52 protein-coding genes (2 of these 52 only partly in view) are annotated in these 57,499 nt (G+C 69.3%); 34 read left to right on the top strand and 18 right to left on the bottom strand.

The window, feature by feature from the left end; translation table 11 throughout:
- Nucleotides 1–194: the 3' portion of a diacylglycerol kinase family protein gene (locus AB0I19_RS17490; protein ID WP_357149864.1), read on the top strand. The gene continues 757 nt to the left of window position 1, outside the view; only the last 194 of its 951 coding nucleotides appear in the window; its start codon lies off the left edge, out of view; its stop codon occupies nt 192–194.
- Nucleotides 195–308: 114 nt separating this feature from the next.
- On the opposite strand, the gene AB0I19_RS17495 is transcribed toward AB0I19_RS17490, so the two are convergent.
- Nucleotides 309–938: an AAA family ATPase gene (locus AB0I19_RS17495; RefSeq protein WP_357149867.1), complete on the bottom strand. Its 630-nt coding sequence runs from the start codon at nt 936–938 to the stop codon at nt 309–311.
- A 415-nt stretch (nt 939–1,353) separates the two neighbouring features.
- Between AB0I19_RS17495 and AB0I19_RS17500 the strand changes: the two genes are divergently transcribed.
- The 10 genes from AB0I19_RS17500 (at nt 1,354) to AB0I19_RS17545 (ending at nt 14,055) form a co-directional block, all read left to right on the top strand.
- Complete coding sequence (locus AB0I19_RS17500; RefSeq protein ID WP_357149870.1) at nt 1,354–4,032, top strand: valine--tRNA ligase; 2,679 nt, start codon at nt 1,354–1,356, stop codon at nt 4,030–4,032.
- 134 nt (nt 4,033–4,166) lie between these two features.
- Complete coding sequence (locus AB0I19_RS17505; protein WP_357150159.1) at nt 4,167–5,537, top strand: folylpolyglutamate synthase/dihydrofolate synthase family protein; 1,371 nt, start codon at nt 4,167–4,169, stop codon at nt 5,535–5,537.
- Between the two features lie 44 nt (nt 5,538–5,581).
- A complete protein-coding gene (locus tag AB0I19_RS17510) occupies nt 5,582–5,980 on the top strand; it encodes a DUF4233 domain-containing protein (RefSeq protein ID WP_067642365.1) in 399 nt (132 codons plus the stop codon).
- A 46-nt stretch (nt 5,981–6,026) separates the two neighbouring features.
- A complete protein-coding gene (gene ndk, locus AB0I19_RS17515; protein WP_067486226.1) occupies nt 6,027–6,443 on the top strand; it encodes a nucleoside-diphosphate kinase in 417 nt (138 codons plus the stop codon).
- 496 nt (nt 6,444–6,939) lie between these two features.
- The gene (locus tag AB0I19_RS17520) at nt 6,940–10,071 is read left to right on the top strand and encodes a translation initiation factor IF-2 N-terminal domain-containing protein (RefSeq protein ID WP_357149874.1); all 3,132 of its coding nucleotides are present in this window, start codon (nt 6,940–6,942) and stop codon (nt 10,069–10,071) included.
- Nucleotides 10,072–10,303: 232 nt separating this feature from the next.
- On the top strand, nt 10,304–10,615 hold the full coding sequence (gene rplU, locus AB0I19_RS17525; protein ID WP_067486230.1) for a 50S ribosomal protein L21: 312 nt from the start codon (nt 10,304–10,306) through the stop codon (nt 10,613–10,615).
- A 22-nt stretch (nt 10,616–10,637) separates the two neighbouring features.
- Nucleotides 10,638–10,904: a 50S ribosomal protein L27 gene (rpmA, locus tag AB0I19_RS17530; protein ID WP_067486232.1), complete on the top strand. Its 267-nt coding sequence runs from the start codon at nt 10,638–10,640 to the stop codon at nt 10,902–10,904.
- A 138-nt stretch (nt 10,905–11,042) separates the two neighbouring features.
- Nucleotides 11,043–12,506, top strand: coding sequence for a GTPase ObgE (gene obgE, locus AB0I19_RS17535; protein ID WP_357149877.1), 1,464 nt, complete (start codon nt 11,043–11,045; stop codon nt 12,504–12,506).
- A gap of 111 nt (nt 12,507–12,617) precedes the next feature.
- Nucleotides 12,618–13,733: a glutamate 5-kinase gene (gene proB, locus AB0I19_RS17540; RefSeq protein ID WP_133734017.1), complete on the top strand. Its 1,116-nt coding sequence runs from the start codon at nt 12,618–12,620 to the stop codon at nt 13,731–13,733.
- A gap of 127 nt (nt 13,734–13,860) precedes the next feature.
- Complete coding sequence (locus tag AB0I19_RS17545) at nt 13,861–14,055, top strand: hypothetical protein (protein ID WP_357149880.1); 195 nt, start codon at nt 13,861–13,863, stop codon at nt 14,053–14,055.
- 477 nt (nt 14,056–14,532) lie between these two features.
- Here AB0I19_RS17545 and AB0I19_RS17550 read toward each other — a convergent pair whose 3' ends face one another.
- Genes AB0I19_RS17550 through AB0I19_RS17560 form a run of 3 tightly spaced genes read right to left on the bottom strand, consistent with a single transcriptional unit; the run spans nt 14,533 to nt 17,078 of the window.
- Nucleotides 14,533–15,936, bottom strand: coding sequence for a hypothetical protein (locus tag AB0I19_RS17550; protein WP_357149883.1), 1,404 nt, complete (start codon nt 15,934–15,936; stop codon nt 14,533–14,535).
- Nucleotides 15,936–16,307, bottom strand: coding sequence for a hypothetical protein (locus AB0I19_RS17555; RefSeq protein ID WP_067486241.1), 372 nt, complete (start codon nt 16,305–16,307; stop codon nt 15,936–15,938). The genes AB0I19_RS17550 and AB0I19_RS17555 overlap by 1 nt, the downstream gene beginning before the upstream one ends.
- 36 nt (nt 16,308–16,343) lie before the next feature.
- Entirely contained in the window at nt 16,344–17,078 is a 735-nt protein-coding gene (locus AB0I19_RS17560) for an ESX secretion-associated protein EspG (protein WP_357149885.1), read from the bottom strand.
- A 236-nt stretch (nt 17,079–17,314) separates the two neighbouring features.
- Here AB0I19_RS17560 and AB0I19_RS17565 point away from each other — a divergent pair, with 236 nt between their 5' ends.
- Nucleotides 17,315–18,115 carry a DUF5602 domain-containing protein gene (locus tag AB0I19_RS17565; RefSeq protein WP_357149887.1) on the top strand — a complete coding sequence of 267 codons (801 nt, stop codon included), beginning with the start codon at nt 17,315–17,317 and terminating at the stop codon, nt 18,113–18,115.
- Between the two features lie 53 nt (nt 18,116–18,168).
- The gene (locus tag AB0I19_RS17570; RefSeq protein WP_357149890.1) at nt 18,169–20,913 is read left to right on the top strand and encodes an AAA family ATPase; all 2,745 of its coding nucleotides are present in this window, start codon (nt 18,169–18,171) and stop codon (nt 20,911–20,913) included.
- Here the strand turns inward: AB0I19_RS17570 and AB0I19_RS17575 are convergent.
- From AB0I19_RS17575 to AB0I19_RS17605, 7 genes are all read right to left on the bottom strand, one after another.
- On the bottom strand, nt 20,907–21,857 hold the full coding sequence (locus AB0I19_RS17575; RefSeq protein WP_357149893.1) for a D-isomer specific 2-hydroxyacid dehydrogenase family protein: 951 nt from the start codon (nt 21,855–21,857) through the stop codon (nt 20,907–20,909). The genes AB0I19_RS17570 and AB0I19_RS17575 overlap by 7 nt on opposite strands.
- Nucleotides 21,858–21,935: 78 nt before the next feature.
- Nucleotides 21,936–22,895 (bottom strand): non-homologous end-joining DNA ligase, encoded by a 960-nt coding sequence (gene ligD, locus AB0I19_RS17580; protein WP_357149896.1) that lies wholly within the window; start codon nt 22,893–22,895, stop codon nt 21,936–21,938.
- A 61-nt stretch (nt 22,896–22,956) separates the two neighbouring features.
- A complete protein-coding gene (locus AB0I19_RS17585; RefSeq protein WP_225281022.1) occupies nt 22,957–23,346 on the bottom strand; it encodes a hypothetical protein in 390 nt (129 codons plus the stop codon).
- A gap of 62 nt (nt 23,347–23,408) precedes the next feature.
- The gene (locus tag AB0I19_RS17590; RefSeq protein ID WP_357149899.1) at nt 23,409–24,500 is read right to left on the bottom strand and encodes a methyltransferase; all 1,092 of its coding nucleotides are present in this window, start codon (nt 24,498–24,500) and stop codon (nt 23,409–23,411) included.
- A gap of 77 nt (nt 24,501–24,577) precedes the next feature.
- The gene (locus AB0I19_RS17595; protein ID WP_357149902.1) at nt 24,578–26,701 is read right to left on the bottom strand and encodes an ATP-dependent DNA helicase RecQ; all 2,124 of its coding nucleotides are present in this window, start codon (nt 26,699–26,701) and stop codon (nt 24,578–24,580) included.
- Nucleotides 26,702–26,762: 61 nt separating this feature from the next.
- Nucleotides 26,763–27,974, bottom strand: coding sequence for an RtcB family protein (locus tag AB0I19_RS17600; protein ID WP_357149905.1), 1,212 nt, complete (start codon nt 27,972–27,974; stop codon nt 26,763–26,765).
- Between the two features lie 63 nt (nt 27,975–28,037).
- Nucleotides 28,038–28,901, bottom strand: coding sequence for a ribokinase (locus tag AB0I19_RS17605; protein ID WP_357149908.1), 864 nt, complete (start codon nt 28,899–28,901; stop codon nt 28,038–28,040).
- Nucleotides 28,902–29,067: 166 nt separating this feature from the next.
- Between AB0I19_RS17605 and AB0I19_RS17610 the strand changes: the two genes are divergently transcribed.
- From AB0I19_RS17610 to lexA, 12 genes are all read left to right on the top strand, one after another.
- Nucleotides 29,068–30,351, top strand: a complete 1,284-nt coding sequence (locus AB0I19_RS17610) for a glutamate-5-semialdehyde dehydrogenase (RefSeq protein WP_357149911.1) — start codon at nt 29,068–29,070, stop codon at nt 30,349–30,351.
- Nucleotides 30,348–31,226 (top strand): MoxR family ATPase, encoded by an 879-nt coding sequence (locus AB0I19_RS17615; protein WP_157105062.1) that lies wholly within the window; start codon nt 30,348–30,350, stop codon nt 31,224–31,226. Before AB0I19_RS17610 ends, AB0I19_RS17615 begins: the two co-directional genes overlap by 4 nt.
- A 3-nt stretch (nt 31,227–31,229) precedes the next feature.
- Entirely contained in the window at nt 31,230–32,621 is a 1,392-nt protein-coding gene (locus AB0I19_RS17620; protein ID WP_357149914.1) for a VWA domain-containing protein, read from the top strand.
- Between the two features lie 11 nt (nt 32,622–32,632).
- Complete coding sequence (locus AB0I19_RS17625) at nt 32,633–32,968, top strand: MmcQ/YjbR family DNA-binding protein (RefSeq protein WP_357149917.1); 336 nt, start codon at nt 32,633–32,635, stop codon at nt 32,966–32,968.
- 161 nt (nt 32,969–33,129) lie between these two features.
- The gene (locus AB0I19_RS17630; RefSeq protein WP_357149920.1) at nt 33,130–34,284 is read left to right on the top strand and encodes a hypothetical protein; all 1,155 of its coding nucleotides are present in this window, start codon (nt 33,130–33,132) and stop codon (nt 34,282–34,284) included.
- Between the two features lie 11 nt (nt 34,285–34,295).
- The gene (nadD, locus tag AB0I19_RS17635; RefSeq protein ID WP_067486262.1) at nt 34,296–34,940 is read left to right on the top strand and encodes a nicotinate-nucleotide adenylyltransferase; all 645 of its coding nucleotides are present in this window, start codon (nt 34,296–34,298) and stop codon (nt 34,938–34,940) included.
- The gene (gene rsfS / locus AB0I19_RS17640) at nt 34,937–35,353 is read left to right on the top strand and encodes a ribosome silencing factor (RefSeq protein WP_357149923.1); all 417 of its coding nucleotides are present in this window, start codon (nt 34,937–34,939) and stop codon (nt 35,351–35,353) included. Before nadD ends, rsfS begins: the two co-directional genes overlap by 4 nt.
- Nucleotides 35,350–36,009 carry a histidine phosphatase family protein gene (locus tag AB0I19_RS17645; protein WP_067486266.1) on the top strand — a complete coding sequence of 220 codons (660 nt, stop codon included), beginning with the start codon at nt 35,350–35,352 and terminating at the stop codon, nt 36,007–36,009. Before rsfS ends, AB0I19_RS17645 begins: the two co-directional genes overlap by 4 nt.
- Nucleotides 35,999–37,660, top strand: coding sequence for a diglucosylglycerate octanoyltransferase (octT, locus tag AB0I19_RS17650; protein ID WP_357149926.1), 1,662 nt, complete (start codon nt 35,999–36,001; stop codon nt 37,658–37,660). Before AB0I19_RS17645 ends, octT begins: the two co-directional genes overlap by 11 nt.
- A gap of 3 nt (nt 37,661–37,663) precedes the next feature.
- The gene (locus AB0I19_RS17655; RefSeq protein WP_357149929.1) at nt 37,664–38,506 is read left to right on the top strand and encodes a DegV family protein; all 843 of its coding nucleotides are present in this window, start codon (nt 37,664–37,666) and stop codon (nt 38,504–38,506) included.
- 63 nt (nt 38,507–38,569) lie between these two features.
- Nucleotides 38,570–39,058: a GNAT family N-acetyltransferase gene (locus AB0I19_RS17660; protein ID WP_225281031.1), complete on the top strand. Its 489-nt coding sequence runs from the start codon at nt 38,570–38,572 to the stop codon at nt 39,056–39,058.
- 33 nt (nt 39,059–39,091) lie between these two features.
- Nucleotides 39,092–39,742, top strand: coding sequence for a transcriptional repressor LexA (lexA, locus tag AB0I19_RS17665; RefSeq protein WP_357149932.1), 651 nt, complete (start codon nt 39,092–39,094; stop codon nt 39,740–39,742).
- A gap of 8 nt (nt 39,743–39,750) precedes the next feature.
- Here the strand turns inward: lexA and AB0I19_RS17670 are convergent, their stop codons facing one another.
- Entirely contained in the window at nt 39,751–40,713 is a 963-nt protein-coding gene (locus AB0I19_RS17670; RefSeq protein WP_357149934.1) for a DUF2332 domain-containing protein, read from the bottom strand.
- A gap of 179 nt (nt 40,714–40,892) precedes the next feature.
- Between AB0I19_RS17670 and AB0I19_RS17675 the strand changes: the two genes are divergently transcribed.
- The 3 genes from AB0I19_RS17675 to holA all read left to right on the top strand — a co-directional run bounded on the left by AB0I19_RS17675 (nt 40,893) and on the right by holA (nt 45,781).
- Entirely contained in the window at nt 40,893–41,900 is a 1,008-nt protein-coding gene (locus tag AB0I19_RS17675) for a ComEA family DNA-binding protein (protein WP_357149937.1), read from the top strand.
- Between the two features lie 256 nt (nt 41,901–42,156).
- A complete protein-coding gene (locus AB0I19_RS17680; protein ID WP_357149940.1) occupies nt 42,157–44,850 on the top strand; it encodes a ComEC/Rec2 family competence protein in 2,694 nt (897 codons plus the stop codon).
- Nucleotides 44,813–45,781, top strand: a complete 969-nt coding sequence (holA, locus tag AB0I19_RS17685) for a DNA polymerase III subunit delta (RefSeq protein ID WP_357149943.1) — start codon at nt 44,813–44,815, stop codon at nt 45,779–45,781. The genes AB0I19_RS17680 and holA overlap by 38 nt, the downstream gene beginning before the upstream one ends.
- Before the next feature lie 3 nt (nt 45,782–45,784).
- On the opposite strand, the gene AB0I19_RS17690 is transcribed toward holA, so the two are convergent.
- Both AB0I19_RS17690 and rpsT read right to left on the bottom strand, forming a co-directional pair.
- Nucleotides 45,785–46,030, bottom strand: a complete 246-nt coding sequence (locus tag AB0I19_RS17690; protein WP_067486280.1) for a hypothetical protein — start codon at nt 46,028–46,030, stop codon at nt 45,785–45,787.
- 92 nt (nt 46,031–46,122) lie between these two features.
- Nucleotides 46,123–46,383, bottom strand: coding sequence for a 30S ribosomal protein S20 (gene rpsT / locus AB0I19_RS17695; RefSeq protein ID WP_067486282.1), 261 nt, complete (start codon nt 46,381–46,383; stop codon nt 46,123–46,125).
- A 398-nt stretch (nt 46,384–46,781) separates the two neighbouring features.
- Between rpsT and AB0I19_RS17700 the strand changes: the two genes are divergently transcribed.
- The 4 genes from AB0I19_RS17700 (at nt 46,782) to AB0I19_RS17715 (ending at nt 50,974) form a co-directional block, all read left to right on the top strand.
- Nucleotides 46,782–48,311, top strand: coding sequence for a circularly permuted type 2 ATP-grasp protein (locus tag AB0I19_RS17700; RefSeq protein WP_357150162.1), 1,530 nt, complete (start codon nt 46,782–46,784; stop codon nt 48,309–48,311).
- A 4-nt stretch (nt 48,312–48,315) separates the two neighbouring features.
- Nucleotides 48,316–49,293 carry an alpha-E domain-containing protein gene (locus tag AB0I19_RS17705; RefSeq protein WP_357149946.1) on the top strand — a complete coding sequence of 326 codons (978 nt, stop codon included), beginning with the start codon at nt 48,316–48,318 and terminating at the stop codon, nt 49,291–49,293.
- Between the two features lie 8 nt (nt 49,294–49,301).
- On the top strand, nt 49,302–50,132 hold the full coding sequence (locus AB0I19_RS17710) for a transglutaminase family protein (protein ID WP_357150165.1): 831 nt from the start codon (nt 49,302–49,304) through the stop codon (nt 50,130–50,132).
- A gap of 65 nt (nt 50,133–50,197) precedes the next feature.
- Nucleotides 50,198–50,974, top strand: coding sequence for an aquaporin (locus AB0I19_RS17715; protein ID WP_357149949.1), 777 nt, complete (start codon nt 50,198–50,200; stop codon nt 50,972–50,974).
- Between the two features lie 52 nt (nt 50,975–51,026).
- On the opposite strand, the gene AB0I19_RS17720 is transcribed toward AB0I19_RS17715, so the two are convergent.
- Complete coding sequence (locus AB0I19_RS17720) at nt 51,027–51,581, bottom strand: type II toxin-antitoxin system PemK/MazF family toxin (RefSeq protein ID WP_067642340.1); 555 nt, start codon at nt 51,579–51,581, stop codon at nt 51,027–51,029.
- Between the two features lie 71 nt (nt 51,582–51,652).
- Here AB0I19_RS17720 and lepA point away from each other — a divergent pair, with 71 nt between their 5' ends.
- Complete coding sequence (gene lepA / locus AB0I19_RS17725) at nt 51,653–53,536, top strand: translation elongation factor 4 (RefSeq protein ID WP_067642339.1); 1,884 nt, start codon at nt 51,653–51,655, stop codon at nt 53,534–53,536.
- Nucleotide 53,537: 1 nt separating this feature from the next.
- Here the strand turns inward: lepA and AB0I19_RS17730 are convergent, their stop codons facing one another.
- Genes AB0I19_RS17730 through AB0I19_RS17740 form a run of 3 tightly spaced genes read right to left on the bottom strand, consistent with a single transcriptional unit; the run spans nt 53,538 to nt 55,941 of the window.
- On the bottom strand, nt 53,538–54,839 hold the full coding sequence (locus AB0I19_RS17730) for a HAMP domain-containing sensor histidine kinase (protein ID WP_357149952.1): 1,302 nt from the start codon (nt 54,837–54,839) through the stop codon (nt 53,538–53,540).
- Nucleotides 54,836–55,528, bottom strand: coding sequence for a response regulator transcription factor (locus tag AB0I19_RS17735; RefSeq protein WP_357149954.1), 693 nt, complete (start codon nt 55,526–55,528; stop codon nt 54,836–54,838). Before AB0I19_RS17735 ends, AB0I19_RS17730 begins: the two co-directional genes overlap by 4 nt.
- Before the next feature lie 35 nt (nt 55,529–55,563).
- Nucleotides 55,564–55,941, bottom strand: a complete 378-nt coding sequence (locus tag AB0I19_RS17740) for a hypothetical protein (RefSeq protein WP_357149957.1) — start codon at nt 55,939–55,941, stop codon at nt 55,564–55,566.
- 278 nt (nt 55,942–56,219) lie between these two features.
- On the opposite strand from AB0I19_RS17740, the gene AB0I19_RS17745 reads away from it, so the two are divergent.
- A protein-coding gene (locus AB0I19_RS17745; protein WP_357149960.1) for a hypothetical protein crosses the window boundary here: on the top strand, nt 56,220–57,499 show its 5' portion. 1,087 nt of this gene lie beyond the right edge of the window; 1,280 of the gene's 2,367 nt are visible here — the first part of the coding sequence; the start codon lies at nt 56,220–56,222; its stop codon lies beyond the right edge, outside the window.

Genomic DNA, 57,499 nt, shown 5'->3' on the forward strand with positions numbered 1-57,499 from the left:
TCGAGATGGCGCGCCTGCTGCCCGCCCTGTCGGCGGGCAAGCGCATCGATCACCCCTCGACCAAGCGGTACCGCGCCCGCCGCATCACCGTCACGGCGTCGGGTGGGTACGCCACCGCCGACGGTGAACCGGCGGGCACCCTTCCCGTCACGGTCCAGGCGATGCCGGGTGCACTGACGGTGCTGGTGCCCTGACCCGGACGAGTGGCGTCGGCACCCGGTGACCGGTGTCACCATCAGGCACGACGGGTCCCGGTTCGGTGCCGTCGACGATGCCTGTGGTCGGCACCGTCGACCCGGCGAGCACGATCAGGCGGGCGGCGCGAAGGTGATCCGGGAGATCTCGGTGAGGGTGGGACGGTCGACGACGACGACCGACGATGCGGGTAGCGGTCGGGCGTCGAGGTCGCGCATCAGGCGCTCCCAGCGGCGGCAGTGGGCGCCGAAGGCGACGATGTTCACCCGCCTGCCGCGGGTGACCTGACCGCGCCTGGCCTGGGTGGCGGGCACATCGATCAGCACCATGTGCACCTCGCGCTCACCCGAGCGCGCCCACCGCGCGATCAGGCGACGGCTCCAGGCGAACGTCGCGCAGTCGTGGATGGCGACCGGTCCGTCGGCGACCAGCAGCGCCGCGCGGATCGCCCGGTAGTGCGCCAGGTGCACCAGCGGACGCCACAGGGGATAGGGGACCCGGCCCAGCCGGTGCCGCAATCTGTTGCGGGCGTGGTTGGAATCGAGCACCAGCGCACCCGCTGCCGTCCGCACCGGCAGCTCCGCGTTCGGGTCGGCGCCGAAAAAGCGGTGCAGCGCAGTGGATTTCCCCGCGCCGGGTACCCCGGCGAAAATCAGCACCGCCGTGGCGGGGTAGCGCAATTCGTCGACGTGGTCCGCGCGTAAGTCCAGCAGTGCGACGGGAATGACGGTCCGGGACGGCACGGATCGATCGGCGGGAGGGGAGCTGGCATCGAGCGGAGGCGTCACCCTCTCCAGAATCCGGGAAAACAGACAATTCGGCAATCGGTGAACACCCTGAGTTCGCGTCGACCGGCCTGTCGGACAACAGTTTCCGCGTGTCGATGGAGACACTCACAAACCTCGCCGACCACCGCTTGGAAGAATCTGAGAATTGGCTATGTATTCGAGGAGCGGCCGAAAATCGCCGGTAGAGTCGACCGCGAGAGGCGAAGTCTTCGGTGTCCCTCATCCACCGAAGTCTTCGCCTCTGTTTTGTTGGAGCGCCGGCGCGAACCGCCGCTGCGCGGCGGACCCTCCTCGAGGTCGGGTCGTGCGGGGCTGGGACTGGGGGTGAGGCGGGGGAAACCCGGTTGTCCGGTCCCCTTAGGATTGGGGCGTGACCAGCGCAGCCCCAGACAACTCGCGTAATCGTGCCGATGCCCTGCCCAAGAGCTGGAATCCCAGTGAGGTAGAGGCCGACCTGTACGAGGGCTGGGTAGACGCCGGGTACTTCACCGCCGACGCCACCTCGGCCAAGCCCGCGTACTCCATCGTGCTGCCGCCGCCGAACGTCACCGGCACCCTGCACATGGGGCACGCGCTCGACCACACCCTCATGGACCTGCTCACCCGCCGCAAGCGGATGCAGGGGTACGAGGTGCTGTGGCTGCCGGGCATGGACCACGCGGGCATCGCGACCCAGACCGTGGTGGAGAAGCAACTCGCCGTCGACGGCAAGAACAAAGAGGACTTCGGTCGCGAGCTGTTCATCGACAAGGTGTGGGACTGGAAGCGCGAGTCCGGCGGCCAGATCCAGGGGCAGATGCGCCGCCTCGGTGACGGTGTCGACTGGAGCCGTGACCGGTTCACCATGGACGACGGGCTCTCGCGCGCCGTGCAGACCATCTTCAAACGGCTCTACGACGCGGGCCTGATCTACCGCGCCGAGCGCCTGGTGAACTGGTCGCCCGTGCTGCAGACCGGCATCTCCGACCTCGAGGTCGACCACAAGGAGGTCGACGGCGAGCTCGTGAGCATGCGCTTCGGCTCCCTGAACGACGACGAACCGCACGTCATCGTGGCAACCACCCGGGTGGAGACGATGCTCGGTGACACCGCCGTCGCCGTCCACCCGGCCGACGAGCGGTACAAGGCCCTGATCGGCACCACGCTGTACCACCCGATCACCGGTCGTCAGATCCCGATCGTCGCCGACGACTACGTCGACCCGGAGTTCGGTTCCGGCGCGGTGAAGATCACCCCCGCCCACGACCCCAACGACTTCGAACTCGGCCTGCGCCACGGCCTGCCGATGCCGACGATCATGGACAAGGCTGGCCGGATCGCCGACACCGGAACGGAATTCGACGGCATGGACCGTTTCGAGGCGCGGGTGAAGATCCGCGAACGCCTCGAGGCCGAGGGCCGCATCGTCGGGCGCAAGTACCCCTACAAGCATCAGGTCGGTCACTCGGAGCGCTCCGGCGAGCCGATCGAGCCGCGCCTGTCGATGCAGTGGTGGGTCAAGGTGGACACCCTCGCCAAGGCCGCGGGCGACGCGGTGCGCGACGGTGACGTGAAGATCCACCCGGCCAGCCAGGAACCGCGCTGGTTCGACTGGGTCGACAACATGCACGACTGGTGCATCTCGCGTCAGCTGTGGTGGGGCCACCGCATCCCGATCTGGTACGGGCCCGAAGGCGAGATCGTCTGCCTCGGCCCGGACGAGCAGGCCCCCGAGGGCTGGGTGCAGGACCCCGACGTGCTCGACACCTGGTTCTCCTCGGGTCTGTGGCCGTTCTCCACGATGGGCTGGCCCGACGCCACCCCCGAGCTGGCGAAGTTCTATCCGACCAGCGTGCTCGTCACCGGCTACGACATCCTGTTCTTCTGGGTGGCCCGGATGATGATGTTCGGCATGTACGTCAGCGACGACCCGGTGCTGACGGCGGGCAAGGGCGACCAGAAGCAGGTTCCGTTCCAGGACGTGTTCCTGCACGGCCTGATCCGCGACCAGCACGGCAAGAAGATGTCGAAGTCGCGCGGCAACGGCATCGACCCGCTGGACTGGATCAACGCCTACGGCGCCGACGCGCTGCGCTTCACCCTCGCCCGCGGCGCCCAGCCCGGCGGCGACCTCTCGGTCGGTGAGTCGCACGCGCTCGCCTCGCGCAGCTTCGTCACCAAGCTGTTCAACGCCACCAAGTTCGCGCTGATGAACGGTGCACGCACCGGCGATCTGCCCGCGCGCGACACGCTCACCGACGCCGACCGCTGGATCGTCGACCGGCTCGACCAGGTCCGCGCCGACGTCGACGCCGCGTTCGACGCCTACGAGTTCGGCAAGGCCTGCGAGGCGCTGTACCACTTCGCCTGGGACGAGTTGTGCGACTGGTACCTGGAACTGTCGAAGGTGCAGTTCGCCGAGTCCGATGCGCGCGCCGAGAGCACCTCGGTGGTCCTCGGCAATGTGCTCGACGCGGTGCTTCGCCTGCTGCATCCGGTGATCCCGTTCGTCACCGAGACCCTCTGGAAGGCGCTCACCGGCGGTGAGTCGGTGGTGGTCGCGCCGTGGCCGCAGGCCAGTGGCGTCGACGCCGACGAGCGGGCCGCCCAGCGGGTCGCCGACGCACAGCGGCTCATCACCGAGATCCGGCGCTTCCGTGGCGATCAGGGCCTGGCCGACAAGCAGAAGGTGAAGGCCACGCTGGTCGGCATCGAGGAAGCCGGACTCGCCGGCTTCGCGGCGTCGGTGGCGAACCTGGCCCGCCTGACCGAACCCGGTGACGACTTCGCGACCACCGCCGAGGTGGAGGTCCGCCTGTCCACGGGCACGGTGACCGTCCAGCTCGACACCTCCGGCGCCATCGACCTCGACGCCGAAAGGCGCAGGCTGGAAAAGGATCTCGCGGTCGCGCAGAAGGACCTCGACCAGACCACCGCCAAACTGGCCAACGAGGCGTTCCTGGCCAAGGCACCGCAGCAGGTGGTCGACAAGATCACCGGTCGCCGCGATGTGGCCACCGCGGAGGTCGCCCGGATCAGCGCGCGCCTGGCGGAGCTGAGCGCCAAGTGAGCGACATCGGCCCCGACGACGGCGATCTCGGCCCCGACGACGGCGATCTCGGCCCCGAGAACGCGGGCTTCGGCGGCGACGACTACCGCCCGGCCCAGCTCGGCACCGGTCCGTCGCCGGTCGAGCTGGCCGAAATGGCGTTGGTGGAGGCCGAACTCGACAAACGCTGGCCCGAAACCAAGATCGAGCCGTCGCTCACGCGCATCAGCACGCTGATGGATCTGCTCGGCAACCCGCAGCACAACTACCCGGCCATCCACATCGCGGGCACCAACGGCAAGACCTCGGTGACCAGGATGATCGACGCGCTGCTCACCGCCCTGCACCGGCGCACCGGCCGGATCACCAGCCCGCACCTGCAGCTGGCGACCGAGCGGATCAGCATCGACAACGCGCCGATCAGCCCCGCCCGGTACGTGGAGACCTACCACGAGCTCGCGCCGTATATCGACATGATCGACCAGCGCTCCGCCGAGTCGGGCGGCCCGGCGATGAGCAAGTTCGAGGTGCTCACCGGCATGGCCTACGCCGCGTTCGCCGAGGCACCCGTCGACGTGGCCGTCGTCGAGACCGGCATGGGCGGTGCCTGGGACGCCACCAACGTGATCGACGGCCAGGTCGCCGTCATCACCCCGATCGGCCTGGACCACACCGAGTACCTCGGCCCCGACCTCGAGTCGATCGCCAAGGAAAAAGCGGGAATCATCAAGCGCGCCAAGGAAGCTCTGGTTCCGGTCGACACCGTCGCGGTGATCGCCGAACAGGCCCCCGAGGTGATGGACGTGCTGCTGCGCCGGGCCGTGGAGGCCGACGCGGCGGTCGCGCGCGAAGGCGCGGAGTTCCGGCTGCTGGAACGGGCCGTCGCGATCGGGGGCCAGCTGCTGACCCTGCAGGGGCTCGGCGGCGTCTACGACGAGATCTTCCTGCCGTTGCACGGCGAACACCAGGCCCGCAATGCCGCCCTCGCGCTGGCCGCCGTCGAGGCGTTCTTCGGGGCGGGTGCCGAGCGTCAGCTCGACATCGAGGCCGTGCGCGCCGGATTCGCGGCCGTCACCAGTCCCGGCCGGATGGAACGGATGCGCAACGCGCCGACCATCTTCGTCGACGCCGCCCACAACCCGGCGGGCGCGCAGGCGCTGGCGAACACGCTCACCGGCGAATTCGACTTCCGCAAGCTGGTCGGTGTGGTCGCCGTCCTCGGCGACAAGGACGCGGCGGGCATCCTCGACGCCCTGGAACCGGTGTTCGACGAGATCGTCGTCACCAGCAACGGGTCACCGCGCGCCATGGACGTCGACACCCTCGCCGACCTGGCCGTCCAGCGCTTCGGCGACGAACGCGTGATCACCGCCGACACCCTGCCCGACGCCCTGGAATCGGCGATCGCCCTGGCCGAACAGGCAGGCGACGACGGCGATGTGATCTCGGGTGCGGGCGTGATCGTCACCGGATCGGTGGTCACCGCCGGCGCCGCCCGCGCCCTGTTCGGGAAGGGGCCGGCGTGAGTGGTCAGCCGGAAAACGACGCGAGCACGCCGAACGGATCGAGCATGAGTGAGGTACCCCCACCCGCTACCGATCCCTGGAAGGGTTTCCGAGGGGTGATGGCCGGGACGCTGATCCTCGAGGCGATCGTGGTGTTGCTGGCGTTGCCGGTCGTCGGTTCGGTCGGCGGCGGGGTGACCTGGTTCTCGGGCACCTATCTGGTGGTCCTGGCGCTGCTGATGATCCTCGGCGCCGGATTGCAGCGGAAGCCGTGGGCCATCCCGTTCAACCTCGGGCTGCAGGTCCTGGTACTGGCGGGAACGTTCATCCACCTGTCGATCGGGATCATCGGGCTGGTGTTCGCGGCCGTGTGGGCATTCATCCTGCTGCTGCGCGCCGACGTGCAACGACGCATGGACGCCGGGTTGTTGCCGAGCCAGCGGATGCGGCGGACCCAGTCCTGAACGGGGTCGTTCGGCGTAGACGCCTACCCGACGCTAGGGTTAGCGCGTGACTGAGCAGACGTTGGTACTCATCAAGCCGGACGGTGTCTCCCGTGGCCTCGTCGGCGAGGTCCTGGCGCGCATCGAGCGCAAGGGCCTCACCATCAAGGCGCTGGAGCTGAAGAACGTGTCCGCCGAACTGGCGGGCGAGCACTACGCCGAACACGCCGAGCGGCCGTTCTTCGGTTCGCTGATCGAATTCATCACCTCCGGCCCGGTCGTCGCTGCCGTGCTCGAGGGCCCGCGCGCGATCGCCGCGTTCCGTCAGCTCGCCGGTGGCACCGACCCGGTCGAGAAGGCCGTCCCCGGAACCATCCGCGGCGACTTCGGTCTCGAGACCCAGTACAACCTCGTTCACGGCTCCGACTCGCCCGAGTCCGCCAAGCGTGAGATCGCGCTCTGGTTCCCCGAATTCCCTGCTTGACCGTGCTGTCCTCGCTCGTCGCGTCCGGTTCGGGCGCGACGGGCTCGAGTGACGGTTCCGCGCGCGAGTTGCGCCGATGGCGATCACCGCGCGAACCATATGGGATACTGAAGACGGATGTGTTCGATACCGATGTCATCGAAGCCCCACCAGGGCGGTCGGTGACAGCCTGACGCGCAGGTACGCGGCAGCGGCGACGGACATGACCGGATGACACCGCAGTTGGATGCCGATCATCGCTGCCATGGACAACCCTGTTGCTGGGGTTGCCGGGCACGCTGGATGAGCGCCTCAGCGCGCGGCGTCACGCCGTACAGCCAGGCGCCGCGTGACCGGTTGGCCCGCCAGATGATCGATTCCAGGCGCGACCGGATACGCGGGGCGAGACCAGATGACCCTCGTACCATCGGGTACGAGGTGCACGGACGATGCCCCCGCGCCGGCCGCGTCACTCCCGTACCGGGGATGGACGCGCCCGGGGGCCCGAGGAGACTTCGTGGCCGAACAAGAGCCGCTGGACACAACACAACAGGATGCCGATCAATTGCCGGAGCGAATTCGAGTTCATGCACTGGCCAAACGACTGGGAGTGACCAGCAAGCGCATCCTGGCCAAATTGGCCGAGCTGGGCGCCGAGGCGCGCAGCGTGCAATCCAATGTCGACCGAGCGGTCGCCGAGACCGTACGCGACGCGATCGCCGCCGCCGACGCCGAAACCGGCGAACCCCCGGCACCCGCCCCGACCACCAGGGGTAGGAAGAAAGCCACCGCACCCGTCGCCGAGCAGCCGGCCGACCCGACCACCACCTTGTTCTCCGCGCCCGAGGTCGCGCGCCCCGACGAGGTGTTCGCCCCGATGGCCGACGACGCCCACACCGGGCTGTTCACGCACCGGGCGACCGAGGAACCGGCTCCCGAACCGGTGGCCTTCGAGGCGCCCTCGGTCGGCATGCCGCTGTTCCTGCCGCCCGACGCGAGCGCCGCCGAAGAGGCGCGCAAGCGCCGTCGCGCCGAACGCGCGCCCAAGAAGGTGGAAGAGCCCGTCGAGGAGCCCGAGGCGCTCGACGAGACCGAGGCCACCGACCAGTCCGGTGACACCGATACCGACTCCGACAGCGACAACGACGCCGACGGGCAGCCGCGCCGCCGTCGTCGTGGGCGCCGTGGTCGCGGTCGCGGCCGTGGCGAGCAGTCCGCCGACGGCGAGGACAACGACTCCGACGACCACGACACCGAGGACGAGCCGGCCGCCGAGCAGCCCGCCCCGGCCGAGGCCGAGCAGTCCGACGACACCGACGAAGACGACGACAACCAGCCCGAGGGCGCGAGCCGCCGCCGTCGGCGCCGTCGTCGTCGCAAGGTCGGCGGGGAGTCCGCCGAGACCGACGCCGCCGCCGAGGACGACCCGCCGAACACGGTCGTGCACGAGCGCGAGCCGCGCAACAAGAGCCGCAGCCGGGCCGGTGCCTCCGACGAGGTGCAGGGCATCTCCGGTTCCACCCGCCTGGAAGCCAAGCGTCAGCGCCGCCGCGACGGCCGCGACGCGGGCCGCCGCCGTCCGCCGATCCTCACCGAGTCGGAGTTCCTCGCCCGTCGCGAGGCCGTCGACCGGGTGATGGTCGTGCGCGAGAAGGCGTTCGACCCGGCCGAACACGCACCGGGCCACCAGACCACCACGCAGGTCGCGGTGCTCGAGGACAACATCCTCGTCGAGCACTTCGTGACCAGCTCCGGTCAGGCATCGATGGTCGGCAACGTGTACCTGGGCAAGGTGCAGAACGTGCTGCCGAGCATGGAGGCCGCGTTCATCGACATCGGCCGCGGCCGCAACGGTGTGCTCTACGCCGGTGAGGTGAACTGGGAGGCCGCCGGTCTGGGCGGCAAGGAACGCAAGATCGAGCAGGCGCTCAAGCCGGGCGACACCGTGCTGGTCCAGGTCTCCAAGGACCCGGTCGGCCACAAAGGCGCGCGTCTGACCACCCAGATCTCGCTCGCCGGTCGCTTCCTGGTGTACGTGCCGGGTGGCACCTCCACCGGGATCAGCCGCAAGCTGCCCGACACCGAGCGCAAGCGGCTCAAGGAGATCCTGCGCGAGATCGTGCCCGCCGACGCGGGCGTCATCATCCGCACCGCCTCCGAAGGCGTGAGCGAGCCCGAGCTCGCGCGCGACGTGGAACGGTTGCAGGCCACCTGGCGCACCATCGAAGAGGCCTCGAAGAACGCGGCCAAAGACGTGCCCAAGGCTCTCTACGAAGAGCCGGACATGCTGGTGAAGGTCATCCGCGACCTGTTCAACGAGGACTTCGCCAAGCTGGTCATCGAGGGCGAGCGCGCGTGGAGCACCGTCGAGAACTACGTGCGAACCGTCGCCCCCGACCTGCTGCCGCGGGTGAACCGGCACGAGAACAACGGTGTCGACGTGTTCGACGCCTACCGCATCGACGAGCAGCTGGCCAAGGCGCTCGACCGCAAGGTGTGGCTGCCCTCGGGCGGCACCCTGGTGATCGACCGCACCGAGGCGATGACCGTCGTCGACGTCAATACCGGCAAGTTCACCGGTTCCGGGTCCTCGAACCTCGAGGAGACCGTCACCAAGAACAACCTGGAAGCGGCCGAGGAGATCGTGCGCCAGATGCGGCTGCGCGACATCGGCGGCATGATCGTCGTCGACTTCATCGACATGGTGCTCGAGTCCAACCGCGATCTGGTGCTGCGCCGCCTCACCGAGGCGCTCGGCCGCGACCGCACCCGCCACCAGGTGTCGGAAGTCACCTCGCTGGGCCTGGTCCAGATGACGCGCAAGAAGCTGGGCACCGGCCTGGTCGAGGCGTTCTCCACCACCTGTGAGCACTGCCACGGCCGCGGCATCCTCGTGCACTCCTACCCGGTCGATTCCGGGTCGGGCATCGAGGAACCGCGCGGCAAGGAGAGTGGTTCGCGGCGTCGTCGCGGCAAGGACAAGGACCGCGACGCCAAGCCCGCCCAGGCGGCGGCTCCGGCCACCAACGGCACCGCGCCGGTCGCCGAGCCCGACGAGGAGGACATCGCCGTCAAGCGGGCCCACCCGGTCGCGCTGGCGATGGCCGCCCACCACGGCGACGAGGACGGCGAGACAGTGCCGGCCGAGGTCGAGACCGAGCAGCAGGCGCCCGAGCCGACCCGCTCGCGCTCCCGGTCCCGGTCGCGGCGGTCCAACCGCGCCGCGCAGACCGAGACCGCGATCGACAGCCCCGCGCTGACCGGGGTCGTCCCGGCAGAGGACGAGGTGGTCGAGGAGGTCGTCGTCACGCCTGCCCCGGCCGACGAGGCGCCGACGGTCGAACCCGTCGAATCGTCTTCGCTCGCCCAGGAACCCGTCGAGGAGCCCGCCGCTCCCGTCGCCGAGGAACCCGCACCGGTGGCCGAGGAACCGGCCGCCCGGGCGCCGCGTAGGCGTCGTGTAGCCCGTTCGACGGCGGCTCCGGCCGCCGACAGCGCGGGCGCGGTGTTCGTCGTCTCGGCGAACGAGCAGCCGCCCGCGGCAGCTGTCGTGGACTTCGACGCCGAACCCGTCGTCGTCCCGCAGCGCAAGCCGCGCAGGCGTGCGGTGGCCCGTCCGGCGGGCGCGCCTGCGCCGGAATCGAACTGAGGTGACGTCCCCCGATTCGGCCCTGACCGGCCGAATTGGGGGACGGCATACCGTTCTGGTAACCTAGGTCGGTCGCTGCCCAGCGATTGGGCATCCGGCCGGACGGCCGGGTGATACCGCAGGCAGGCAGCTAACGTTCTTCCCCCGCACGTGCGGGGATGAGCCCAGGAATACGCGTCGCAGCTGCGGCGTGGACATGTGCAGGACCAACGTGAGTGGAGGAAGCCGACCGATGGCAGCGTACGCAATCGTCAAGACCGGCGGAAAGCAGTACAAGGTCGCGGTCGGTGACCTGGTGAAGGTCGAGAAGATCGAGGGCAAGCCCGGCGACGCCGTGGCCCTGACCCCGGTTCTCGTCGTCGACGGCGCCGATCTGACCACCGATGCCGACAAGCTGGCCAAGATCTCCGTGGCCGCCGAGGTCGTCGATCAGACCAAGGGTCCGAAGATCCGGATTCACAAGTTCAAGAACAAGACCGGCTACCACAAGCGCCAGGGTCACCGTCAGCCGCTGACGGTCATCAAGGTCACCGGCATCAAGTAAGAATTCCCGAGGAGACGAAGCAATGGCACATAAGAAGGGTGCATCCAGCTCCCGGAACGGTCGTGATTCGAACGCCCAGCGCCTCGGCGTGAAGCGCTTCGGCGGCCAGAAGGTCAGCGCGGGCGAGATCCTCGTCCGTCAGCGCGGAACCCACTTCCACCCCGGCGTGAACGTCGGCCGTGGTGGCGACGACACCCTGTTCGCCCTCGCGGCGGGCGCGGTCGAGTTCGGCACCAAGCGTGGCCGCAAGACCGTCAACATCGTTGTCCCGGAGCCGGTCCAGGCCTGACCGCCTGGAGCGTCAGCTCCCCACGGACACCAGAGCGGGTCAGGGTTTCCCTGACCCGCTCTGTCGTGTTCGTAGACTTTCACTACAAAACCGGACACCTTACCGAAAACGACAAGTCAGAAGGAGGAGGATCAACCCATGTCCAAATTCATCGACCGCGTCGTGCTGCATGTTCGTGCCGGTAGAGGTGGACACGGTTGTGCCTCGGTGCACCGTGAGAAGTTCAAGCCGCTCGGCGGTCCCGACGGGGGCAACGGCGGCAACGGTGGCGATGTGATCCTCGAGGTCGACGCCAACGTGCACACCCTGCTCGATTTCCACTTCCATCCCCACGCCAAGGCGGGCAACGGCAAGCCGGGCGAGGGTGGCAACCGCGACGGCAAGCAGGGCACCGACCTGGTGCTGCAGGTGCCCGACGGCACCGTCGTTGTGGACAGCGACGGCAAGGTCGTGGTCGACCTCGTCGGCGTCGGCAACCGGTTCATCATCGCCCGTGGTGGTCGTGGTGGGCTCGGCAACGCCTCGCTGGCGTCCAAGGCGCGCAAGGCGCCCGGTTTCGCGCTGCTCGGTGAGGAGGGCGAGGAAACCGATCTCGTCCTCGAGCTGAAGTCGGTCGCCGACGTCGGTCTGGTCGGGTTCCCCTCGGCCGGTAAGTCGTCGCTGGTCTCGGTGCTCTCGGCCGCGAAGCCGAAGATCGCCGACTATCCGTTCACGACGCTCGTGCCGAACCTCGGCGTGGTGCAGTCCGGCGACACCACCTTCACCGTCGCCGACGTGCCGGGCCTGATCCCCGGCGCCAGCCAGGGGCGCGGCCTCGGACTCGACTTCCTGCGCCACCTGGAACGGTGCGCGGTGCTCGCCCACGTCGTCGACTGTGCGACCCTCGAACCCGGTCGCGACCCCGTCTCCGATGTCGACGCGCTCGAGGCGGAACTCGCCGCGTACAAGCCCGCGCTCTCCGGTGACGAGAGCCTGGGCGATCTGGCCGATCGCCCGCGCGTGGTCATCCTGAACAAGACCGACGTCCCCGACGGCAAAGAGCTCGCAGAGATGGTGACGCCCGAGTTCACCGCCCGCGGCTGGCCGGTCTTCGAGATCTCGGCCGTGAGCCGCGCCGGTCTGCGCCCGCTGACCTTCGCGCTGGCCGACATGGTCCGCCAGTACCGCGAAGACCACCCCAAGGCGGCGCCCAAGCGTCCGATCATCCGCCCGATCGCGACCGACGAATCCGGTTTCAGCGTGATCGCCGATCCGCAGGAACCCGGCGGTTTCATCGTGCGCGGTACCCGGCCGGAACGCTGGATCCGCCAGACCGATTTCAACAACGACGAGGCCGTGGGCTACCTGGCCGACCGGTTGGCTCGTCTCGGTGTCGAGGCGGAGCTGGTGAAGCAGGGTGCCGAACCCGGCTGCCCGGTGACCATCGGCGAGGTGACCTTCGAGTGGGAGCCGCAGATCTCGGCCGGTGTCGACATGCAGCCGACCGGACGCGGCACCGACCTGCGGCTCGAGAACAACGAGCGGGTCGGCGCGGCCGAGCGCAAGCTCGCCTCGCAGGCGCGGCGTGGTCTGCTCGACGAGAACGGTGAACGGAAGAGTTGACGGTGGTGTCGCGCCCGGCGAAATTCGCTGTCGGGCGCGACGAGTCGGTCGGCATACTGCGGTAGGGCTCCTGCGAGCCCGTCGACGACGATTCGTGCAGGGAGTTGGGCGATGCAGGTGGGTTCGGAGCTGAGTCAGGGGCGGGCCGCGATCGTGTCGGCGCGCACCGTGGTGGTGAAGATCGGTTCGTCGGCTCTCACCAGCCTCGAAGGCGGTCTCGACACCGGTCGGCTCGATCTGCTCGCCGATGCCGTCGAAGCGCGGATGCGCGCCGGGTCCGATGTGGTCGTCGTGTCCTCGGGTGCCATCGGCGCCGGGCTCGCACCGTTGGGCCTGTCGAAGCGGCCCAAAGACCTGGCGACCAAACAGGCCGCGGCCAGTGTCGGCCAGCTCGCCCTGGCACACGCCTGGGGAACCTCGTTCGCCCGCTACGGTCGCACCGTCGGCCAGATATTGCTCTCCGCGGACGATTTCGCCCGCCGGGAGCACCATCGCAACGCGCAGCGCACCCTCGACCGGTTGCGTTCCCTCGGTGCGGTCGCGGTGGTCAACGAGAACGACACCGTCGCCACCGAGGAGATCCGTTTCGGTGACAACGACCGCCTCGCCGCCCTCGTCGCCCACCTCGTCGGCGCCGACGCCCTGATCCTGCTCTCCGATGTGGCCGGCCTCTACGACGGCGACCCGCGCAAGGGGCCCGCCAATTTCATTCCCGAGGTGCGCGGCAGTGCCGACCTCGACGGCGTCATCGCGGGCAGCGGTGGTGCGCTCGGCACCGGCGGCATGGCCTCCAAACTGTCGGCCGCCCGCCTCGCCGCCGACGCGGGCATCCCCGTCCTGCTCGCCTCGGCCGCCGAAGCCGCGACCGCCCTCTCCTCGGGTACCGTCGGCACCGCCTTCGCCGCCCGCCCTGTCCGCCTCTCCGGTCGCAAGTTCTGGGTCCGCCACGCCGCCGACACCCGCGGCGCCGTCCTGCTCGACGACGGCGCCGTCGCCGCCGTCGCCGAACGCCGCTCCCTGCTCGCCGCGGGCATCACCGGCCTGCGCGGTCGCTTCTTCGGCGGCGACGTGGTCGACCTCGTCAGCCCCACCGACGAGGTCATCGCCCGAGGCGTCGTCGAATACGACAGCACCGAACTGTCCACCATGCTCGGCCGCTCGACCACCGACCTCCCCGAAACCATGCAGCGCCCGGTCATCCACGCGGATGACCTGGTCAAGGTGTGAGCGTCCCGGCCTCGACCGGCAAGCAGTCGGAGCTGAGCCGCGGCGATGTGGTTCTCTCGGTGAATCGCGCTCTGTGGCACGAGGTTCGGCTGCGGTCAGGGCGGTGTTCTGCAAGGCGGAAGACGGCGTGATCTCCATCAGGTTCGTCGTCGAGGGAGCGATCACCGACGACGATCGCGATTCGACCAGCTGTGTAGCCGCCGAAGTCATCGCGGACTTTCCGGATCACCGGGTGGACGAGCGTATCGAACGCTTGGATCCGCCGACGAGGGTCACCATGCCTCCGGATTGGCACGTCGTCTTCCATCGGCGTGAACGCTGATCGACTTCGGCATACACGCCGACGACCTCCGGCGCATGCGGCGAACGTGCCGTCGACGACAGGCGGAAACCCGGCCCCGATGGCCGGCGGCGACCTCCTGAGCGGCGTTGGACAGACCCCGCCGCCGCGCACCCACGCTGACCACATCGGTTGCGCGCCGTGTTGGTCGCGCACCACGCTGGCAGTGTGACCGGCGCTGATCTCGTCGGCTGACCACCCGGCGGACCGCAGCACCCACGCTGATCGGTCTGACTGCACCGACCGAGACGCCTAGGGTGCAGTTCCGATGTCAGCCCCGGCCGCTCGTCCTCGCTGAGTTCGGTCTGCTCGTTATCGTCCTCGGCCAGTCCTGAAGCAGTACGGCCTGTCCTGCAGGCGTCGACCTATCGAGTCGATGCCTGAATCGCTGGGAGGGCATCCCGTTGGGCTAGGTCGGCGGGACGGGACCGGGTGCATTCCCGGCCGGATGCGCCGACTTTATCGTTGCGGCGGGATGACACCCGGCTGGTCCAGGCCGCCCGGGGGTTGCGGCGGTGGGGTGGATTGGGGTGGTTCGGCGCCGGGGACGGGGCCTGTTACGCCGGGTTGGCCACCGGGGTCGGACATGTCGGGGCCGTTCTGGGGTGGTGCGGGTGCGACCGGAGGAGTGTTGGTGTCCGGGCCGGTCGGGTTGGAGTCCTGCTGAGTGGGCGGTGACGGGGGCTCGCTCGGCGGTGCAGGGTTCTGGCTCGGCGGCGCGGGTGCTTCGCTCGGCGGTGCCGGGTTTTCCGCCTGTGGCGGAGCAGGATTCGTCGGAGGTGCCGGCGGCTCGCTGGACGGGACGGGATTCTCGCCGGGCGGCGCCGGGAGCTCGCTCGTTGGGGCGGGGCTTTCGCTGGGCGGTGCCGGGAGTTCCGCGGTGGGGGAAGGACTTTCGCTCGGCGGTGCCGGGAGTTCGCTCGTCGGGGCGGGGCTCTCGCTGGGCGGTGCCGGGAGTTCTGTGGTGGGGGAGGGGCTTTCGCTCGGCGGGACCGGTGGCTCGCTCGTCGGCGTAGGGCTTTCGCTGGGCGGTGCCGGAAGTTCGGTGGTCGGAGCGGGGCTTTCGCCGGGCGGTGCCGGGAGTTCGGTGGTCGGAGCGGGGCTTTCGCTGGGGGTAGCGGGGTTGGGGCTCGACGGTGTGGGCTCGCCAGGCGGCGCCTGGTTTTCGGTCGGCGCTGGTGGTTCGGTGGAAGGTGCCGGGGGCGCGGGGTTTTCGGTGGTGGGGGCGGAGTTGTTCGGGTTGGCGGGTGCCGGGGTTTCGGGGTTCTGCGGGGTGGCCTCGGCAGGGGGAGCGCCGTTGGTGCGGGGCGGGTTGTCCAGTGGGACAGGGGAATCCGCAGCGGGGATGGGAAGGGCGGGGACGCCGGTTCCGGCCAGGGAGTAGGCGGGCTTGTAGATCATGTTCATGGCCAGGAGCGCTTCCTGGCGCAACGCCTCGGCCGCCATCTGCGCGTCGATGACATCCGCGGCAGCCAGCAGACGGGCGATGGTGCCGATCGGACCGGAGTCGCCGGGGGCGACCACCGCCAGTTTCACCGCCTCGGCGGCCGCAGCCACCCCACCGAGGCGGGTGCCGACTTCCGCCATCACGGCGGCCAATTCGTCGATGGCGGCGGCGAAGCTGCGGGTGCTCGCGGCGGCGGCTTCGGCGGCCGCGCCTTCCCATCCCGCCTCCTCCATCACCTGGTCGGCGTTGGCCTTGGCGACGGGAAGGGTGACGAGGGCGGCGGCGGTTTCCAGCCAGGCCATCGAGGCGCCGAGGATCTCGCCCGCGTCGATCTGCTGGGTGCGGGCATAGATCTGCTCGTGCGGCATGGATTCGAAATGTTCCATCGCACTGATGTAGGTGGGATCAGTACTCATCAGTGCACCCGCGTATCGATGGCGCGCAGCGCGGCGGCCGCGGCGGCGTCGGCTTCGTCGTAGAGGCCTGCGCTGAGCAGGAACGCCTCACGCATCCGGTAGGCCGCTTCGATGTAGCGATCGAGCAGATCGGCGGCGTCGCGCGCCTTGTGGGCGAAGCCGGCCTGTAATTGCTGTGCGGAGACGAAACCACCGAATCCGCCTGCCTCGGCGGCGTTTTCGAGGTCGTGGCGTAACTCGGCGAGCCGGTCGGCCTGCTGTGCGTAGAGATCGGCACACCGGCGCGCGGCCTCGGGATCGAATTTCACCGTCCCCGCCGCGGCGGCGCTGCGGAACCGGGAGATCTCGGCTCGGCTGCTCTCGATCGTCATCGCGTCTCCCCTCCAGATCAAGCGTCGGTGTCCAGGCTAGCCGGACCTACGATTGTGCGAACTGTGCGCCGGTGCCACCCGGCGTTGCAGTTGCGCGGCGAGCTGACCGGTCGAAGCGGGAACCACGTGCACCGTTTCCCCCACGCGCAGCAGGTAACGCCCGTCGCCCGCGACGTCGATCCAGCTGTAATGCAGCGGCGGGGAAGGGGTTTCACGGTCGAGTCCGGTTTCGATGCGGATATGACCCTCGGCGGTGTGCGGGCGGCGCAGCAAACGCTGGATCCGGGGAACCGCGGGATGGGCCGCGATCACGGTCTCCTCGTCGCGCACCGCGTCGGCCGCCGCCTCACGCGCGGGTTCACGGCCGGGTGGTGTGTCGGGCAGGCAGGCGGTGACGCGCGCACCGATTCCGGCACTGTGGCCGATCGAAACCCGCACCTGCCCACCGTAATCGGGCCGGGTGCCGGGTTCCTGCACCACCAGAACCGCGTGATCGTAGACAGCGCAGGCCAATAACCGGATCTCGCTGCCCGGCGTGTGCCCGCCGCCGACGAGCACGATCCTGGCGTGCGGTTCGGCGACGATCCGCAGGCACGCGGTGAGGTCGGGATCGGTGCCGGGCGTGAGTCGCTGGTCGAGCGTCGAACGTAATCGGCGCGCTTCGTCCTGGGTGCGCGGCGTTTCGAGCAGCCGCAGCGGAAACGGCACCCGGTCGCGACCGGTCTCCCGCCAGACGTGCGCGAACTCGTCCGCGGTGAAGGTCCATCCCATTGCCGATCCCATCCTTACCGAACCAGGACGAGCTCAGCCTAACCGCAGTGTCCGATTCCGGCGCACCGTTCATCCGCCCGAATGGAAACTCCGGCGCAATGAGTACCCGGATGAGTATTTCGGCGGACGTCTGTTGCCGCTGTGACTCCTACCGTCAGGACAGATCCGTTGACTGGAGGAGCTATGACCTACGTGTTCGAGGCAGCCGTCCGACTAACGGAACCGGGGTGAGGACCATGCGTACTCGCGGCATCACCACGGCACTGGCCGCCGTTCTCGTGCTCGCCTTCGGCGCGGCCTGCGGTGACGACAGCGACGCGACGACCTACTACGGCGACGAACTCGCCCTCGGCAACGGGCAGATCCGCACCTACGTGACCACCGACGAATCGGGCAAGCCGACCGAGATCGGCCTGCGAATCCAGGAGGCGGCGCTGGAGGGGCTGCCGATGCCCGCCGGCGCGCCTGAGGGCCCACCGCCCGCCGGTAGACCGTTGGCGCTGCCGAAGGAAGCGGCGGGCGCGGTGGTCGACCACCTCACCTTCGACTGGGTGCCGCACGGCCATCCACCGGCAGGCATGTTCGACAAGCCGCACTTCGACGCCCACTTCTATTTCATCGACGCCGCGGCGGTGACGGCGATCAGCCCGCAGGATCCGCAGTTCCTGGCGAAAGCGGCGGTGAACCCGGACGCGAAGTACATGCCGGCCGGTTACGTGACGGCGCCCGACCCGATCGAGATGCAGGCGGTCCCCGCGATGGGTGTGCACTGGCTGGATATGAGCAATCCGATCGCACCGGGCCAATTCACGCAAACCCTGATCAACGGCTCCTGGGACGGCCAGTACATCTTCACCGAGCCGATGTTCACCCTGGAATGGCTGCTCACCAAGCCGTCGTTCACCGGCGACATTCCGCAGCCGCAGGCCTACCAGCGCACCGCGCGGTATCCGACCACCTATTCGATCAGCTTCGACGATACGGCCGACGAGTATGTGGTTAAGGTCGGTGGGCTCACCGATCGCACCGCTTCCTGACCCTTCTGCAAGCCCCTCACCTGCGAGTAGGCTCGTCTACTCGGAGGTGAGGTGTGATCACCGAGCTGATCGGGCGCGAGTGGGAGCTGGCGGACCTGCTGGCCCGGCTCGACGATGCGGTCCACGCGGTTCCGCAGCAGGTGATCTGTACCGGCGAGGCCGGGGTCGGCAAGACCAGGCTGGTCGCCGAGCTGGCGGCGCGCGCACGGGAGCGCGGGGTGCGCACGCTCTGGGCGCGGGCGCTCGAGCTGCCCGATCCGCCGCCGTTCTGGTTGTGGCGCCAAGCGCTCGGTCCGGGGATCGCCGCGCCCGACGGCGACCGGGTCGCGCTGTTCGAGGCGTTCGCGGCGAACTTGGACGACGGCGCGGCACCCGGCACGCTGCTGGTGATCGACGACATCCATTGGGCCGACGAGCCCTCGCTGCAGGCCCTGCTCTATGTCGTGCGCGGGCTGCGGGATCGCCGGGTCATGGTGTGCGCCACCGAGCGCACCGGTGCCGAGGACGGCGGCTGGACCGCGATCAAGCCCGAACTCCTGCGTGAACCGGTCACCGCCTCACTGCCCGTGCGTGGGCTCTCGCCCGCGGACTCCGCGCGCTGCCTGCAGCTCGAAGCCGGACGTGCGCTGCCGGCCGAACTGGCGGACCGTGCGTTCGACATGACCGGTGGAAACCCCTTCTACCTGCGTGAACTCGGCCGGTCGATGCGCGGTACCACCGACGACGCGCTGCACCTGCCGACCAGTCTGCGCGAGGTGGTGCGCGCGCGGATGGTGCCGCGGTCGGCCCGGGCGGTGGAGCTGTTGCGGGCGGCCTCGATTCTGGGTGAGCGGTTCTCGATCGCGGTCGCCGCACGGCTGGTCGAGCGCTCGGCGGCCGACTGCCTGGCCGCGGTGGACGAAGCGGTCGACGCGGGCCTGCTGGCGCCCGAAGACGACCCGGGCACCATGCGGTTCGCGCACGCGCTGGTGCGGGCCGCCCTGCTCGACGATCTGTCGCTGCACCAGCGCGTGGTGCTGCATCAGCGGGCGGCTCTGGCCATCGAGGCGTTGTATCCCGATGCGGTGGAGGCGAATTCGGCCGCTGTGGCCTGGCACTGGGCGAACGCGGCGGTGACCGGATCACATGAACCCGCCGTGCGCTGGGCGCGCCGCGCCGCGCAGGTGGCGTTTCGGGAGCTGGCTTTCGAGGACGCCGTGCGCTTCTACGGCCTGGCGGTGACCCATGCCGCCGAGCTGGAACCGCTTGAGCGTGGCAGGTTGCTGCTGGAGCGGGCCGCCGCACAGGTCCGCGCGGGTCGCCTGGTCGCCGCCCGGGCCGATTGCGCCGCCGCCGAGGCACTGGCCCGCAAAGCAGGGGAACCGGTCCTGCAGGCCGAGGCGGCCTTGGTGCTCGAACCGATCGGGGAGCGCGGCTGGGACCGCGATATCGCCGACGCGTGCGCCGAAGCGCTCGCCGCCGCCGACCTGCCCATTTCGCTGCGAGCCCGGTTGCTGGCCCGGTCCACCGAAACCGCGATCTACCTGGGCCGCTCCCAGGGTGTCGACGCGTCGAGCCGGGTCGCGCTCGCGGTGGCCGAGCGCAGTGCCGATCCGGCCGTCCTTGCCGCCGCGTTGCGGGCCCGTCAGCTCGCCTGCAGCGGACCCGACCATCGCGAGGAACATCGCGAACTCGCCACCAGAATGATCGCCGCGGGCGAGCACGCGCGCGACCCGGCCATGGAGATGTGGGGCAGGTTGTGGCGCATCGATGCGTCGTGGGAACAGGGTGACCTCGGCGCGATCACCAGGGAATTGTCGTGCCTGTCCTGGTGTACCGAGCACACCGGCGGTCCGATGGCGCGGTGGCACCGGCTGGTCGCGGAGGCCGCGCTGGCGCAGGCGCGCGGCGAGTTCGACGACGCTCTCGACCGGGCGCGGCGGGCGCACGAGCTGGCCTCGGCGCTCGGCCATCCCGCCGCGTTCGGCGCCTACCGGTCACTGCTGGTCGTGGTCGGGCACCACCGAGGCCATCCGCCGGAGGCACTGACAGTGCCGCGGGCACCGGTGCGCGGCGAGGTGCGCAATCTGCTGTTCGCCGCGCTCGGCACCGCGTTCCCGATGGTCGACAGCGGCATGACCGCCGCGGCCGAGTCCCTCTACCGTGGCCTCGGCCGTCCCGGAACCTGGGTGGTCCCACCGTATTTCGCGCTCGATGTACTCGCCATCGGTGGTGCGGTCGCGGCCGGCCTCGGCATCGTCGACGACGTGGCCTACTTCCGTGGGCGGCTGAGCCGCTACCGCAACGGCCACGTCACCGGTGGTGGTGGCAATGCGCACTATCTGGGACCCGTCGAGTTGTGGCTGGGGAAATTCGCTGCCGCGCTGGACGATCCGGATGCCGCCGAGAAGGATCTGCGCGCGGCGGCGCGGACCGCACGCACGATCGGCGCCCCCGGATTCGCCGTCGAAGCCGACTGCGAACTGGCCGAACTCCTGCTTGCCCGGGGCGCCACCGCCGAAGCCGTCGCCGTGGCCGAGGGTGCGTTGCCGGTGGCCGAATCGTTCGGGATGACGCCGTGGATCGAGCGGTTGCGGATGGTCGTGGTGCGCGAAAACAGTGGCACGACACTGACTCCGCGCGAACGCGAGGTCGCTCGTCTCGTGGCACGTGGCCTCACGAACCGGGAGATCGCTGCCGCGCTCGTCCTGTCCGAACGCACCGCGCAGAACCATGTGCAGCACATTCTCACCAAACTCGGCTTCACCAGCCGCAGCCGCATCGCGGCCTGGGTCGGCAGCGGCCGGATCGATCAGTAACCGCGCTGCGGATCCACGATCGCGCGCAAGGGGTCGCCCGCCACGAACCGGGCGACGTTGGCGCCGACATGGTCGGCGAAAGCGGCCAGACGCAGTTGTGGCGGATTGGAATCGTGCGGGGTGATGATCGCGTTCGGCAGGTCCCACAGCGGATGCCCGTCGGGCAGCGGTTCCGGGTCGGTGACATCGAGTCCGGCACCGCCGATGATGCCGCGCCGCAGTGCGTCGACCAGCGCGTCGGTGTCGATCAGGCTGCCGCGCGCCACATTCACCACCCACGACGAGGGCTTGAGCCTGGCCAGCTCGTCGGCACCGATCAGATGACGGGTCTGCGGGGTCGCCGGGGCCGCGACGACCACGTGGTCGGTGTGCGACCAGACCCGTCCGAGCTGATCGGCGGGCACCGTCTCCACGTCGGCGCCGATTCCGGGTCCGGTGACGCGGTTGCCCGACCGGTTCACCGCGATCACGTGCGCACCGAGCGGGGCGAGCATCGGTATCAGCGCGCGGCCGATACCGCCCGCGCCGACGATCGTCACGGTCTTGCCGCGCAACGACCCCACGTGCGGGAAGAACTCGCGCTGCCGCCACGAGGTCGCGCGCAACTGCTCGGGCAGATACCGCACGCCCGCCAGCAGCAGCATCAGCGCGTGCTCGGCGACGCTGTGCGCGAAGGCGCCCGCCGCGGAGGTGAACGTCGGGCCGGGGTGGGCGGCGAACACGCCCGCATCGAAGAAGTCCTCGATCCCCGCGGCGGGCAACTGCACCCAGCGCACCGACGCAGGCAATTCGGCCGGGAAATCAACGGGCGTCCCGGTCCAGATCAGAGCGTCGGCGTCGGCGAGTGGACCGACCCGGGCACCCGCGCCGACCACCGCCTTCTCGAGCAGTCGCGGAGCGTTCGGGTCCGGACCGATCGCGACGGTGATCGCGGATTCCTGCACAAAGTCCTCCTGGTTGGTGCCGGGGCGGGCAGAGTTCCGATTCTCCCGGACCGCCGGGACCGCGTCGAGCCAGGGACCTCACGATTCGTCGAGATCGACTGGTTCGTCCACGCCGTGGCGGTCGGCGAGTTCCAGCAGTGGGGTGATGTCGAAGACGGCGTCGTCCATGTCGGCCTGGATGTCACCGAGTTCGGCGTAGCGGGCGGGGACGGTCCGGATCGTGAAATCACGAGGATGGATGGAGTCGATCTCGTCCCAGCGCACCGGTGTCGACACGGTGGCCTCGGGGACACCACGCACCGAATAGGCGGCGGCGATGGTGTGGTCGCGCGCGTTCTGGTTGTAGTCGACGAACAGGGCGCTCGGGTCGCGGTCGCGCCGCCACCACGCGGTCGTCACGTCGTCGGACGCGCGTCGCTCGACCTCCTGGGCGAAGGCCAGCGCCGCTCGGCGCACCTGCTGGAAGCCGTGCTCGGGCGCGATCCGCACGTAGACGTGCAGGCCGTGACCGCCGGAGGTCTTCGGCCAGCCGACGGCGCCGAACTCGTCGAGGACCTCGTGCACCACCCCGGCGACGCGCTGCACCCGCGACCACGGGCAATCGGGCATGGGATCCAGGTCGATGCGCCACTCGTCGGGTGACTCGGTGTCGGTCGAGCGGGAATTCCAGGGATGGAACTCCACGGTGGACATCTGCACCGCCCACGCGACGTCGGCGAGCTTCTCCACACAGAGTTCCTCGGCGTGCCTGCCGTAGCGCGGGAAGTACACCCGCACGGTCGGAATCCAGTCGGGCGCACCGGCGGGCAACCGCTTCTGATGGACCTTGTCACCGGCCAGCCCTTTGGGGAAGCGGTGCAGCATGCACGGCCGGTCGCGTAGCGCGTTGACGATGCCGTCGCCGACGCTGAGGTAGTAGTTCACCAGGTCGAGCTTGGTCACGCCGAGCTCGGGAAAGTACACCCGATCGGGATTGCTGACCCGTACCGTGTGCTCACCCACCGGCAGTTCGACCGCCGGAGCCGCAGACTTGGCCACACGCGCAACGATAGACGAGCGGGCCCGCCCCGTGGCCGGGTAGCGGACCCGCGTGGCGCGACTACAGCTCGTACACCCCGAAAGCCCGGTGCTGGATGCACATCGGCATCACATGCACCTGCTCGGTCCATTCGAATTTGGCCGCCGCCTCGACGGTTTCGCGTTCGGCGACGCACACGGTGTTGGTGCCGGGCATCGTCAACGGGTTGAGCACGGCCAGCGGGATGCCCGCGTGGATGCCGCTGTAGAGACCGCCGCTGAAGCACAGCGGGGTGATGGCGATGCCGCGCCGTGCGCTTTCGCGGTCGGCGGCGGCCTGGGCGCCCGGCACGCCGGAGCAGTCGAGCGGGTTCTCGTTCGTCGCCTGGGCAGGGGCGGTGAAAAGGGTGAAGCCGGCCGCACAGCCCGTGGCGACGGCCATCAGGGTTCGAGCAAATGTGGTCCTGGTCATAGCCGCATTGAAACACTGCTCACCAGCGGTACACACAATCGGCGACGGCGTGTCGGGCGCGATCAGCGCGCGACGGCCTCGAGTACACAGACCGGCGCCACGGTCTCCACCGTGCGTGTCAGGGTGAAACCGCTGCGGTCGAGCAGGGCACGGAACTCGGCTTCGGTGCGTTCGTGGCCGCCCTCGGTATTGACGAGCATCTCCAGATCGACGAATTTGCCCGGGTGCGGCCGATGATGCTCGGGCAGCACCAGCTCGATCACCAGCAGCGTCGCGGTCGGGCTCATGGCGTCGCGGACGGTGCGCAGGATGCGTTCGGCGTGCTCGTCGGACCAGTCGTGGACGATGTTCTTGAGCAGATAGGCGTCGGCGCCCGCGGGCACGGACTCGAAGAACGAGCCCGCTTCCACCGTGCAGCGCTGCCCGAGTCCGGCTGCCGCGAGATCGGTGCTCAGATCCTCGACCACGCCGGGCAGATCGAACACCACCCCGGTGGTCGAGGGATGCCTGCGGAGGATCTCGACGAGCAGGCTGCCGCGTCCGCCGCCGACGTCGACGACGGTGTCGAACCGGCCGAAGTCGTAGGCGGCGAGCAGCGGTTCGATCGACAGCGTGCCGATGCTGGTCATCGCGCGGTCGAACAGGTCGCCCACCGCACGATTGCGCGCGGCGTATTCGAAGAAGCTGGCGCCCTCCAGCGCCTGGCCGACCGCCTCGCCGGTGCGGACGGCATCGCCGAGATGGGTCCAGTGGTTGCGGTGGTAGGGCGAGCCGAAGAACCGGGCCACCTCACGCATGGTCACCGCCGCGTCGCCGCGCAACGCGTCACCGATGCGGGTCAGGGCGTAGCTGCCGTCGCGGCGCTGGGCGAACACCTCGTAGCTCACGAGCAGCCGCAGGAGCCTGCGCAGTCCGTCCTCGTCCACCTCGAGCGCGCTCGCCAGTTGCGCCGAAGTGCGCGGGCCGTCGGCGAGCTGGTCGGCGATGCCGAGCTCGGCGGCGGTGCTGATGGCCTGGGAAAGGAATCCCGCGAACTGCAGTTCCAGCAGCGCGATATGGCCGGGGACGAGCCGCCGGTGGAGCCTGGCCAGCGCGTCGCGCACCCGGTCGAACGCGTGGACCACGGGAATCGGGGGCAGCTTCTTCGACGTCATCACGACTCCATCGTCGGCCGTTCGACCTGCGCGTACGTGCTGAGAGTACGGGATCGGACGCGCTGGGCGGGCGTGGATCAGGTCGGCGTGGCCAGCGCGAACGGCAGCACCGCGTCCGCGCCGCTCGTCCGGAGGGCGTGGGCGGCGACGGTCATGGTCCAGCCGGTGTCGGTGAGGGTGTCGACCAGCAGGATCGGTCCGTCCACCTGCGACAGGTCGGGTACCTCCCAGTAGTCGAACAATCCCGCGACGCGGTGGGCCGAGTTCGCCGCCGAGACCGGGGGCCGGTCGGGGCGCGCGTGCAGGGTGCCCAGGTCGGTGAGCCGGCCGATCTGGGCGAGTCGCTGCGCGAGACTGGTGGTGAGCTGGGGGTAGCGCGGCGATTCCAGGGCCAGGACCGAGGTGGGCCGGGCCGCCCAGTCCCAGTCGCGCAGTACGGCGATGCAGGCGTCGAACACCGCGTCGGGTACCGGGGCGTCGGGCCCGTCGAGCAGGGTGCGTAGGCGTTGGCCCCAGCCCAGATCGGTGAGCCGGCCGAGCACACGTCCGGTCTCGGCGCCGCCGGTGATCTTGCCCGACAACGGGATTCCAAGTTTCGCCATGCCGGTCGGCCACTGTTTGCGCGGGGCGAGGTCGAGGCCGGGGCGGTCGAGCCGGGCCCGGGTGGCGGCGATCGCGGCGTCGTCGATGCTGGTGTCGGGGCGGGTGCCGGTGCAGTTGTCGCAGCGGCCGCAGTCGAGCTCGGCGGTGGCCAGGCCGTCGAGGCCGGGGTCGTCGAGCTGGCGGCGCAGGAACGTCATCCGGCAGGTCGTGGTCGACTGGTAGTCGATCATCGCCTGCTGTTCGGCGTCGCGGGCGGCGGCGAGACGTTCGTAGCGTTCGGTGTCGTAGGTCCAGTTCTGTCCGGTGGACAGCCAGCCGCCGCGCACGCGGCGAACCGCGCCGTCGACGTCGAGCACTTTCAGCACCATCTCGAGCCGCGAACGGTTCAGCTCGACGAGCGGTTCGAGCGCCGCCGTCGACATCGCCCGATCCGTGTCGAGGGCCGCGAGCACGGAGCGGACGATGTGTTCACGGGGGAAGGCAACGGAGGCGAAATAGCTCCAGATACGCGCGTCCTCCGGGCCGGGCAGCAGCACGACCTCGGCGCGGTCGGTGCCGCGCCCGGCGCGGCCGACCTGCTGGTAGTAGGCGATCGGTGAAGAGGGCGCGCCGACGTGCACCACGAAACCGAGGTCGGGCTTGTCGAAGCCCATCCCGAGCGCCGAGGTCGCGATCAAGGCCTTGACCTCGTTGTTCAGCAGCGCCGCCTCGAGCGCTTCGCGTTCGGCCGGGTCCGTTTGGCCGGTGTAGGCGGCGACGGTGTGCCCGTGGGTGGCGAGCACGTCGGCCAGGTCGTTCGCCGCGGCGACGGTGAGGCAGTAGATGATGCCGGAACCGGGCATCCGATCGAGGTGGGCGCCGAGCCACGCCGTGCGTTGCACCGCGTCGTCGAACCGGACCACCGACAAGTGCAGCGACTCGCGATCCAGGGTGCCGCGCAACACGAGCGTGTCGGTGCCGATCTGCCCGGCCACATCGGTGACGACCCGGTCGTTGGCGGTCGCCGTGGTGGCCAGCACCGGCACGTCGGTGCCGAGGTCGGCGATGAGGGTGCGGATGCGGCGGTAATCGGGACGGAAATCGTGACCCCAATCCGACACGCAGTGCGCCTCATCGATCACGACCAGCCCCGCATCGGCCGCGAGTCTCGGCAGTACCTGGTCGCGGAAGTCGGGATTGTTCAAGCGTTCCGGACTCACCAGCAGCACATCGACGGCACCGTCGGCGACCCGCTGATGGATCTCGTCCCACTCGGTGACATTGCCCGAGTTGATGGTGGCCGCCACCACCCCCGCCCGTTCGGCGGCGGCCACCTGGTTGCGCATGAGGGCGAGCAGCGGCGACACGATCACCGTCGGCCCCCGGCCCGCCCAGCGCAGCAGTTTGGCCGCGATGAAATACACCGCGGACTTACCCCAGCCGGTGCGCTGGACGACCAGCGCCCGGCTGCGCCGCACGACGAGCGCCTCGATCGCTGTCCACTGGTCCTCGCGGAGCCGGGCCTGTGGCCCGGCGAGGTCGCGGAGCAGCTCCTCGGCGCGTTCGCGCAGGTCGGGAGCCATCAGGTCGAGCACGTCGTTACCTGCCGCTGTGGTCATGGGCCCTATGCTGCCCCACCCCACCGACAGGTTTGATCGGCGATACAGACCGCCCGCCCAGTCACCCCTTCACGCACAGGACCTGACGCAAGGTCGCGACCACGTCGACCAGATCGGTCTGGGCCGCGATCACCTCGTCGATGTCCTTGTACGCGGCCGGGATCTCGTCGACCACGCCGGCGTCCTTACGCGACTCCACGCCCTCGGTCTGGGCGATCAGGTCCGCGACGGTGTACTGCCGCTTGGCCGCGTTGCGGCTCATCCGCCGTCCGGCGCCGTGCGAGGCCGACTGGAACGACAGCGGGTTGCCCTTGCCGCGCACCACATACGAGCGCGTGCCCATCGACCCCGGAATCAGCGCCAGCTCACCGGCACCCGCCCGCACCGCACCCTTGCGGGTCACCAGCATCGGCACATCGTCGATGATCTCCTCGGCCACATAGTTGTGATGGCAGCTGATCGGCTCATCGAAACGCACCGGCCGCTCGCCGAATTCGTCCCGCACCGCCCGGCACACCAGCGACAGCATCACCGCGCGATTGCGCGCCGCGTACTCCTGGGCCCAGGTGAGGTCCCGGCGATAGGCGTCCATCTCCGGTGTCCCGGAAAGGAAAACGGCCAGATCGCGATCGGGCAGCGACTGGTTGTGCGACAGCGCCCGCGCGATCGCCATGTGCCGCTCCGCCAGCTCCTTGCCGATATTGCGCGAGCCGGAATGCAGCAGGATCCACACGGCGTCGTCCTGGTCGAGGCAGATCTCGATGAAGTGATTGCCGCCGCCGAGCGATCCGATCTGCTTGTGCGCCTTGGACTCCAACGCGGAAACACCAGGGTGCAGCTCGCCGAATTCACGCCAGAACCGGTCCCATCCCTTGGTGCGCGCGGACTGCCCGTGCGACCCGGCGTGCAGCGCGGTGACGTTCACCGCCTCCTTGTGCGCGCTGAACCCCACCGGCACCGCCTGCTCGATCCGCGAACGGAGCGAACGCAGGTCGTCGGGCAGATCCGCCGCCGTCAGGTCCGTCTTCACGCTCTCCATGCCGCATCCGATGTCGACACCTACGGCGGCAGGAGCCACCGCGTCACGCATGGCGATGACCGAACCGACCGTCGCGCCTTTGCCCAGGTGCACATCCGGCATCACGCGCAGCCCGTGCACCCAGGGCAGTTCCGCGATATTGCGGAGCTGCTTCAGTGCGGCCTGCTCGATCTGGTGCTCGTCTGCCCACATGAGCGTCTGCGCTCGGGTACCGCGCAGCTCGACGGGAAACATGGTCGGTCCTTTCCTTGGTGTAATACCAACGGTAGGGGCCGTGTCGTGGGCGGCGCACCCCATTTACAACGCGGCCGCGATCTGTTCCCGTCCGGGGATGGACGCGCTGGCGCCGAGCTGAGTGGTCGCCAACGCACCGGCCGTGTTCGCCCAGTTCAGAGCGGCGGCCGCGCCCTGTGACCAGGTTGCTACGAGGGCGCCGGTGAAGGCATCGCCCGCGCCCGTCGTGTCGACCACGTCGACACGACGCCCATCGACGACCAGTTCCGTGTCGCCGCCACGGTAGACCGCACCGTCGGCGCCCAAGGTTCGCACCACGTGCGCAACCGGTCCCAACGTCGACGAGAACTGTTCGTATTCCAGTGAATTCACGATCGCCAGGTCGACATCGGCCCACAGTCGCGCGGGCAGCGGCTGGACGGGGGAGGGGTTCAGGGCGACGAGGGTGCCTGCGGAGCCGGCGTGGTGTGCGGCCGCTGTGACTGTTTCGAGGGGGATCTCGAGCTGGCACAGCAGGATGTCGGCGGCCTCGATCGCCGCGAGCTCCGCTTCGGTCAGGTCGGTCATCCGGCCGCTCGCACCGGCCACGACGATGATGCTGTTCTCGCCGTCGCCGTCGACCACGATCGTCGCCACCCCACTGGGGCCGGGGACCGTGCGCAGCAGCGAGGTGTCGATGCCCGCGCCGTCGAGGGTCGCGCGCAGGGTGGCGCCGAAGGCGTCGTCGCCGACCGCGCCGAGGAAACGCACGTCGGCACCGGAGCGGGCGGCCGCGATCGCCTGGTTGGCGCCTTTCCCGCCCGGAACCGTGGCGAAGCCGGAGCCGAGCACGGTTTCTCCGGGGGCGGGCCGATGCGCGGTGGTAATGACCAGGTCCATATTGACGCTGCCCAACACCACGACGGTCGGTGCGGCGGAGTGGTTCATAAGCCTCGAATCTAGCGGCGACGGCGTTGTGCGGTGCCCGCTCGCGACTCGGCGTCAGTGGTCGAGTTGCGGGGCGCCTATCCGCAAGACCCTGTGGATAACTCAGTCCCGCTGCCGGTCGGAGCCACATTCCGGGTCCCGGGTGGCGTCGAGCGAAACAGGCACAATGCGTACGCTGATACCCATGACGGTAGAAGTGACCCCCGAGCTCGACATCCGCGCAGCGGTGCACGACGCCGCCCGCAGGGCTCGCGTCGCGTCCCGTGCGCTCGCTCAGCTCACCACGGCGCAGAAGAACGACGCACTGCACGCCGCGGCCGATGCGCTGCTCGCCGCGGCCGACCGCGTGCTGGCGGCCAACGACGCCGATATCGAGACCGCCCGCGCGGCGGGCACCCAGGAGAACGTGCTCGACCGGCTGCGGCTCACCAAGGCCCGCATCGACGGGATCGCCTCGGGCCTGCGTCAGGTCGCCGGCCTGCCCGATCCGGTCGGTGTCGTCGTGCGCGGCAGCACCCTGCCCAACGGGCTCGAGATCCGGCAGACCAGGGTGCCGCTCGGCGTGGTCGGCATGGTGTACGAGGCACGGCCCAATGTCACCGTCGACGCCTTCGGCCTGGCACTGAAATCGGGCAACGCGGCGCTGCTGCGCGGCTCGTCCTCGGCGGCGAACTCCAATGCCGCGCTCGTGGAGATCCTGCGCGAAGCGCTCACCGCCCAGGGTATTCCGGCCGACTCGGTGCAGCTGCTGCCGAGCAACGACCGGTCAAGCGTCACCCACCTGATCCAGGCGCGCGGCCTGGTCGACGTGGTCATCCCGCGCGGCGGTGCGGGTCTGATCAACGCCGTCGTCCGCGACGCGCAGGTGCCGACCATCGAGACCGGCACCGGCAACTGCCACGTCTACGTGCACAGCGCCGCCGATCTCGACATGGCCGAGGCGATCGTGCTCAATGCCAAGACCCGCCGTCCCAGCGTGTGCAACGCCGCCGAGACGCTCCTCATCGATGCCGCCGTCGCCGAGACCGCGCTGCCGCGGCTGAGCAAGGCACTCGAGGACGCGGGCGTCACCATTCACGGTGACCTGCCCGGTCAGGTGCCCGCCACCGATGCCGACTGGGGCGAGGAGTACCTGACCATGGATATCGCCGTGAAGGTCGTCGACGACATCGACGCCGCGGTCGAGCACATCAACACCTGGGGCACCGGCCACACCGAGGCCATCGTCACCGCCGACCTGGCCGCCGCGCGTGAGTTCACCGCCCGCGTCGACGCCGCCGCCGTGATGGTCAACGCCTCCACCGCGTTCACCGACGGCGAGCAGTTCGGCTTCGGTGCCGAGATCGGCATCTCCACCCAGAAGCTGCACGCCCGCGGCCCGATGGCCCTGCCCGAACTCACCTCCACCAAGTGGATCGTGTGGGGCGACGGCCAGACTCGGCCGGTGTGACCGTGACCCTGGTACAGGAACCGATCTTCACCTCGGTCGACGACGTCATCGCCCGCCTGGCCACCACCGGCTACCTGGCCGACAAGGCCACGGCCACTTCGGTGTTCCTCGCCGACCGGCTGGGCAAACCACTGCTCATCGAGGGCCCGGCAGGCGTCGGCAAGACCGAACTCTCGCGCGCGGTCGCCCAGGTCGCCGACGCCGAGCTGGTGCGTTTGCAGTGCTACGAGGGTGTCGACGAGGCTCGTGCCCTCTACGAGTGGAACCACGCCAAGCAGATCCTGCGGATCCAGGCATCGAGCGAAAACGATTGGGCCGAAACCAAAGCCGACGTCTTCACCGAGGAGTTTCTGCTCTCGCGTCCGCTGCTCACCGCGATCCGGCGCACCGATCCCACGGTGCTGCTGATCGACGAGACCGACAAGGCCGACGTCGAGATCGAGGGTCTGCTGCTCGAGGTCCTCAGCGATTTCGCGGTCACCGTTCCCGAGCTCGGCACGATCACCGCCACCCGTAAGCCGTTCGTGGTGCTCACGTCCAACGCCACCCGCGAACTGTCCGAGGCACTCAAGCGTCGCTGCCTGTACCTGCACCTGGACTTCCCGGACGAAGACCTCGAGCGCCGCATCCTGGCCAGCCGGGTACCCGAGCTCTCGGCGGTGGTGTCCGAGCAGCTGGTGCGCATCGTGCATGTGCTGCGCGGCATGCAGCTCAAGAAGCTGCCGTCGGTGGCCGAGACGATCGACTGGGGCAACACTCTGCTCGCGCTGGGTTCCCAGGATCTCGACGACGCCACGGTGCGGGCCACGCTCGGCGTGGTGCTCAAGCACCGCAGCGACCACCAGCGCGCACTGTCCGAGCTGAAACTGGCCTGAGGCATGACCGCGCCCGCGCCCCACGGCATCAGTGGTCACGTCGCGGGTTTCGTCGCGGCGTTGCGCTCGCGTGGGGTGCCGGTCGGTCCGTCGGAAACCGTCGACGCCGGCCAGGTACTCACCGTGCTCGACCTGCTCGACCGGGAAGCGGTGCGGGAGGGCCTGGCCTGTGCTCTGCTGCGTCGGCCCACCCACCGCGCCACCTTCGACAGCCTCTTCGACCTGTGGTTCCCGGTCGCCGTCGGGCAGCGCAGTGCCGAGGCGCCCGAACTGCCCCGCACACCCGACGGACGCGTCGACCTGCCCGCCCTGCGCGAGCAGCTCGCCGAATTGCTCGCCACCCCCGACAGCGGCAACCAGCTCGAGCTGCTCGCCGCCCAGGTGGTGGAGCAGCTCGGGCGGTATCAATCGGCGCGCGGGCCGTCGTTCTCCGCCTACCAGGCGCTCAAAGACCTTGCGCCGCAGACCTTGCTGGCGCGGGCGCTGGCCGGTCTCGCCCTCCCGCCCGACGCGAGCGAACGCGACGCCGAGATCGCGCAGCGCCTGCTGCGGATGCGCATCGCCGGGTTCCGCGCCACCGTGGAGGAGGAGACGAACCGCCGCGTCGCCGAGCAGATCGGGCGGGAACGCGTCGCCACCTACGGCGTTGCCCGGCAAGCGGAGGATGCCGATTTCCTGCGCGCCTCCGAACGCGAACTCGCCGATCTGCGCCGGGGAACCCACCGGCTGGCGCGCATCCTCGCCTCGCGTTTGGCGGTGCGGCGCAAGCGTTCCCGTCGCGGCGAGATCGACCTGCGCAAAACCCTGCGGGCATCGATGTCCACCGGCGGCGTGCCCATCGACCTGGTGCAGCGCAAACCGCGCCCCGGGCGCCCTGATCTGGTTCTGCTGTGCGACATCTCGGGCTCGGTGGCCGGCTTCAGCGGCTTCACCCTGCTGCTGGTGAGCGCCCTGCGCGAACAGTTCTCCCGGGTGCGGATCTTCGCGTTCGTCGACCGTACCGACGAGGTCACCGACTACTTCGGCCCGCAGACCGGTCTCGACGACGTGCTCACCAGAATCTTCACCGAGTCCACCGTCATCGACTCCGACGGCCACTCCGACTACGGCCAGGCCTTCACCAGCTTCGCCGACAACTTCGGTGACGCCGTCACCAGCCGCACCTCGCTGCTTGTCCTCGGCGACGGCCGAACCAACTACCGCAACCCGCAGGTGGACACGCTGCGCGGGCTGGTCGAGACCGCCAAACACGCGCACTGGCTCAACCCGGAGCCGCACAATCTCTGGGGCACAGGCGATTCGGCCGCACCCGACTACGGTGCGGTGATCGAGATGCACGAATGCCGGTCGGCCCGCCAGCTCACCGACGTCGTGTCGAAACTGCTGCCCGTCTGAGGAGCCGCGAGATGGATGTATTGGTGTACTGCCTGGCCAAACCCGGTGCGTGGGAAGACGAACCGTGGGAGGGCGACACCGTGGCCAAGGTGGGCGACAAGGTGTTCGCATTTCTCGGCGCGGGCACATCGATCGGTCTCAAATGTGGGCGAGACCGCGCCGAGGCCGACGAACTGGTCACCATCTACCCCGACGATGTCACCGCCTCGGCCTACATCGGCCGCTACGGCTGGAACAGCATTCGCGTCGGCGGCGCCGTTCCCGACGACGAACTACGTGAACTCATCGACGCGTCCTACGACGCGATCGTCGCCAAACTCCCGAAGTCCAAACGGCCGCCGCGCTGAAACGTTGAGCGGACGTTAAGCCACTTGTAGGGGCGAACCACCAAGATCACCGCCATGCTGGCAGGGGCGTCGCGCGACGACGGGCGAACTGAACATCGGGGGACGGATCGAAGAATCGGGGCCGTCGCCCGCGTCTGTGTCGTGCGGATGTGGTTCGCCCGGTGAGCGACCGGTTCGCCGCCGAGAACGATGACGCTCGAGGCGAATTCGCCGCCCCAGCCGAACCCGCCGCCCATGCCGCACTCGTCGGGCCCGCCGTCCACGCCACGCGGATCGGAGGGGCGCTCGACGAGGGCGCCGGCCACGATGCCGAGCTCCGGGTCGGTACTCTCGCCGGTCAGGTGAATGCCTCCGGTTCGGCTGCCGCCGAGGCGGCCCGCCTTCTCGAGCCCGGTTCGCCGGCCCGCGCCGCGCGAAAGCTCGCGACGATCGCGGCGGCGCGCCTCATCGATGCACCCGACGCGGCGGAGGCGCAGTTGCGGCGTGCCCTGGTCGTCGGCGCGGCGGAGCTCGGTGCACGGGAGCGGGCGGAGCTACGGACACGGCTGGTCACCGCTATCGCCGCCCAACCCGGTCGCGCTCGCGATGTCGCCCGCGCGGCTGCCGCGGCCGCCGCCGACTGGGCGCCGATCTCACCGGCCGACTCGACACATCTGTGGATCGTCGCGGGCCGCTCGTGGCATCGGGCGCGATCGCATACCGAGGCGGTGCGGGCGTTCGACCAGGTGCTGCTCGGCGGGGCATCCGTCGGCTACCCACCCGGCGAGCTCGCGCGAGTCCGTGCGGTCTTCGCCGAATCGCTCAACCACCTCGGCCGATACCGTGAGGCAGCCTGGCAGTTCACCGAGGCCGCCCGGCTGATCGCCGCCTCGCCCACCGAGCGGCACCGGCACGCCGATCTGCTGTGGTCGGCAGCGGTGGCGAGGGAATGCTGCGGGCAGGAATCGGAGGCGCTCGGCGGCTACCTTCGCGCGGCCGGGCTGTGGGGTGAACAGGACAAGATCGTGCCCCGCGCGCGGTGCCTGCGCGCGGCGGCCTGGCTGCAACTACGCGGCCCTGGCGGGACGCTGCGCGGTCCGTGGTGGGTGACCCTGGACGTGCTGCTCACCGAACTGAACCGCCTCGTCGCCGCCGACCCGGCCGCCCACCACGTCGAGGAGCTGCGTCGCACCCGCAGTCAGTTCGCCCAGATGTGCGCCCAGGCCTCGGGCACGGTCGAGCACCGACCGGCCGAAGCGGGCCCGCGACCACGGCCGGCCGATCGGCACCGGTTCCCGGAGCCCTCCGATCCGTACGAATGGTGGCGGTCCTATTAAGCTCGGACCTCATGCACGAGACAGCCCGGCCGCGCCGCAAGCTCGGCGTGATGGGTGGCACGTTCGATCCCGTTCACCACGGTCACCTCGTCGCCGCCAGCGAGGTCGCGCACCTGTTCGACCTGGACGAGGTGATCTTCGTCCCGACCGGTCAGCCCTGGCAGAAGGCGGGCAAACAGGTCAGTCCGGCCGAGGACCGCTACCTGATGACCGTGATCGCCACCGCGTCCAATCCGAGGTTCTCGGTGAGCCGGGCCGACATCGAACGCAACAAGGTCACCTACACCGTCGACACCCTGCGCGAGATGCAGAGCGCCCATCCCGACGCCGAGCTGTACTTCATCACCGGTGCGGACGCGTTGGCCAACATCCTGACATGGCAGGATTGGGCCGAACTGTTCGAACTGGCGAAGTTCGTCGGGGTGAGCCGTCCGGGGTACGAGCTGAACACCGACCATCTCGAGGAACATCTGCGGGACCTTCCCGCCGATGCCGTGACGATGATCGAGATCCCCGCGCTGGCCATCTCGTCGAGCGAATGCCGGCGCCGCGCCGCCCAGGGTCGGCCGGTCTGGTACCTCGTCCCCGATGGCGTGGTGCAGTACATATCGAAGCGGCACCTCTATGTGCCCGCAGGAACGGAAGGTAAGGCATGAGCGCCACCGCCGAAGCGGTCGAGATGGCCAGAGTCGCCGCACTCGCGGCCGACGACAAGCTCGCCACCGATGTCGTTGTCCTCGACGTCTCCGAACAGCTGGTGATCACCGACTGCTTCGTGATCGCGTCGGCGCCCAACGAGCGTCAGGTCAACGCGATCGTCGACAACGTCGAGGAGAAGCTGCGCGAGGCCGGGCACAAGCCGGTTCGTCGCGAAGGGACCCGAGAAGGACGCTGGGCGCTGCTCGACTACGTCGATGTGGTCGTGCACATCCAGCACAACGACGAGCGCAACTTCTACGCCCTCGAACGCCTGTGGCGTGACTGCCCGACGGTCCCCGTCGACGGTATCGCCGCACCCAAGGCCCCGGCCGCCGACGACGACGCGCAGGTAGAGGCAGACAGCGAGTGAGCAAGTACGCCCATGTGCGCACGCTGATCCTGCTGCGGCACGGGCAGACCGAATGGAACGCCGCCGACCGGATGCAGGGCCAGATCGACACCGATCTCACCGAGCTCGGTCGTCAGCAGGCCAAAGAGGCTGCCCGAGAACTGGTTTCACGCAACGCGATCGCCATTCACGCCTCCGATCTGCGTCGTGCCAAGGAAACCGCCCAGGCTCTCGGTGACCTCAGCGATCTGCCGGTGATCACCGATACCCGCTTGCGCGAGACCAACCTGGGCGACTGGGAAGGCCTGACCCACCTCGAGGTGGACGCCGACTACCCCGGGGCCCGGGTGCAGTGGCGGCTCGACGCCACCTACCGGCCGCCCGGTGGCGAGAGCAAACTCGAGGTCGGCGCCCGGTCGCTGCCCGTGGTGCGCGAACTGTACAACGAGCGGCAGGATTGGCCCGGTCGGACTATCATCCTGGTTGCGCACGGCGGGCTGATCGCTGCCCTGACGGCCGCGTTGCTGGATCTGCCACCGGAGAACTGGCCTGCCCTCGGAGGGCTGGCCAATACGAGCTGGGTGCAGCTGTCCAGTCACGGCCCGGATGTCGACCGACCCGGCTGGCGCCTCGATGTTTGGAACGCAGCGGCGAAGGTAGCTCCCGATGTCCTCTGAAGAGCCCGTCCGATCGGTACCGGACGAATTGTTCCAGCAGGTGACGGCCAAGCCCGGACGGCAATTGCCGGACGCGCTGTTCGGCCCGCCGCCGGCGCGGCCCGCACGCCCCGAGCGTGAGGAGCCGATCCGTTCGGTACCCGACGAACTCTTCAAGCAGGTCACCGCGCGCAGTACGCGGTCGCTGCCCGACGCGCTGTTCGGGCCGCCGCCTTCTCCTGTCGCCGAACCCGAGGCCGATCCGTCGTCCGAGGGCGAGTCCGGTTCGGGTGCACAGGATTCCGGTGAGGAGTCGTCCGACGACGAGGGTTCCGTAGCGGCGAATGTTGTCGACGATGTCGGGAAGGTCGGCGCCGGTTCGGCGGATGGCGCCGACGCATTGACAGACGGCTCGGATTCCTCTGCGACCCAGGCTGATACCGGGACTCCGGTGTCCTCGGCCACGGACACCGACTCCGTGTCGCACGCGCGGAACGACTCGGACACCAAGACTGGCCCGGTCGGCACGCAGGCTGCGGATCAGGCCGACTCGACTCTGCGGCGGGCGGGTGAATCGGTTGCTGCCGAGGCGGAATCCAGCCCCGCGCAGCAAGAAACGGCGCAGCCGCAGGCGGACGCTTCGGTTGTCGCTCAGATCGAATCTGCTCCTGCGCAGGACGACGCTTCCGGTATCGCTCACACGGAATCGGTTTCGGTGCACGCTGACGCAGCCGCTGGAGCGCGGCTCGGAGCTGAGCCGGCGGAATCCGGGTCCACGGCGGAAGGGGAGCCCATTGCGCAGTCTTTGCTCGCGCCTTCCCCGGTCCAACCGACCGATGGTGTGAGCGTGGCGCCGAGTGTTCTCGCGGAACCTGCTGCCCCGCAGAATCAGTCGACCAGCACCATCGCTGCCGAGACGCCCGCGGTTCGGCAGGAGGCCTCGACCGAGGTGGTGGAGCAGGCGTCGCCTCGGCCGGTGCTGTTGGTGATCGCCGATTCGCTCGCCTACTTCGGGCCCAAGGGCGGGTTGCCAGCCGATGATCCGAGGATCTGGCCGAATCTCGTGGCGGCCGAACTGGATTGGGATGTCGAGCTGGTCGCCCGGATCGGGTGGACCTGCCGTGACGCCTACTGGGCACTGATCGGTGATCCCCGGGTGTGGGCCGCCGTGCCGCGCGCGGGGGCAGTCGTGTTCGCCGTCGGCGGCATGGACACCCTGCCGTCGCCGCTGCCCACCGCCCTGCGGGAGACGATCCGCTACATCCGTCCGCCCCGGTTGCGTCGCGGGGTGCGGGCCACCTACAACTGGCTGCAGCCGAAACTGTCGAAACTCGGCCGCCCCGTTGCTCTTCCACCGAGGGTGAGCGTGGACTATCTGGAGCAGTCGCGTGAGGCGCTGACCCAGTTGCGTCCGGAGCTGCCGGTGGTCGCGGTGTTGCCGTCGGTGCATCGCTGCGATGCCTACGGTCGCGTGCACCGTGGTCGGCCGCGCGCGGTGAAGGCGTTGCGGGCGTGGTCGGCGCGTACCTCGGTGCCGCTGGTCGACCTCGGCGAAGCCGTGCGCGACGACATCGAATCGGGATCGGCCAACCCCGACGGTATCCACTGGGGCTGGGCCGGGCATCAGGCGGTCGCCACCGCCATGACCAAGGCGCTGCAGGAGGTCCGGTAGTCCGTGGCCGTTGTGGTGGTCACCGATTCGGCGGCCGGGCTGTCCGCCGACCTCGTCGCCGAGCTCGGTATCGAAGTGGTGCCCCTGCACGTGCTGGTCGGTGACCGGCAGCTGCGCGAGGGCGTCGAGCCGGTCGAGATCGACTACAGCGCCGACTCGGTCACCACGTCGGCGGCCTCGCCGGGTGAGTTGCGCGAGGCCTACGAACGCGCCATGGAGCACAGCGGCGGCGACGGAGTGGTCGCCGTGCACCTGTCGCGGATGTTGTCGGCAACCTGGGAGGCCGGGCGACAGGCGGTGAGCGAGATGGGCGCCGACGGCCGTGTGCGCCTGGTGGATTCGCTCGGCGCGGGCTTGGCCACGGGATTGCCCGTCCTCGGCGCCGCCCGCCGCGCCCGGGCCGGTGACACCCTCGACGCGGTCTACGAGTGTGCGGTGGCCGCCGCCACCCGTGCCCGCACCTTCATTCTGGTGAACCGCACCGAACAGTTGCGTAAGGGCGGCAGGCTCAGCAGCGCGGCTGCCTTCTTCGGTAGCGAGCTCGTCACCAAACCGCTGTTGCAGTTGGTCGAGGGCAAACTGGAGTTGCGGGAAAAAGTGCGCACACGGTCGCGCGCCGTGACCAAGCTCGTCGCCGCCGCGACGTCCGCCGCGGGCACCGACGGCGTAGCCCTCGGTATTCAGCACCTGGGTGCCGCCGAGGCCGCCGAGTCCTTGGCCACCCAACTGCGCGAACAGAATCCCGCCCTCACCGAACTCCACATCGCGGAATTCGGCCCCACGCTCGGTGTTCACCTCGGTGTGGGTGCCCTCGGCGTCGCGGTGCTGCCCGGCGGATGCGCCTAGGCCGAGAATCTCGGTGAGGACAACCGGCGCGCCCGGATCGGTCCCCTGCCTACGGTGGAGAACATGACCGCCTCCACCACGCGACCGACCCCACCTGCTGTCGAAGTGCTGACCGTCGACTGGGAGCATCCGGACGCGGACGTGCTGCGCGCGGAGATGTCGGCAGAGGTCGGCCCGCGCTACGCGTATATCGAATTCGTCGGGCCGCCGCCGACACTCGTCGACCCGCGCACCGTCCACAAGACCTTCGTGGCCTACGCGGGCCGGACGCCCGCGGGTCATGCCGCGGTGCGCTGGAACGCCGGGGATCTGGAGCTCAAGCGGATGTTCGTCCGGCCGGCCTTTCGTGGCACGGGCACAGCGACGGCTCTGCTCGCGGCCGCCGAAGCGGCGGCGCGGGAGGCGGGGCAACCGCGGCTCATCCTGCAGACCGGGCATCTGCAACCCGATGCGGTGCGGTTCTACGAACGCAGCGGATATCACCGGATCCCGCTGTTCGCGCCGTATCACGAGCTGCCGCTGTCGAACTGCTTCGCCAAGAACCTGGCCTGAAAGGGTGCGGTGGCCTGGCTCTACGATGCCAGCGTGACCGCATTCGACGAGTTCGACTTTCCCGATACCTCGAACATGCCGCCGCGCAGGCAACACATCCTCGCGGTGATCCGGGATTCGGTGCTCGCGCACGGTTATCCGCCGAGTGCGCGCGAGATCGCCGACGCGGTGGGGCTGCGATCCACCTCGACGGTCTCCAAACATCTGAAGGCGCTGGAGGAGGACGGTTTTCTGCGTCGCGGCGCGGCGATGACCCGGCCCATCGACGTACGTCTTTTCCTGCGTGGCGCACCCGGTGCGGGCTCCGATTCGGCCGTCAGCGTGCCGGTTGTCGGTGACATCGCGGCGGGCACACCGATCACCGCCGAACAGCATGCCGACGACGTCTTGACGCTGCCACGTGAGCTGGTCGGACGCGGTGAGGTCTTCGGACTCCGGGTGCGCGGCGACTCCATGATCGGCGCCGCCATCTGCGACGGCGATCTCGTCGTCGTCCGCAGCCAGCGTGAGGCCAACTCCGGTGACATCGTGGCGGCCATGATCGACGAGGAGGCGACCGTGAAGGTGTACCGCCGCCGCAACGGCCACATCCACCTCGAACCGTGCAACCCCGCCTATTCGACGATCGACGGCGACGACGCCGTCATCCTCGGCAAAGTGGTCTCGGTGATGCGCAGGCTCTGATCCCGCCGCTACGCCGGACCGAACCAGTCCAGCGACCGGCCGTGCGGGTCGGCGAAGGCCGCCGCGACCTCGTCCAGCGCGACCACCATGCGCGCCTCCTCGGACGCCCGTGGCGGGAGCCGACCGGACAGCCAGGGCAGCACGCCCGTGCCTTCCTGGGAAATCCAGTAGCAGGGCAGTGATCGCACTGTCGTGCGGAACTGTTCCCTGGCTTCCGGCGGGAGGTAGGTGAGGACGGCGCTGTGGAATACCACCACGGTGCTGTCGGGCGGCGCGGCGTGCACGAGTTCGGTGATGTGTTCGTTCAGATCGCCCGCGACGAGGATCGGTGGGTCGGCCGCGGCGATCTCGCAGGCCGCGCGCAGTCGCGTCTTCCGGTCCTCCTGGCCGGGCCAGACGAGTGCCTCCAACCATTCGCGGCTGTGCCGGTCGGTGACGTCGAGGGGATTCAGATCGACGCCTGCGCGATAGACGACCTCCGGCAGGGCGGCCGGTACGGGGACCGGGCCGGTCACGGTGCAGGGCAACACCACCGGTGACTCGCCGTCCGGTGGGTTCAGCACTGTTGTGCCGTATCGGTAGCTGAAACGGTCCGGGTAGAGACACAGACCCGCGGAGGCGCCGACCTCGATGAGTGCGAGTGGGCCCGGTAGCCCGGCCAGCACCGGAAGCAGTGTCGCCGCCCGGCCGACCTCGTTGGTCTGCGTGCGGTGGGACAACGCTGTTGTCGCGATCGCGTCCCACCGTTCGATCAGCTGCGTGCGGAACTCGCTGTAGGGGACCGCGTTCACGCCGTTCACCGTCGCGGCGGCGAGCACGAGGTTGGGTTGCTGTTTCTCGACGGGCAGCCGCGCCAGCAGTGCCAGGACCGCCGGGTCCTCGGCGATGTCGAGGGCACGGCGGTAGTACAGCGGGGAGTTGGTGTGGACTTCCCGCACCGCGAAGTCGCGGAAGCGTTGTGCCAGGTGCATAGGTACCTGCGTACTGCGAATCGGCCATGAGCGCACGGTATTCGGCGAGCACCGCCGGTGGTCGGTGGGAAAGCGCCGCTGACCGAGAGTTGTCCACAGGGTGCGAGTTATCCACAGGCCCGTGGAAAGCCCAGGTGGGCGGCGGGTTTCGAGGAGAGCAGAGGGCTAGCGTCGCCGCCATGCCACGACACGAAGAGCACGAGCGAGTTCGGCAGCGGTTGGGCGGGCTCGCGGTGCAAGACAAACCACGACCGCAGACGACGGCTCGATGGGAGGCGGACGACGAGCCCCTCGGCTACCGGCGGGGCGGTGCCGCCGATCCGCCGCGTACCGGCCACTGGGACGACGACGAGCTGACTCCCGCGGACGGGGTGCCGGGCGAGGTGGGGACGCCCGGCTGGCTGGACGAGGAAGGTAGGCGCGGTCGGAACAAATTGGTGCCGGAACGTTTTCGTCAGGCTCGAATTGATCCGGGACGGCGGGGCGCGCTGGCGCTCGGGATCATCGGCCTGGTCGCGGTGGTGCTTACCGGGGTGATGGTGATGCGCGATCGTCCGGTATCGCAGGCGGTGCCACCGGTACCGGCACTGCGCGCGGAGCACATTTCGCCACGTGCTGAACAGACCGCTGTGGTAGCGGCGGCGAGCGGTGCCGCGACCGATGGTCCGGGAGCCGGAACCGGGGGTGGGAGTGGGGAACTCGTCGTCAGCGTGGTGGGTTTGGTGCAGCGTGCGGGACTGCATCGTCTGCCCGGCGGGGCACGCGTCGCCGACGCGATCGAGATGGCTGGCGGTGCCCGCGAGGGTGCCGACCTCGCGGGACTGAATCTCGCCCAGCGGCTCACCGATGGTGATCAGGTGGTTGTCGGTGCCGCCGGGCCGCAGGCGGGCCAACCCGCGCAGGGCAGTGCGATGATCAGTGCCGCCGGTGGGCCACCGGGTTCGAGCTCGGCGGGGGCGATCGCGGGTCCCGGTCCCGGTGCGGCCGGCGGCAATTCGCGAGTCGACCTCAATTCGGCGACCGAGGCCGAACTCGATGCGCTGCCCGGCGTCGGACCGGTCACCGCGAAAGCGATCATCACGTGGCGGACGACCAACGGGCCGTTCACCGATGTGGCGCAACTCGGTGAGGTGAACGGTATCGGTCCCGCCCGACTGGCTCGCCTGCGCGATCTGGTCACGACATGACCCGTATGCGAGTCGCGATCGGCACCGGCCCGCGTGATCAGGTTGTGCGGCCCGCCGGCGCGGCGGGTCGATGAGGATCGGGGCGGACAGGGCGAGAGCGGAGATGTCGAGTCGAGCTGTCGACCGGCCGTTGGCAACCAGTTCCGCGTCGGTCGGCAGGTCGTCGTCCAGATCGCCGGGGCCGAGTCGTCGTTCATCGGTCACGCCGGACAACACGGCGGCCGACGAGGACCAGCAGGAGCCCCAGGTTCTCGATATGCGGCTGGTGCCCGCTGCGCTCGGGTGCTGGGCGGCCACACTCATCACTCTGACCCTCGGGTGGCGAGCGGGGGTGGTGCTGGCCGTCCTGGCGGTGCTGGGTGCGATCGGCGCGTGGGTCGGCTTGTTGTGGGCGATAGCGCATCGGCGGGAACGGTGGCGGGTCGTCGCTGTGGCGGGGACAGCGACGATGCTGCTCGCCGCCGGATTCGGGGCGGCGGCCGCGTGGCGGGAACATCACGTGCAGGCGCATCCGTTGCGGGAATCGGTCGGGCGAACCGTGACCGTGGTAGCGGAGATCTCCGACGACGCCAAACAGATTCGGGCAGGCTCGTTCGGCGGTGAACGGCGATGGATCCTCCGGGCAGGACTGCGCGAGTTCGGCAACGGTGCGCACCGCACACACGCCGGTGGCGCGCTGGTGGTTCTCGCTGCCGGGGAGGAGTGGGCGAAACTGGCTCCGGGACAGGTGGTTCGGTTTCGGGGAACGGTGAGCGAACCGTTGCGGGCCGACCTCACCGTTGCCACGCTGCGGGCGAGCACCGAACCGGAACGCATCGGTGTTCCGCCCTGGTGGCAACGACTCGCGACGGGTGTACGCGCCGACCTGGCCGACGCCGCCGCGCGCGCCCTCCCGCCCGACGCGGCGGGTCTGCTACCCGCACTGGTCGTGGGCGACACCGCCGCACTGTCGACCGAGGTCAGAGATGCCTTCGAAATCGCCGGCTTGCAGCACTTGTGCGTCGTCAGCGGAGCCAATTTCACAATCTTGTTGACCGCGCTGCTCGGCTCGAGCCGTATTCTCACCGCCGGACCACGAACCAGGGCAGCGACCGCTGCCGGGGCAGTGGTGGTGTTCGTGATCCTCGCCCGGCCAGACCCCAGTGTATTGCGCGCGGCCGCAATGGGTTCGGTGACCGTCCTGGCCCTGCTGACCGGCCGACGCAAACAGGCACTACCCGCACTGTGTGGTGCGGTGATCGGATTGCTCGCCGTCGCACCGGAATTGGCGGTGAGTGCCGGATTCGCGCTGTCGGTGCTCGCCACGGCCGGGCTGATCCTGCTCGCACCGAGCTGGGCGGACTGGTTGCGCGAGCGTGGCTGGTGGCGGGTACCCGCCGAGATTCTCGCGGTGTCGGCGGCGGCCTTCGTCGTGACACTTCCGCTGATGGTCGCACTGTCCGGGCGGGTGAGTCTGGTAGCTATCGTCGCCAATGCCCTCGTCGCCCCCGTGGTCGGAGTGATCACGGTGGTCGGAGCGATCGGTGCCGTTGTCGCGTGCCTGTGGGTGGACGCGGCCGTGTGGGTGCTGTGGTGTGCGCGCCCGCCACTGTGGTGGTTGCTCGGCGTCGCCGAACATGCCGCCGCCCTCCCCGGCGCCGCCGTGACAGTGCAGTCGGGCACTGCGGCGGGCCTGGTCGCGGCCGCTCTCATGGTCGTCCTGGTGGCGGCACTGAGCTGGTCGCGGGCGCGTCGGCTCCTTGCCGTCATCTGCCTCGGTATCGCCGTCGTCCTGGTACCTGTCCGGCTCTGGCACCCCGGGTGGCCACCTGCGGGCTGGGTCCTCGCCATGTGTGATGTCGGCCAGGGAGACGCCCTCGCCCTCGCTGTCGCCCCCGGTGCCGCCGTAGTCGTCGACACCGGCCCCGACCCCCGCCCCATCCGCCGCTGCCTCGACCGCCTCCAAGTCACCCGGATCCCCCTCCTCATCCTCACCCATCCGCACGCAGACCACATCGACGGCCTCGCGGGCGCCCTCCACGGCCGCACAGTAGACGCCATAGCCACCGCCCCCGGCGAAACCCGCCCACCCACCTGCCCCACGCCAACTCTCGGATCACAGCCGAGGCCGGCGGACGCGCTACTGAGTGTTACTTCGAGACTGCCGACAGCCTGTGTTCGGTCTCCGTCAAGTGAGACGACCCCCACGGAGAGCGTTGGCGCTCATGACCATTCAGGCGACGGAGTGCGCAGGGTCGTGGAGCTTGCGGAGGACGCGAAGATTCCACTGATCGAGCTGCATAAAGGACACGTGTTGCGGTTCGGAGCAACAGAACTCGACGTTCTCGCGCCGGGGGAGCGGGCGCCCGGTTCGCTGGAACTCGCCGATGCCAATGATCGGTCGCTGGTGGTGCGGGCGCGCACGGCACTCGGGACAGTTCTGCTGACAGGCGACATCGAGAGCGAGGCCCAGCGGAAGATGATGCGCGGCAACGACATCAGAGCCGACGTGCTCAAAGTACCGCACCACGGTTCGCGGACGACCACCGCGGAATTCCTGCGCGCGGTCCGGCCACGCCTGGCATTGATCAGCTCCGGCGCCGACAACACCTTCGGACATCCACACCCGGATGTCATCGGGGTGCTCACCTCGCTGGGCGCGACAATCGCCCGAACCGACCTCGACGGCGATGTCATCGTGCTCGGGAGTGCGACAGAACAACGGATGGTCAAGTCCCGCCGACTACCGCCACCGACACCTCGTTCACGTCGAGCACTGCGATGCCGAGGACGGCGTGATCCCATGCGTGAGGCGCTACAGGAAGGAGCCGACACAGCGCGATCGCTCGCGCGACCGGACCCGTGCACGGCGGACGAGCAGCGCGATCGAGACCCTCGCCGATCCCGTCGGTCCCCCTACGTAGGATCGCCTCGTGAGCGAACTCCCTGCGGTGCATCTGGTTCTCGGTGACGAGGAACTGCTGGTCGAGCGCGCTGTCGCGCGGGTGATGAGCGAGGTACGGGCGGGGGCGCCCGACCCGGACTCGGTACCGGTGGACAGGATGCGCGCCGGTGACGCCAGCACCGCCGAGCTGGCCGAACTGCTGAGCCCCTCACTGTTCGCCGAAGACCGCGTGATCGTGCTCGAATCGGCGGCCGAGGCGGGCAAGGACGCGGTGGCGGTGATCACCGACGCGGCAGCCGACCCGCCGCCCGGCGTGGTCATGATGGTGCTGCACTCCGGTGGCGGCCGCGCGAAGGCGCTGGTCCCGGCGCTGCAGAAGCAGGGCGCCGTAGTGCACGAGTGCGCCAAGCTCACCAAACCGGCGGAGCGGGTGGAATTCGTGCGCGGCGAGTTCCGGGCCGCGGGCGTGAAGGTCGGCGCCGAAGCGGTGCAGGTGCTGATCGAATGCGTCGGGTTCGAGCTGCGTGACCTGGCCGCGGCCTGCTCGCAGCTGGTGTCCGACACCGGCGGCAAGATCGATGTGAACGCGGTGCGCCGGTACTACTCGGGCCGCGCCGAGGTGACCGGATTCGATGTCGCCGAACTCGCCGTGGCAGGCGACCGGTCCGCCGCGATGGAGGCGCTGCGCTGGGCGACCGACCGGGGCGTCCCACACGTGCTGCTGGCCGACGCGCTGGCCGACTCGGTCCACACCATCGCCAAGGTGGGATCGGCCGGCCGCGGCGACCCGTTCAAGCTGGCTCAGCAGCTCGGTATGCCGCCGTGGAAGGTGAAGAAGGCCCAAGCACAGGCGCGTGGCTGGAACCCGGCCTCGATCGGCACCGCCCTGCAGGTGGTGGCCGCCCTCAACGCCGACGTCAAGGGCGGTGCCGCCGATGCCACCTTCGCCGTGGAGCACGCGCTCGCGCGCATCCTCGACCTGCGTGCCACCGGCTGAGGGTCAGTCGCCGATGACGGCGAGGGCCTCCTCGTCTTCTTCGAGGTCCTCGTACCGGCCCTCCCACTCCTCGTAGAGCGGGATCTCGTCCTCACGGGTGACGACCCAGGCGACGCTGTAGCCGCCGTCCTCGTCGGGCACCATCACGTTCTCGATCTTGAGACCGAGCCCGAGGATCTCCGCCGCGCGGATCACCTCGGCCAGGTCGTCGCCTCGTACCACCGTCTGATTCGCGTACACCGTCAACATGCGCGGAATGGTAGCCGACGACAAAAGCCGCCGTGGTCATCGAGGCCACGGCGGCTGCGTCTTGCGAACCGGGTACTAGCGACCCGGGCAGATCAGATCTTGTTCAGAGCCAGCGCGAGCGCGGACTTCTTGTTGGCGGCCTGGTTGGCATGGATAACGCCCTTGGAGGCAGCCTTGTCGAGCTTGCGGCTCGCGAACTGCAGCTGCTCGGCAGCCTTTTCCTTGTCACCGCTGGCAGCAGCTTCACGGAAGTTGCGGATCGCGGTGCGCAGCGCGGACTTGACCGACTGGTTGCGCTTGCGCGCTTCCTCGTTGGTACGGATCCGCTTCATCTGGGACTTGATGTTGGCCACGCCTGTATCCTCTGGTTTCCTGTCGCTGGGTGGTATGTCTTGAAAGCTCGTCGGGCGCGCGCCCACGATGCAGCAGATGGTGCTGAACTACGGGTAACACCGCGCCGAAGATCGAGGTTACCAGCTCGGCACCGCCCGGCGAAATCGGGCCCCGCCCGCCCATACCGGTGCGGACGGCGAGTTCACCCGTTTCCGGCGATGCGAGAAATTCACGTGTGGCTCACACGGCGTTGTCGCCGGGTAGTGGACAGTTTTCTCCCATGACCTCCACCACAACGCCGGGTACGGCACGATCCGCCTCACCGGCGTTGGTGAGCACGAACGGTCACCCGGCGGTCGCACACACCGGATTGTTCCACGGCTACGGCCCCGGCCGCTTCGCCGGCGCCTTCGACGAGATGTTCGACCCGAACGGCGAGGTTCGCGCGCCCTACCGGGGCATTCACGCGGCGATGGCCGCCAACGACGTCCACGATCTGGCCAAACGCTCCGCCGCCCTGGACCGCGCGTTCATCGACCAGGGCATCACCTTCTCGCTGTCGGGAAAGGAACGCCCCTTCCCCCTCGATCTGGTGCCGCGCGTGATCGCCGCGGCCGAGTGGGCGCATCTCGAGCGGGGAATCACCCAGCGGGTCCGCGCCCTCGAACTGTTCCTGGCCGACGTGTACGGCGAGCAGAACATCCTGCGCGACGGGGTGATCCCGAAGCGCCTGGTCACCTCCTGTGCGCACTTCCACCGCGAGGCCGCGGGCATCGTCCCGCCCAACGGTGTGCGCATCCATGTGTCGGGCATCGACCTGGTGCGTGACGAACACGGCGATTTCCGGGTGCTCGAAGACAACCTGCGTTCTCCGTCGGGCGTCTCCTATGTGATGGAGAACCGGCGGACGATGGCGCGCGTCTTCCCCGACCTGTTCTCCTCGCACCTGGTCCGCGCGGTCGGCGACTATCCGGCCCACCTGCTGCGGGCATTGCGTGCCTCGGCGGCACCCAACGAGCCCGACCCGACGGTGGTCGTCCTCACACCCGGGGTGCACAACGCGGCGTATTTCGAGCATTCGCTGCTGGCCAGGCAGATGGGGGTGGAGCTGGTCGAGGGTCGTGACCTGTTCTGCCGGGACAATGTCGTCTACCTGCGGACCACCGAGGGGGAACGACAGGTCGACGTGATCTACCGCCGCATCGACGACATCTACCTCGACCCGATGCACTTCCGCCCGGACTCGGTGCTCGGCGTCGCCGGTGTGCTCAACGCCGCCCGCGCGGGCAATGTGGTGATCTCCAGCGCCGTCGGCAACGGCGTGGGCGACGACAAACTCGTCTACACCTACGTGCCGGCGATCATCGAGTACTACCTGGGCGAGAAACCGATCCTGCCCAATGTCGACACCTTCCGCTGCTGGCTCGACGAGGAACGCGCCGAGGTACTCGACCGGCTCGACGAACTGGTGGTCAAACCGGTGGAGGGCTCGGGCGGCTACGGCATCGTGATCGGCCCCGACGCCGACCGCGCCGAACTCGACGCCGTCCGCCGCAAGGTCTGCGCCGATCCGAGGGGCTGGATCGCGCAACCGGTGGTGCAGCTCTCGACGGTGCCGACCAAGATCGGCGACGACCTGGTCCCGCGGCACGTCGACCTGCGCCCGTTCGCGGTGAACGACGGCGACAGCATCTGGGTGCTGCCCGGCGGCCTCACCCGCGTCGCGCTGCCCGAAGGGTCGCTGGTGGTGAACTCGAGCCAGGGCGGGGGCAGCAAGGACACCTGGGTGCTGGCCGGCCGCTCCGACGACAGCGAGCTGGCCGGCCCGCAGCTGGTGAGTGATCCGCTCCGCGCCGATCCGTTCGAGCAGGGCCGCGACCTCACCACCTCTCAGGCTCATCAGCAACAGCAGCAGCAACAACAGACCCAGCGGCTGATCGGGGATTGACCACATGCTCGCCCGCAATGCCGAATCCCTGTACTGGATCGGCCGCTACGTCGAGCGCGCCGACGACACCGCCCGCATTCTCGACGTGGCCGTGCACCAACTCCTCGAGGACGCCACCGTCGACGCCGACCGCACGTCGCGGGTCCTGCTCGAGGTGCTCGGCATCGAACCGCCCGGCGGTTTGCGCCTGGACGTCTGGTCGGTCACCGATCTGGTCGCGTTCAGCCACGAGCACGGCGTGTCCATCAGCGAGTCCATCGCGAAGGCGCGCGAAAACGCCCGTGGTGCAAGGGAAGTCACCTCCAGCGAGATGTGGGAGTGCCTCAACACCACCTACAACGGGCTGGCGGCCGCCGAGCAGGCCGCCCGCGGGCTGGGTCCGCACGAATTCTTCGCCTACGTCAAGGACCGCGCGGCGATGTTCACGGGCCTGACCGACTCGACCCTGAGTCGCGACGACGGGTACCGCTTCCTGCTGCTCGGCCGTTCCATAGAACGCATCGACATGATGGTCCGCTTGCTGCTGTCCCGGGCCGGTGACCGCACCTCCTCACCCGCCTGGGTGACGGTGCTGCGGTCCGCGGGCGCGCACGACACCTACCTGCGCACCCACCGTGGCGCGCTCGACGCGGCACGGGTGGCCGAATTCATCCTGCTCGACCGGCTTTTCCCGCGTTCGGTGTTCCATGCGTTGCTGGTTGCCGAGGCCTGTCTGACCGAGCTGGATCAGCGGCCGGGCAGCCGCGTCGGTGCCCGCCACGAAGCGCAACGCGTGCTCGGCCGGGCGCGCAGCGAACTGGAATTCCTGCCGCCCGGCGTACTGCTGGAAAACCTGCAGACCCGGTTGCTCGCCTTGCAGAAGGCGTGCCGCGAGGTCGGGGAAGCCGTGTCGCGGCAGTACTTCCACGCCGCACCGTGGGTGGCCTGGACCGATGTGCGGCGCGGCACCGACGTCACCGTGACCGTGGAGGGGGAGCTGTGAGCTGGCGGATGCGGGTGGTGCACACCACCGGATACCTCTACGACGCGCCGGTGACGCGCTCGTTCAACGAGGCAAGACTCACCCCGAGGGCCGATAGCAGGCAGAACGTGATCCTCAACCGGGTCGAAACCGTGCCCGCCACCCGGTCCTACCGCTACACCGACTATTGGGGAACGGCCGTCACCGCGTTCGATCTGCACGCCCCGCATACCGAACTGGAGGTGAGCGGGTCGTCGGTGGTGGAAACCGAACCGTTCACCGAACCGGCGACGGAACTGACCTGGGACGAGCTGCGTGGCGAACGCACCGTCGACCGGTTCGACGAAATGCTCGGTCCCACCGCCTACGTGCCACGCGACGAGCCCCTCGACGCCGTGGCCGGGCAGCTGGCGCGCGGTGTCTCGCCCGCCGAAGCGGTGGTCCGGGCGGCCGAATGGGTGCACCGGGAAATGGACTACAGCGCGGGCACCACCTCGGTGCACACCTCGGCGCCGCAGGCCTTCGCCGAACGGCGCGGCGTCTGCCAGGACTTCGCGCACCTGACGCTGGTGTTGTTGCGCGCCATGGGAATTCCCAGCCGCTATGTGTCGGGATATCTGCATCCGAACCCGGCCGCGCCGATCGGGGAGGCGGTGGCGGGGGAGTCGCACGCCTGGGTGGAGGCCTGGACGGGACAGTGGTGGGGTTACGACCCGACCAACAATCTGGCGGTCAACGAGCAGCACGTGTCGGTGGGTGTCGGACGGGACTACGCGGACGTACCGCCACTGAAAGGGGTGTTCTCCGGCGGCGGCTCGACAGACCTCGCGGTCGTTGTAGAGGTCACTCGCCTGGCGTAATGTCCGAAACGCTCGTGCGGACCCCGCTCGTCGCGGGGATCATTCTCCCGGAGAGGTGGTCGCAGATGTCGCTCACAGCACAAGAACTCACTGAACCCGAAGTCATCCCCGAGCCCAAGAAATGGGCGGCGGAAGCGCTCGGCACGTTCCTTCTCGTCATGGGCGGTGTCGGCACCGCGGTGATCGCCGGTGATCGGGTGGGTGCGCTCGGTGTGGCGCTGGCCTTCGGTCTCACCCTGCTGTTCCTCGTGTACTCCATCGGGCCGATCTCGGGCTGCCACGTCAACCCCGCGGTCACGCTCGGCCAGCTGTTACTCGGGCGGGTCACGGTCGTCTCGGCGGTCGGCTACTGGGTCGCCCAGCTCATCGGTGGCCTCCTGGCCGGGTTGGTGCTGTTCGCGGTGGCCAAGAACCTGCCGAGCTACGACCGGCCGGTCGACGGCCTCGGCGCCAACGGCTGGGGCAAGCACAGTCCGTCGGCGGCCACCGGCCCGCTCGGTGAGGTCGTGGTGCAGAACGGGTATGGCATGGCGGCCATGATCATCATCGAGGTGATGCTCACCGCGGTGCTGGTCTTCGTCGTGCTCGCTTCGACCGACCGCCTCTCGGATGTGCCGCTGGCCGGTATGTCGATCGGTTTCACGCTCGCCGTGATCCACCTGATCTCGATCCCGGTCGACAACACCTCGGTCAATCCGGCGCGCAGCCTCGCGGTCGCCCCGTACCAGGACGGCGCGATGGGTCAGGTGTGGGCGTTCTTCGTGTTCCCGCTGATCGGCGGCGTGCTCGGGGCGTTGGTGTACGGCCTGATCTTCGGCCGTTCCCGGGACGTACTGAGCTGAGCCGGGCTTTCACGACCCCCGATCCGGTGCGTCCGGATCGGGGGTCGTCGCGTCAGCTCCAGCTGTATTCGGCGACCAGCCGGTGCGCGACCAGGTCGAAGGTCTTGCGTTCGACGATCGCGCCTTCGCGCCGGATGCCGTCCTCGGGCACATCGAGCACCCGGTCCAGCCGCACCCAGCTCGCCCGGCCCGCGTGGTCCCAGGGACCCGAGCCGATGCCCACCCAGTTGCGGTCGTGCGCGCGTTCGGGTTTCGACGACAGCATCAGCCCGAGCAGCGTCTTGCGGTCGCGACCGACCACGAGCACCGGCCGGTCCTTGCCGTTGGTCGGGTCCTCCTCGAACGGCACCCAGGTCCACACGACCTCACCCGGGTCGGCGCGCCCGTCCAATTGCGGGCAGTAGACGATCTGGCGGGCCCGATGCGCGGTCGGCACCGGGGTGGAGGCGGTCGGACGCACCGGCACGACGGGGCCGGGCTTGGCACCGCCCAATGCACCCGCCAGCTTCTCGAGCAGCCGAGGTCCCTGCTTGCGCACGATCTTCGGCCCCTGCTCCTTGGCGATCACGCCGAGCTGCTTGCCGAGAGTGTTCCAACTGCTGGCCATGCTTGGAAATATAACGACTGACCCGGCTCCGGGTGCACCGGTGACAGAGCCGCGCGTGTGGCCATGGGACGATGGACCCAGTTCGCCGATACCCCTCGAGGAGTGGAGTGGCTTCCAGCTTTGCCGATACGACGTTCACCGATCCGTCGCGGATCAGGAACTTCTGCATCATCGCCCACATCGACCACGGCAAGTCGACCCTGGCCGATCGGATGTTGCAGCTGACCGGTGTGGTCGAGGAGCGGGCGATGCGCGCCCAGTACCTGGACCGGATGGACATCGAGCGCGAGCGCGGGATCACCATCAAGGCGCAGAACGTCCGGCTGCCGTGGCAGGTCGACGGCACCGACTACGTGCTGCACCTGATCGACACCCCGGGCCACGTCGACTTCACCTACGAGGTGTCGCGCGCGCTGGAGGCCTGTGAGGGTGCGATCCTGCTGGTCGACGCCGCGCAGGGGATCGAGGCACAGACCCTCGCCAACCTCTACCTGGCGATGGACAAGGACCTCACCATCATCCCGGTCCTGAACAAGATCGACCTGCCCGCCGCCGACCCGGATCGCTACGCCGCCGAGATCGCCCACATCGTCGGCTGTGAACCCGACGACGTGCTTCGCGTCTCCGGCAAGACCGGCGTCGGTGTGCCCGCGCTGCTCGACGAGGCGGTCCGGCTGGTCCCGCCGCCGGTCGGCGACGCCGACGCGCCCGCTCGCGCCATGATCTTCGACTCCGTCTACGACACCTACCGCGGCGTGGTCACCTACATCCGCGTGGTCGACGGCAAGCTGACCCCGCGTCAGAAGATCAAGATGATGTCGACCGGCGCCACCCACGAACTGCTCGAGATCGGCATCGTCTCGCCCGAACCCAAGCCCACCCAGGGCCTGGGCGTCGGCGAGGTGGGCTACCTCATCACCGGTGTGAAGGACGTTCGTCAGTCCAAGGTCGGTGACACCATCACCAGCGCCCGCGACGGCGCGACGCAGGCCCTCACCGGGTACCGCGAACCCCAGCCGATGGTCTACTCCGGCCTCTACCCGGTGGACGGTTCGGACTACCCGAACTTGCGCGACGCCCTGGACAAGCTCCAGCTCAACGACGCGGCGCTCACCTACGTGCCGGAAACCTCGGTGGCGCTCGGGTTCGGCTTCCGCTGCGGCTTCCTCGGTCTGCTGCACATGGAGATCACCCGCGAACGCCTCGAGCGCGAGTTCGGCCTCGACCTCATCTCCACCGCGCCCAACGTGATCTACCGCGTGGTCATGGAAGACGGTAAAGAACACATCGTCACCAATCCCTCGTTCTGGCCGGAGGGCAAGGTGCGCCAGGCGTTCGAGCCGGTCACCAAGTGCACCGTGATCGCGCCGAGCGAGTTCATCGGTTCGATCATGGAGCTGTGCCAATCGCGGCGCGGCGAGCTGCTCGGCATGGACTACCTGTCCGAGACCCGCGTCGAGATGCGGTACACGCTGCCGATGGCCGAGATCATCTTCGACTTCTTCGATTCGCTGAAGTCGCGCACGCGCGGCTACGCCAGCCTCGATTACGAAGAGGCGGGCGAGCAGGAAGCCGCACTGGTGAAGGTCGACATCCTGTTGCAGGGCGAGGCCGTCGACGCGTTCAGCGCCATCGTGCACAAGGACGCGGCCCAGCCCTACGGCAACAAGATGACGACCAAGCTGCGTGAACTCATCCCGCGTCAGCAGTTCGAGGTGCCGATCCAGGCGGCGATCGGCTCGAAGATCATCGCGCGCGAGAACATCCGCGCCATCCGCAAGGACGTGCTCGCCAAGTGCTACGGCGGTGACATCAGCCGTAAGCGCAAGCTGCTCGAGAAGCAGAAGGAAGGCAAGAAGCGCATGAAGACCATCGGCCGGGTCGACGTGCCGCAGGAGGCCTTCGTGGCCGCGCTGTCCTCGGACGCGGCCTCCGACAAGCCGAAGGGCAAGTAACTCAGCCGGTTTCGGTGGGCACACGCACGGTGAGGCGTGTGCCGCCGAGCCGGCTGCGGCTCAATTCGGCTGTGCCGCCGTGTAATTCGGCCTGTTGGCGGACCAATGCCAGTCCGAGTCCCGATCCGGGTGAACCGGGGCGTTTGACGAAGCGGTCGAAAGCGGTGTCGCTCAGGTGCTCCGGGATGCCGGTGCCGTTGTCGTCGATGGTGATCGAGCCCGGCTCCGCCCGGACCTGCACCATGCTCGCCCGACCGTGGTGTACCGCGTTGGCGACGGCGTTCGTCACGATCAGCATGATCCCGCCGGGCAGCCCTGTCATCGGGACCGGATCGCAGGCGGCGAGCGTGATCTCGGTGCCGGGGTGGGCGCGGCGCGCGTTCTGCACCGCGCGGTCGAGGGTTTCGCACAGCTCGAACGGTTCGAACGCGGCGCGGTCGGTGAGTTCGCCGACGGCCAGGCGCTCGAGATCGGTGAGGGTGTGCTCGATCTGGCGCTCGGCCTCGAGCACGTCGGCCAGGACGGTGCCGCGTTGCTCGGCGGGTAGTTCGGTACCGGCGAGCACCTGCAGGTCGGTGCGCATGGCGGTGAGCGGGGTGCGCAGTTCGTGCGCGCAGACGGCGGCGAAATCGCGGGCGCTCGCCAGGGCCTGATTGGTTTGTCCGTGGGCGGTTTCCAGGCGTTCGAGCATGCGGTTGATGGCATCGGACAGTTCCTCGGCCTCCCTGACTCCGCGTCCCGGCAGCGGCGGTAGGCGGTCGAGGGTATCGATCTCGTGGGTGGCCGAGGCGAGCCTGCGCAGCGGCCGGGCCGCGAAACCGGCCAGCACCCAACCCAATCCGGCCGCGACGAGCACTCCACCCACGCCGATGCCGAGCCCGATCAGCTGGCTGCGGGTGATGGCGGCATCGATCAGGTCGCGATCGGGGTTGAGCCGCACGACCATCCCGGGCGCGCCCTGCACGAGCGCCAGCCCGACATCCGGCGGCGCGGGACGAGTGAGCGGTCGGCCGTCGGGCAGCGGAGCGGCCGAGCCGTCTGGTGTGACCTCGTCCGGTGCGGGCGCGGGTGACGTTTCGAAGGGAGTCGCCGGCTCGGGCGGAATCGGTGGTGCGGAAGGGATTCTATGGGCGGGGTGGGCGACGATGACCCGCATCGTCGACACGGTCTCGTCGAGCTGACGGTCGCCCGCGGCCTTGAGCAGTGCCGCGTAGGTGAGCCCGAGCGTCACCGCGACGACCGCGGCTACCACCGCCGACACCACCGCGACCCGGGTACGCAACGACCACGAGCGTGTTCTCACGGCTGCTCCCGCATGACGAACCCGACCCCGCGCACGGTGTGCACCACTCGCTCCACCCCGTCGGCCTCCAATTTCCGGCGTAGATACGACACGAACACATCAACCACATTCGTGTCGGTGCTGAAGTCGTAGCCCCACACGGTGGACAGGATCTGTTCGCGACCAAGCACGATGCCCACATTGCGGGCCAGCATCGCCAGCAGTTCGAACTCGCGTTTGGTCAGGTCGACCGGTCGTCCGGCCGCGTGCACCCGGTGCCCGGCCAGGTCGATCGTCACCGCACCGACGCTGATCGTCTCACCGTTGGACGCGCTGGTGACCGGCCTGCGCCGCAACAACGCCCGCAGCCGGGCCACCAGTTCGCCGAGGTCGAAGGGCTTGGTGAGGTAGTCGTCGGCGCCCTTTTCCAGGGCGGCGATGCGGTCGGTCACCGCGCTGCGGGCGCTGAGCACGCAGATGGGGATGTCGTTGCCCAATGCCCGCAACGCCGTGACAACGCCCACGCCGTCGAGCTCGGGCATGTTCACATCGAGCACCATCGCGTCGGGTGCGGCCGAGCGCACCAGGGTGAGGGCAGCGGCGCCGTCGCTCGCGGTGAGCACTTCGAACCCCGACAGTTCCAGCCCGCGCCGCAGTGACGCGAGCACGCGGACCTCGTCGTCGACGACCAAGATCTGCTGTCCGGTCATCTGCTCACCCTAGTGCGATCGATCGTCACAGCAGGTCAGCGCGGGAGAGCCGGACGCGCGGGGCGCGCGCCGTCGGGCAGCTCGACGACTGTCCGCTCCCCGCCCGGCGCGATCCGCACACACTCGACGCCCTCGGGCAGCTCGCCGGGCGCGCCAGGGCCGATGTGGATCGTGTGGTCGTGGCCGGGGTGTGCGGGGAAACGCTCGAGGTCGATGCGCGGTTCGAGCGGCGGTTCCGGCGGCACGGGCAGGTCGCCGCCGGGGGCTGTGCAGATGATCCGGACGTGTTCGCCGTGGTCGGGTGCGCCGGGCTGGGCGAGCGCGGCGCCGCTGAGGGTCGCGGTGAGCAGCGCCACGCCGCCGACGGTCGCGGTGACGACGCCGATGCGGCGGCGCAGGGAGGAAGTGGTCATGATCGGTCTCCTTGCTGTGTGGTCGCCGACTCGTCTCGGTCGGCGAAACCGACGCTAGGCAGGCGATCTTCACGCTTCGTTGAGCGATCGTTAGAGTTCTCTTGGGATCTGCGCCCCCCTGGTTCCGACGGCTCGCCGAAAGGCGTTGCTCGCCATAAGGTGGGACCGGCCGTCCTGGTGAAAATGACAGTACAGATCCGGGCAATTAGTGTTGGATGATCTTCACTTCGCCTCGTTCGTGGGTGGGGAGAGTCAGCGATGCGAGTGGTGGAGCAAGAATGACGCGGGAACTGCCTTTCGACGACGATGACGCGCGCGCCGACGGCACCGACACGGCCTACCTGGTGGCCAACGGTGTTGCTCGGGTGGCGCGGGCCGGCGCGTACGTCACCGGTGGCGCGCTGGTCGCCGCCAACGGGACGAGCCCGGAACAGGGCAGCAGCAATGCCGACAGCCGCTACGCCGGCTGGTCGTCGCAGGTGCCGAGCGACCCGGAACCCGACGCACCGAGCCCGGTCCTCACGTTTCCCGACCTGCCCGCGGAACCGGCGCCGAACCCGTTGCCCTACAGCCCCTTCGGTACGCAGCGCCCCATGGACGGCGATGTCACGCTGACCTCGCAGCCACGCGAAAGCGGTTGGCGCCCCGAGATTCCGGGTTCCGACGGTGACCAGGGCATGCGGATTCCCGGCACCGACGACGACGATTCGTCGAACGGCATCGGCATCCCCTCCTACGGGCCCAAACCGGGCTACGGCGACAGCGGCTTCGGCATCCCGGGCACCGACAAGCCGAGCGCGGGCCAGCCCGGCGCCGGCCAGCCGGGCGCCGGATTCCCCGAACTCGACGGCATTCCCGGCATCGGGATCCCGGGATACGACGGACTCCCCGGCGGTATCCCCGGTTACGACGGCGTCCCCGGCGGCGGCATCGGCATCCCCGGCTACGACGGCCTGCCGGGTGCGGGCATCCCCGGCTACGACGGTGGCGCCCCCGGTTTCGGCGGCGGTATCCCCGGCTACGACCACGGCCTGCCCGGTTTCGGTGGGCTGCCCGGCTCCGACGGAGCAAGCCAGGTCGCAGGCCCCGGCGGTGCCTTCGACGGCATCGGTGACCTCGGCGGCCTGTTCGACGGCTTCGGTGCGATGGTGACCTCCGACTGGCAGATCGACATGCACGCCGGGCTCGACGGTGTGTGGTTCACCTCCCAGATGAAGGTCGACGTGCAGGTCGGCAATGTCGGCGACGCGCTCGACGACTACAGCCAGTGGCTCGGTGACGGAATCCGCATCCCCGGCGAGCCCGCACCGCTCGACGGTGCGGGCAGTGGGGTACCCGGTGCCGCGACCGGCCCGGCGCTGCCCGGTTCGGACGTACCCGGTGGATCGACGGGTCCGGCGCTGCCCGGCTCCGAGGCCCCTGCGGCGAGCCCTGGTCTCCCAGGATCCGCAGCGGGTGCCGACCTGCCCGCAGCGACTGTTCCCGGCTCGACCGGTGGGCCCCTCGCACCCGGACAGAGCGCACCCGGTCAGTCTGCGCCCGGCGCGCCCGGTCAGGC

This window comes from Nocardia sp. NPDC050413 (genome assembly GCF_040655475.1).
In the GTDB taxonomy this organism is placed as follows: domain Bacteria; phylum Actinomycetota; class Actinomycetes; order Mycobacteriales; family Mycobacteriaceae; genus Nocardia; species Nocardia coubleae.

Excerpts from the sequence above, each read along its gene's own strand:
- AB0I19_RS17505 (WP_357150159.1), top strand. The coding sequence starts at position 4,167 with ATGGCGTTGGTGGAGGCCGAACTCGACAAACGCTGGCCCGAAACCAAG.
- AB0I19_RS17510 (WP_067642365.1), top strand. The coding sequence starts at position 5,582 with ATGAGTGAGGTACCCCCACCCGCTACCGATCCCTGGAAGGGTTTCCGA.
- rplU (WP_067486230.1), top strand. The coding sequence starts at position 10,304 with ATGGCAGCGTACGCAATCGTCAAGACCGGCGGAAAGCAGTACAAGGTC.
- rpmA (WP_067486232.1), top strand. The coding sequence starts at position 10,638 with ATGGCACATAAGAAGGGTGCATCCAGCTCCCGGAACGGTCGTGATTCG.
- obgE (WP_357149877.1), top strand. The coding sequence starts at position 11,043 with ATGTCCAAATTCATCGACCGCGTCGTGCTGCATGTTCGTGCCGGTAGA.
- proB (WP_133734017.1), top strand. The coding sequence starts at position 12,618 with ATGCAGGTGGGTTCGGAGCTGAGTCAGGGGCGGGCCGCGATCGTGTCG.
- AB0I19_RS17550 (WP_357149883.1), bottom strand. The coding sequence starts at position 15,936 with ATGAGTACTGATCCCACCTACATCAGTGCGATGGAACATTTCGAATCC.
- AB0I19_RS17555 (WP_067486241.1), bottom strand. The coding sequence starts at position 16,307 with ATGACGATCGAGAGCAGCCGAGCCGAGATCTCCCGGTTCCGCAGCGCC.
- AB0I19_RS17560 (WP_357149885.1), bottom strand. The coding sequence starts at position 17,078 with ATGGGATGGACCTTCACCGCGGACGAGTTCGCGCACGTCTGGCGGGAG.
- AB0I19_RS17565 (WP_357149887.1), top strand. The coding sequence starts at position 17,315 with ATGCGTACTCGCGGCATCACCACGGCACTGGCCGCCGTTCTCGTGCTC.
- AB0I19_RS17585 (WP_225281022.1), bottom strand. The coding sequence starts at position 23,346 with ATGACCAGGACCACATTTGCTCGAACCCTGATGGCCGTCGCCACGGGC.
- AB0I19_RS17590 (WP_357149899.1), bottom strand. The coding sequence starts at position 24,500 with ATGACGTCGAAGAAGCTGCCCCCGATTCCCGTGGTCCACGCGTTCGAC.
- AB0I19_RS17595 (WP_357149902.1), bottom strand. The coding sequence starts at position 26,701 with ATGACCACAGCGGCAGGTAACGACGTGCTCGACCTGATGGCTCCCGAC.
- AB0I19_RS17600 (WP_357149905.1), bottom strand. The coding sequence starts at position 27,974 with ATGTTTCCCGTCGAGCTGCGCGGTACCCGAGCGCAGACGCTCATGTGG.
- AB0I19_RS17605 (WP_357149908.1), bottom strand. The coding sequence starts at position 28,901 with ATGAACCACTCCGCCGCACCGACCGTCGTGGTGTTGGGCAGCGTCAAT.
- AB0I19_RS17610 (WP_357149911.1), top strand. The coding sequence starts at position 29,068 with ATGCGTACGCTGATACCCATGACGGTAGAAGTGACCCCCGAGCTCGAC.
- AB0I19_RS17620 (WP_357149914.1), top strand. The coding sequence starts at position 31,230 with ATGACCGCGCCCGCGCCCCACGGCATCAGTGGTCACGTCGCGGGTTTC.
- AB0I19_RS17625 (WP_357149917.1), top strand. The coding sequence starts at position 32,633 with ATGGATGTATTGGTGTACTGCCTGGCCAAACCCGGTGCGTGGGAAGAC.
- nadD (WP_067486262.1), top strand. The coding sequence starts at position 34,296 with ATGCACGAGACAGCCCGGCCGCGCCGCAAGCTCGGCGTGATGGGTGGC.
- rsfS (WP_357149923.1), top strand. The coding sequence starts at position 34,937 with ATGAGCGCCACCGCCGAAGCGGTCGAGATGGCCAGAGTCGCCGCACTC.
- octT (WP_357149926.1), top strand. The coding sequence starts at position 35,999 with ATGTCCTCTGAAGAGCCCGTCCGATCGGTACCGGACGAATTGTTCCAG.
- AB0I19_RS17660 (WP_225281031.1), top strand. The coding sequence starts at position 38,570 with ATGACCGCCTCCACCACGCGACCGACCCCACCTGCTGTCGAAGTGCTG.
- AB0I19_RS17670 (WP_357149934.1), bottom strand. The coding sequence starts at position 40,713 with ATGCACCTGGCACAACGCTTCCGCGACTTCGCGGTGCGGGAAGTCCAC.
- AB0I19_RS17675 (WP_357149937.1), top strand. The coding sequence starts at position 40,893 with ATGCCACGACACGAAGAGCACGAGCGAGTTCGGCAGCGGTTGGGCGGG.
- AB0I19_RS17680 (WP_357149940.1), top strand. The coding sequence starts at position 42,157 with ATGCGGCTGGTGCCCGCTGCGCTCGGGTGCTGGGCGGCCACACTCATC.
- AB0I19_RS17690 (WP_067486280.1), bottom strand. The coding sequence starts at position 46,030 with ATGTTGACGGTGTACGCGAATCAGACGGTGGTACGAGGCGACGACCTG.
- AB0I19_RS17700 (WP_357150162.1), top strand. The coding sequence starts at position 46,782 with ATGTTCGACCCGAACGGCGAGGTTCGCGCGCCCTACCGGGGCATTCAC.
- AB0I19_RS17705 (WP_357149946.1), top strand. The coding sequence starts at position 48,316 with ATGCTCGCCCGCAATGCCGAATCCCTGTACTGGATCGGCCGCTACGTC.
- AB0I19_RS17710 (WP_357150165.1), top strand. The coding sequence starts at position 49,302 with ATGCGGGTGGTGCACACCACCGGATACCTCTACGACGCGCCGGTGACG.
- AB0I19_RS17715 (WP_357149949.1), top strand. The coding sequence starts at position 50,198 with ATGTCGCTCACAGCACAAGAACTCACTGAACCCGAAGTCATCCCCGAG.
- AB0I19_RS17720 (WP_067642340.1), bottom strand. The coding sequence starts at position 51,581 with ATGGCCAGCAGTTGGAACACTCTCGGCAAGCAGCTCGGCGTGATCGCC.
- lepA (WP_067642339.1), top strand. The coding sequence starts at position 51,653 with ATGGACCCAGTTCGCCGATACCCCTCGAGGAGTGGAGTGGCTTCCAGC.
- AB0I19_RS17735 (WP_357149954.1), bottom strand. The coding sequence starts at position 55,528 with ATGACCGGACAGCAGATCTTGGTCGTCGACGACGAGGTCCGCGTGCTC.
- AB0I19_RS17740 (WP_357149957.1), bottom strand. The coding sequence starts at position 55,941 with ATGACCACTTCCTCCCTGCGCCGCCGCATCGGCGTCGTCACCGCGACC.